Annotated in this window: 46 protein-coding genes; 23 read left to right on the top strand and 23 right to left on the bottom strand. The window is 38.9% G+C overall.

What is annotated here, in order from left to right:
- Positions 1-589: 589 nt before the first annotated feature.
- From SKA34_RS12990 to SKA34_RS12980, 3 genes are all read left to right on the top strand, one after another.
- Positions 590-1,978, top strand: coding sequence for an L-cystine transporter (locus tag SKA34_RS12990; protein ID WP_006645993.1), 1,389 nt, complete (start codon positions 590-592; stop codon positions 1,976-1,978).
- Positions 1,979-2,325: 347 nt separating this feature from the next.
- Positions 2,326-2,685 (top strand): ribosome hibernation-promoting factor, HPF/YfiA family, encoded by a 360-nt coding sequence (gene hpf / locus SKA34_RS12985; protein ID WP_006645992.1) that lies wholly within the window; start codon positions 2,326-2,328, stop codon positions 2,683-2,685.
- 173 nt (positions 2,686-2,858) lie between these two features.
- On the top strand, positions 2,859-3,095 hold the full coding sequence (locus tag SKA34_RS12980; RefSeq protein ID WP_006645991.1) for an RNA-binding protein: 237 nt from the start codon (positions 2,859-2,861) through the stop codon (positions 3,093-3,095).
- A gap of 33 nt (positions 3,096-3,128) precedes the next feature.
- Here the strand turns inward: SKA34_RS12980 and SKA34_RS12975 are convergent, their stop codons facing one another.
- The 6 genes from SKA34_RS12975 to SKA34_RS12950 form a co-directional block, all read right to left on the bottom strand.
- Positions 3,129-3,857 (bottom strand): potassium channel family protein, encoded by a 729-nt coding sequence (locus tag SKA34_RS12975; protein WP_006645990.1) that lies wholly within the window; start codon positions 3,855-3,857, stop codon positions 3,129-3,131.
- A gap of 176 nt (positions 3,858-4,033) precedes the next feature.
- On the bottom strand, positions 4,034-4,780 hold the full coding sequence (gene kdsB / locus SKA34_RS12970) for a 3-deoxy-manno-octulosonate cytidylyltransferase (RefSeq protein WP_006645989.1): 747 nt from the start codon (positions 4,778-4,780) through the stop codon (positions 4,034-4,036).
- Positions 4,780-4,959, bottom strand: coding sequence for a Trm112 family protein (locus tag SKA34_RS12965; protein ID WP_006645988.1), 180 nt, complete (start codon positions 4,957-4,959; stop codon positions 4,780-4,782). Before SKA34_RS12965 ends, kdsB begins: the two co-directional genes overlap by 1 nt.
- Positions 4,940-5,974, bottom strand: coding sequence for a tetraacyldisaccharide 4'-kinase (gene lpxK / locus SKA34_RS12960; RefSeq protein WP_006645987.1), 1,035 nt, complete (start codon positions 5,972-5,974; stop codon positions 4,940-4,942). The genes SKA34_RS12965 and lpxK overlap by 20 nt, the downstream gene beginning before the upstream one ends.
- Positions 5,974-7,731, bottom strand: coding sequence for a lipid A ABC transporter ATP-binding protein/permease MsbA (msbA, locus tag SKA34_RS12955; protein WP_006645986.1), 1,758 nt, complete (start codon positions 7,729-7,731; stop codon positions 5,974-5,976). The genes lpxK and msbA overlap by 1 nt, the downstream gene beginning before the upstream one ends.
- Positions 7,732-7,897: 166 nt before the next feature.
- Positions 7,898-10,213: a DNA internalization-related competence protein ComEC/Rec2 gene (locus SKA34_RS12950; RefSeq protein WP_006645985.1), complete on the bottom strand. Its 2,316-nt coding sequence runs from the start codon at positions 10,211-10,213 to the stop codon at positions 7,898-7,900.
- 31 nt (positions 10,214-10,244) lie between these two features.
- Here SKA34_RS12950 and SKA34_RS12945 point away from each other — a divergent pair, with 31 nt between their 5' ends.
- The 3 genes from SKA34_RS12945 to SKA34_RS12935 all read left to right on the top strand — a co-directional run bounded on the left by SKA34_RS12945 (position 10,245) and on the right by SKA34_RS12935 (position 12,875).
- Positions 10,245-10,769: a DUF2062 domain-containing protein gene (locus tag SKA34_RS12945; protein WP_006645984.1), complete on the top strand. Its 525-nt coding sequence runs from the start codon at positions 10,245-10,247 to the stop codon at positions 10,767-10,769.
- Positions 10,770-11,063: 294 nt separating this feature from the next.
- Positions 11,064-11,624, top strand: coding sequence for an HdeD family acid-resistance protein (locus tag SKA34_RS12940; RefSeq protein WP_006645983.1), 561 nt, complete (start codon positions 11,064-11,066; stop codon positions 11,622-11,624).
- Positions 11,625-12,206: 582 nt separating this feature from the next.
- Positions 12,207-12,875, top strand: coding sequence for a DedA family protein (locus SKA34_RS12935; protein ID WP_006645982.1), 669 nt, complete (start codon positions 12,207-12,209; stop codon positions 12,873-12,875).
- A 229-nt stretch (positions 12,876-13,104) separates the two neighbouring features.
- Here the strand turns inward: SKA34_RS12935 and SKA34_RS12930 are convergent, their stop codons facing one another.
- The 4 genes from SKA34_RS12930 to lolC all read right to left on the bottom strand — a co-directional run bounded on the left by SKA34_RS12930 (position 13,105) and on the right by lolC (position 17,464).
- Positions 13,105-13,644 carry an outer membrane beta-barrel protein gene (locus SKA34_RS12930; protein WP_006645981.1) on the bottom strand — a complete coding sequence of 180 codons (540 nt, stop codon included), beginning with the start codon at positions 13,642-13,644 and terminating at the stop codon, positions 13,105-13,107.
- A 676-nt stretch (positions 13,645-14,320) separates the two neighbouring features.
- Positions 14,321-15,571, bottom strand: a complete 1,251-nt coding sequence (gene lolE / locus SKA34_RS12925; protein WP_006645980.1) for a lipoprotein-releasing ABC transporter permease subunit LolE — start codon at positions 15,569-15,571, stop codon at positions 14,321-14,323.
- Complete coding sequence (gene lolD / locus SKA34_RS12920) at positions 15,571-16,263, bottom strand: lipoprotein-releasing ABC transporter ATP-binding protein LolD (protein WP_006645979.1); 693 nt, start codon at positions 16,261-16,263, stop codon at positions 15,571-15,573. Before lolD ends, lolE begins: the two co-directional genes overlap by 1 nt.
- Positions 16,256-17,464: a lipoprotein-releasing ABC transporter permease subunit LolC gene (gene lolC / locus SKA34_RS12915; protein ID WP_006645978.1), complete on the bottom strand. Its 1,209-nt coding sequence runs from the start codon at positions 17,462-17,464 to the stop codon at positions 16,256-16,258. The genes lolD and lolC overlap by 8 nt, the downstream gene beginning before the upstream one ends.
- A gap of 253 nt (positions 17,465-17,717) precedes the next feature.
- Between lolC and SKA34_RS12910 the strand changes: the two genes are divergently transcribed.
- From SKA34_RS12910 to SKA34_RS12890, 5 genes are all read left to right on the top strand, one after another.
- Complete coding sequence (locus tag SKA34_RS12910) at positions 17,718-18,302, top strand: PilZ domain-containing protein (protein WP_006645977.1); 585 nt, start codon at positions 17,718-17,720, stop codon at positions 18,300-18,302.
- Complete coding sequence (gene mfd / locus SKA34_RS12905; protein WP_006645976.1) at positions 18,295-21,756, top strand: transcription-repair coupling factor; 3,462 nt, start codon at positions 18,295-18,297, stop codon at positions 21,754-21,756. The genes SKA34_RS12910 and mfd overlap by 8 nt, the downstream gene beginning before the upstream one ends.
- Before the next feature lie 81 nt (positions 21,757-21,837).
- A complete protein-coding gene (locus tag SKA34_RS12900; protein ID WP_006645975.1) occupies positions 21,838-22,392 on the top strand; it encodes a GNAT family N-acetyltransferase in 555 nt (184 codons plus the stop codon).
- Between the two features lie 106 nt (positions 22,393-22,498).
- On the top strand, positions 22,499-22,738 hold the full coding sequence (locus SKA34_RS12895) for a YecH family metal-binding protein (RefSeq protein WP_006645974.1): 240 nt from the start codon (positions 22,499-22,501) through the stop codon (positions 22,736-22,738).
- Between the two features lie 91 nt (positions 22,739-22,829).
- Positions 22,830-23,303 carry an FKBP-type peptidyl-prolyl cis-trans isomerase gene (locus tag SKA34_RS12890; protein ID WP_005367112.1) on the top strand — a complete coding sequence of 158 codons (474 nt, stop codon included), beginning with the start codon at positions 22,830-22,832 and terminating at the stop codon, positions 23,301-23,303.
- Positions 23,304-23,382: 79 nt separating this feature from the next.
- Here SKA34_RS12890 and SKA34_RS12885 read toward each other — a convergent pair whose 3' ends face one another.
- The 7 genes from SKA34_RS12885 to hinT all read right to left on the bottom strand — a co-directional run bounded on the left by SKA34_RS12885 (position 23,383) and on the right by hinT (position 29,071).
- Entirely contained in the window at positions 23,383-24,672 is a 1,290-nt protein-coding gene (locus SKA34_RS12885; RefSeq protein ID WP_006645973.1) for an NAD(P)/FAD-dependent oxidoreductase, read from the bottom strand.
- A gap of 180 nt (positions 24,673-24,852) precedes the next feature.
- A complete protein-coding gene (gene ycfP / locus SKA34_RS12880; protein WP_006645972.1) occupies positions 24,853-25,392 on the bottom strand; it encodes an alpha/beta hydrolase YcfP in 540 nt (179 codons plus the stop codon).
- A gap of 148 nt (positions 25,393-25,540) precedes the next feature.
- Positions 25,541-26,380, bottom strand: a complete 840-nt coding sequence (locus tag SKA34_RS12875; protein ID WP_006645971.1) for a DUF6279 family lipoprotein — start codon at positions 26,378-26,380, stop codon at positions 25,541-25,543.
- Positions 26,381-26,425: 45 nt separating this feature from the next.
- Complete coding sequence (locus SKA34_RS12870) at positions 26,426-27,340, bottom strand: phosphotransferase (RefSeq protein ID WP_006645970.1); 915 nt, start codon at positions 27,338-27,340, stop codon at positions 26,426-26,428.
- A 38-nt stretch (positions 27,341-27,378) separates the two neighbouring features.
- The gene (gene lpoB, locus SKA34_RS12865) at positions 27,379-27,969 is read right to left on the bottom strand and encodes a penicillin-binding protein activator LpoB (RefSeq protein ID WP_006645969.1); all 591 of its coding nucleotides are present in this window, start codon (positions 27,967-27,969) and stop codon (positions 27,379-27,381) included.
- 30 nt (positions 27,970-27,999) lie between these two features.
- A complete protein-coding gene (locus SKA34_RS12860; protein ID WP_006645968.1) occupies positions 28,000-28,374 on the bottom strand; it encodes a YcfL family protein in 375 nt (124 codons plus the stop codon).
- Between the two features lie 346 nt (positions 28,375-28,720).
- Entirely contained in the window at positions 28,721-29,071 is a 351-nt protein-coding gene (gene hinT / locus SKA34_RS12855) for a purine nucleoside phosphoramidase (RefSeq protein ID WP_005367093.1), read from the bottom strand.
- 340 nt (positions 29,072-29,411) lie between these two features.
- Between hinT and SKA34_RS12850 the strand changes: the two genes are divergently transcribed.
- A complete protein-coding gene (locus SKA34_RS12850; protein WP_039860351.1) occupies positions 29,412-31,415 on the top strand; it encodes a methyl-accepting chemotaxis protein in 2,004 nt (667 codons plus the stop codon).
- Between the two features lie 31 nt (positions 31,416-31,446).
- Here the strand turns inward: SKA34_RS12850 and SKA34_RS12845 are convergent, their stop codons facing one another.
- On the bottom strand, positions 31,447-32,313 hold the full coding sequence (locus SKA34_RS12845) for a DMT family transporter (RefSeq protein ID WP_232284274.1): 867 nt from the start codon (positions 32,311-32,313) through the stop codon (positions 31,447-31,449).
- A gap of 173 nt (positions 32,314-32,486) precedes the next feature.
- Between SKA34_RS12845 and SKA34_RS12840 the strand changes: the two genes are divergently transcribed.
- From SKA34_RS12840 to pyrC, 3 genes are all read left to right on the top strand, one after another.
- Complete coding sequence (locus SKA34_RS12840; RefSeq protein WP_006645965.1) at positions 32,487-33,428, top strand: LysR family transcriptional regulator; 942 nt, start codon at positions 32,487-32,489, stop codon at positions 33,426-33,428.
- A gap of 220 nt (positions 33,429-33,648) precedes the next feature.
- Positions 33,649-34,584 carry a DMT family transporter gene (locus tag SKA34_RS12835; RefSeq protein WP_006645964.1) on the top strand — a complete coding sequence of 312 codons (936 nt, stop codon included), beginning with the start codon at positions 33,649-33,651 and terminating at the stop codon, positions 34,582-34,584.
- A 156-nt stretch (positions 34,585-34,740) separates the two neighbouring features.
- The gene (pyrC, locus tag SKA34_RS12830; RefSeq protein WP_006645963.1) at positions 34,741-35,772 is read left to right on the top strand and encodes a dihydroorotase; all 1,032 of its coding nucleotides are present in this window, start codon (positions 34,741-34,743) and stop codon (positions 35,770-35,772) included.
- A gap of 91 nt (positions 35,773-35,863) precedes the next feature.
- On the opposite strand, the gene SKA34_RS12825 is transcribed toward pyrC, so the two are convergent.
- From SKA34_RS12825 to SKA34_RS12810, 4 genes are all read right to left on the bottom strand, one after another.
- Complete coding sequence (locus tag SKA34_RS12825) at positions 35,864-38,938, bottom strand: efflux RND transporter permease subunit (protein WP_006645962.1); 3,075 nt, start codon at positions 38,936-38,938, stop codon at positions 35,864-35,866.
- A 2-nt stretch (positions 38,939-38,940) separates the two neighbouring features.
- The gene (locus SKA34_RS12820) at positions 38,941-40,032 is read right to left on the bottom strand and encodes an efflux RND transporter periplasmic adaptor subunit (protein WP_006645961.1); all 1,092 of its coding nucleotides are present in this window, start codon (positions 40,030-40,032) and stop codon (positions 38,941-38,943) included.
- Complete coding sequence (locus tag SKA34_RS12815; RefSeq protein ID WP_006645960.1) at positions 40,029-41,066, bottom strand: efflux RND transporter periplasmic adaptor subunit; 1,038 nt, start codon at positions 41,064-41,066, stop codon at positions 40,029-40,031. The genes SKA34_RS12820 and SKA34_RS12815 overlap by 4 nt, the downstream gene beginning before the upstream one ends.
- 203 nt (positions 41,067-41,269) lie before the next feature.
- Positions 41,270-42,784, bottom strand: a complete 1,515-nt coding sequence (locus SKA34_RS12810; protein ID WP_006645959.1) for a fumarate hydratase — start codon at positions 42,782-42,784, stop codon at positions 41,270-41,272.
- Between the two features lie 77 nt (positions 42,785-42,861).
- Here SKA34_RS12810 and pabB point away from each other — a divergent pair, with 77 nt between their 5' ends.
- From pabB to SKA34_RS12785, 5 genes are all read left to right on the top strand, one after another.
- Positions 42,862-44,358, top strand: coding sequence for an aminodeoxychorismate synthase component I (gene pabB / locus SKA34_RS12805; protein ID WP_006645958.1), 1,497 nt, complete (start codon positions 42,862-42,864; stop codon positions 44,356-44,358).
- Positions 44,359-44,440: 82 nt separating this feature from the next.
- Positions 44,441-45,046 (top strand): CoA pyrophosphatase, encoded by a 606-nt coding sequence (locus SKA34_RS12800; RefSeq protein ID WP_006645957.1) that lies wholly within the window; start codon positions 44,441-44,443, stop codon positions 45,044-45,046.
- Between the two features lie 186 nt (positions 45,047-45,232).
- On the top strand, positions 45,233-46,486 hold the full coding sequence (locus tag SKA34_RS12795; RefSeq protein WP_006645956.1) for an amino acid permease: 1,254 nt from the start codon (positions 45,233-45,235) through the stop codon (positions 46,484-46,486).
- 236 nt (positions 46,487-46,722) lie between these two features.
- Positions 46,723-48,084 carry an L-serine ammonia-lyase gene (locus SKA34_RS12790; RefSeq protein ID WP_006645955.1) on the top strand — a complete coding sequence of 454 codons (1,362 nt, stop codon included), beginning with the start codon at positions 46,723-46,725 and terminating at the stop codon, positions 48,082-48,084.
- Positions 48,085-48,441: 357 nt separating this feature from the next.
- Complete coding sequence (locus SKA34_RS12785; RefSeq protein WP_006645954.1) at positions 48,442-49,323, top strand: helix-turn-helix transcriptional regulator; 882 nt, start codon at positions 48,442-48,444, stop codon at positions 49,321-49,323.
- Positions 49,324-49,422: 99 nt separating this feature from the next.
- On the opposite strand, the gene SKA34_RS12780 is transcribed toward SKA34_RS12785, so the two are convergent.
- The gene (locus tag SKA34_RS12780; RefSeq protein ID WP_006645953.1) at positions 49,423-50,013 is read right to left on the bottom strand and encodes a GPR1/FUN34/YaaH family transporter; all 591 of its coding nucleotides are present in this window, start codon (positions 50,011-50,013) and stop codon (positions 49,423-49,425) included.
- Positions 50,014-50,840: 827 nt separating this feature from the next.
- Here SKA34_RS12780 and SKA34_RS12775 point away from each other — a divergent pair.
- The 3 genes from SKA34_RS12775 to SKA34_RS12765 form a co-directional block, all read left to right on the top strand.
- Positions 50,841-51,803, top strand: a complete 963-nt coding sequence (locus SKA34_RS12775) for a porin (RefSeq protein ID WP_006645952.1) — start codon at positions 50,841-50,843, stop codon at positions 51,801-51,803.
- Between the two features lie 176 nt (positions 51,804-51,979).
- Positions 51,980-52,243: a GrxA family glutaredoxin gene (locus tag SKA34_RS12770; protein WP_006645951.1), complete on the top strand. Its 264-nt coding sequence runs from the start codon at positions 51,980-51,982 to the stop codon at positions 52,241-52,243.
- 269 nt (positions 52,244-52,512) lie between these two features.
- Positions 52,513-53,949 (top strand): aspartate:alanine antiporter (locus SKA34_RS12765; protein WP_006645950.1); only part of this gene is annotated, 1,437 nt, incomplete at its 3' end.

Here is a 53,949-nt window from a genome sequence, read left to right as displayed (position 1 = left end):
ATATGCCAAGGGCTATGTATGAGTTTCATCAAGCAGGACTGAATCCAATCCAGCGCTGACTAACTTTTTAGCAACGAACAAAATTAAACAGCTTGGATACGTTACGCGCCAAGTTCGCAGTTTTTAAACCAAACTGAACGTTATTGGCATGAAAAACTAGGGAGTTTATGGCAACAATTACGTACATTTCTTGCTAACCATAAAGAGCCAAGCACTGATGAAAACAATCATGAGAATGCAGATGCATTAACTGTTGCAGGCTAAATTTACATCACTTCCTTATCGCCCAGTAAATCATTACTGGGCTTTTTTTGCCAACGTCACTTACCTTTCTTTTACTTTTCTGATTAGCCTTCGATATATTGTCACACAAACATATATAACTAAAAGTTATATATACAAAACAATTAAGCTAAGAAACGTCATAAAAAGTGTATCTGAAAAAAGCTTTAGCCACTATGATTCTCCTCCAATAAGAAACAATAATTGCTTAACATTTTAATTCCTAAATTTTACAAGCATCAGTTCGTTTGACTGCAAATTATTGCTTTCTTGTTTTTATTATATTGATAAATTAAAGGTTAGCAGTATGTATCAAATTATAAATTTAGTCGTATTTACGTTACTGATCGCCTTGTTGATTAAGCAACAGCGTACAGATAGCACACTGTCAAAACGCGTTTTTACCGGATTAATTCTCGGTGTCTTATTTGGCGCCTCTCTGCAATGGTTATATCACCCACAAACTCCTGTGGTAAGTGACACCCTTGAGTACATTAATATTGTTGGGGCAGGCTATATCAGCCTTTTAAAAATGATTGTTATGCCACTCATTATGGTTTCAATCATTGGCGCAATTATTAAGGTTAAGGATTCAAGTGCGCTGGGAAAAATATCATTTCTAACCATAGGTATTTTATTAGCAACAACAGCTGTCTCCGCTTTAATCGGTATAATGATCACTAACCTATTTGGTTTAACAGCTGATGGTATTGTAGAAGGTGCGCGAGAAATTGCCCGCGGCGAAGCATTACAAACACGCTTGGGTAGTATTGCGAATGTTTCGTTTGCAGACATGATAATTTCATTTTTCCCTTCTAATCCTTTTGCTGATTTAGCGGGAACTCGTCCTACTTCTACTATTGCAGTGGTAATTTTTTCGGCATTTGTTGGCATGGCTGGCTTAACGGTAATTAAAACAACCCCAGAGTTAGGCGCTAGCTTTGAAAAGTTTGTTAATGTTGCCCAAGAAATTGTTCGTACACTAGTACGTATGGTACTGAGCTTAACACCTTATGGTGTTATGGCATTAATGACAAAAGTAGTTGCTGGTTCGAACTATGACGATATTTTAAGTTTACTGAATTTTGTTATCGCATCTTATATTGGCCTTAGCTTAATTCTTGTGTTGCATCTCTTACTCGTTAGCTTTGTTGGGGTCAATCCTCTACGCTTTCTCAAGAAGATTTTACCGGTACTGACGTTTGCTTTTACCTCACGTTCAAGTGCAGGCACAATTCCGTTAAATATTAATACTCAAGTAAAATCACTAGGCAATGGCGATGCGGTTGCTAACTTCTCAGCTTCCTTTGGCGCTACGATGGGTCAAAATGGTTGTGCGGGTTTATATCCAGCAATGCTTGCGGTAATGATTGCGCCGACAGTGGGCATTAACCCATTAGATCCAAGCTTTATGATTTCTCTTATTGCTATTGTAACTGTCAGCTCATTTGGTATTGCAGGTATTGGTGGTGGAGCGACATTTGCCGCTCTTATCGTTCTTTCAACATTAGGTATGCCAGTTGCACTTGCAGGCTTATTAATTTCTATCGAACCTTTAATTGATATGGGAAGAACTGCAGTAAATGTTAGTGGATCAATGACGGCAGGAACGATTACTTCCCGTATTTTAGGTTTAAATAAAACGACTGAGATAGATAAAGAGAAACAACCGAACGTTATCGATACACAGGCTTAAGCTAATTTGGCCATGATCATTCTTGTATTAACAAATAAAAATCACGGATTGTTTTAATTTTTCACTATTCAATCAAAGATTACTTTTTTAGTAAAAAACACCAACCTTACACTTTAATAACACTATTTATTATTTAATTTTAATAAATAGTGTTTTTTTTATTCTTATTCTATAAGAACTTTATCTTTTATTATTACCATCACAATAAATTGCTTATAAAGCAACCAAGTTCGTCTTCGTTTTAACAATTTCTTTTATGACAAATAATGTGACTCAGATCACATTACATGGTCATTTTTAGGTTCATCTTATAAGCATAAACTCCAACAAATTATGAGTAACTTATTATGAGCATTAAAATTACAGCACGCGGTTTTGAACTTCCTGACTACCTAGAAAAACACATTAAAGAAACGTTCTTTAAGTTTGATAAATTCAAAATTGCATTTCAAAGCAAAGATGTATTCATGAAACTTGAAGAAGGTCGTAACTTTACTGTTGAGATTGCAACTAAATCTAACTTAGGCAAAATCAATGCCTCAGGTGAAGCAAATGAGCTTATTGATGCATTTAATGAAGCATTTGATCGTTTAGAGCGTCAAATCATTAAACATAAAGAAAAACCACAAGCTCACCTAAGTGAGAAGGCGCAAAAAGAAAAAGCTCACTTAATTAAAGAAGAAGATGAAACACTAGCAAATCTATAATTTGTCTTTAATATAAAGAGCAGTCACTGAATTCTCACCCATTATTTCAGTGACTGATTTTTAATATAAATAATAGAAAAATCTGTATTCCTCATTTCTTGCTACGCTATATACCTATCTTAAATATTATTCGTGTTAAAATAGTAAAACATACCTAATCAAAAGACCTCTAAATGAAAATTCTAGTTCGTAACCTTTCTCGTAGCACCACTGAAATCCAACTTCGTAAAATTTTTGAAGAGTTTGGCAAAGTAGGAAACTGTAACCTTGTTTTAGATGCAATTACAGGTAAGTCAAAAGGCTTCGCTTTTGTAGAAATGGAGGATGAGGAACAAGCCGCTCGTGCGATGAAAGCTTTAAATGAAACGATGGTAGACAAAAGTCGTATTCGTGTAAAAACAGCACAGTAATCACTCTACCTAACAGGGCAATGTATTGTCCTGTTAGTCAGCTTTACGCTGACTATTTTTATTCTCATTTATTCGATAACTACTATCTTTATATGTAATATTAAGAGCGAAATTACTTAAAATTAAACCTATAAATATAAAGTTATACATCGCATGTAATATCACCAAGGCTTTCGCATCATGCCCGATTGGTGCCATTTGCCCATATCCTATTGTTGTCGCCGTAATAAAACTAAAATAAATCGCATCAAAATTTGACACTAGATTACTCACTCCACCAGTCGCTTTATATAAAACAGCAAAACCCAAGCAGACTTCGATATAATTAATAACTAACATTAAAAATGAACGTTTTTTAGATATTGGCGGACTATATATATCCGAAAGAAAAATGATACTTAATAAATAAAGTAATGTTTCTAATAGTAAATAAGATATAAATAAAATCGAAAATAGTGATGATTCAAGATTAAAATTAAAGATCAATATCGGTGTTATTAATTTAAGAATAACATAAACTTCTGAACATATTTTCCTTGCTAACAAGCCAAACATACCAGAGATATGTCGAATATACAGTCCCGGAAAAATATATGATGATAGAACGAGAAAAAGTTTGAATAATCTTTCGATGCCAAATGTATTTTCTTTTTCGTCATTCCAGACTTGTTTTAAGTGATCATTTTGATTTTTGATCGCAGGTTTTACGTAGCGAAAATCAGTGCTCCATTGGCTTAAAAATAACTTTTTAATAAATGCCATGGATCCTTTCCTTCTTATTTCATTAAAGCCGTTGCCGTTGAACCAAGTGTCATCAGCACTGTAACACTTATGACATACTACTTTGTATTTAATAGATATAAAGCCTGATCTCTATTCCATAATCAAGACAAATAAAAAAGCCTAAACACTGTTTAGGCTTTATCTATTATTGCATTTTAACCCACGATCTGACGAACTGTCTCCAGATCTTCTGGCGTATCTACACCCGCAGGAGGCGCATCAATCGCCACATCAACATGGATTTTTTCACCGTACCAAAGCACTCGCAATTGCTCTAGAGACTCAATTTGCTCGAGTGCACTTGGCTCCCAATTAATATAGGTTTTAATAAACCCTGCACGGTACGCATAAATGCCAATATGGCGAAGTAAATTATGATGCACAATCCGTGGCTGTTTCGCAAAATTATCACGATCCCAAGGAATAGCTGCACGGCTAAAATACAATGCATAACCATCTTTATCCGTAACAACTTTTACAGCATTTGGATTAAATACTTCATCATAGTGATCAATTTCTACCGCTAATGTCGCCATAGGTGCGTCTTTATGCGCAATATTATCAGCAACTTGGCGGATAATAGTGTCAGGAATGAGTGGTTCATCCCCTTGCACATTAACAACAATATGATCATCCGATAATTGATATTTTTCAACTACCTCGGCTAAACGCTCGGTACCAGATTCGTGATCTGTACGTGTTAAGCACACCTCACCACCAAAACCTTTTACCACATCAACAATGCGTTGATCATCCGTTGCAACAATCACTTGATCGGCACCAGACTTCATTGCTTTCTCGTAAACCCACTGCACCATTGGCTTACCTGCAATGTCTGCCAATGGTTTACCCGGTAAACGTGTAGATTGATAGCGCGCAGGAATAATAACGGTAAATGTCATTATTTAACCTCGTCAGAGCTTAACGTACGTGCTTCTGGCTCAAGTAAAACTGGAATGCCATCTTTAATAGGATAAGCTAAACGATCAAATTTACATACCAGCTCATTATTTTTTTTATCGTAACTCAACTTGCCTTTACATACAGGACAAGCAACGATTTCAAGCAGACGATGATCCATACGTTTCCTTTACCTCAATGATCTTATTAATAATGTCTGTTGCCTGGGGCTGAGCGATATCAGCATTAACAGGTAAATACCACCAGTTATCTTCAGCAAAAGCGTAGCACTTCACGGCATCTTTTTCAGTCATTACTAAATGCTGCCCTTGATGGGCTAACTCTAACAATGTTTGTTTTTCAAATGCTTGATGATCAGCAAAAGGCTGACATAAAACAGGGGTTACACCTAATTGATTTAGGGTAGAAAAAAAACGAGGAGGATGACCAATACCCGCAATAGCGACGATATCTTTTAAGTCATCTATCAAGCAACGCTCACCTGTTTTCACATTAATTAAATCGGTTGGGACCAATGTCATTGATGCTTCATTTGCTTGCGCTGAACCACCATTACAAATAAGAAAATCGACGTCATTTAAACGTTCACACGTTTCACGCAATGGCCCCAGTGGCAATAAATGCTCGTTACCAAAACGACGCTGACCATCAATCACAACAATTTCAATATCACGATCCAATGCATAATGTTGAAGACCATCATCAGTGATGATCACATCTACATTGTGATCTAATAGCATCTTCACAGCATCACTGCGTTTAGGCGCAACAGCAACGGGAGCGTTCGTTCTTCGTTGAATGAGTACGGGCTCATCCCCTGCAATATCAGTGTTAGTTGTCGCTTCAACGTAATAGGGATAATGCGGCGCTTTACCACCATAACCACGAGAAACAACACCCGGCTTTAAACCTTGCGCTTGTAGTTGTTCCACCAGCCACACGACAACAGGCGTTTTACCATTGCCACCTGCTGTAATATTACCGACCACAACGACAGGTACAGGAGCGCTATACACTTGTTTTTTTCCTGCTGAATATTGTCGTCTTTTATGTTGGCTAATCACTCCAAATAAAAAACTAAGGGGCCTAAATACAGGCCAAAGCAGAATGTAAAGTAACAGCATCCCCCCTTTCGGCGGATGCTGAAACCACATTTTTTCAATAAGGGATGCCATTAGTCACCAAACTGAATTCGGTGAAGTTGTGCATACGCACCGTCATTGCTAATAAGCTCTGCATGAGTTCCGCGTTCAACAATTTCACCATCATCTACCACTAGGATTTGATCGGCATTTTCAATCGTTGATAAACGGTGAGCAATAACCAGTACCGTTCTGTCTTTTTGAAGCTCATCCAAGGCACTTTGAATTGCGCGCTCAGATTCAGTATCAAGTGCTGATGTTGCCTCATCAAGAATTAACACTGGCGCATCACGTAATAGTGCACGAGCAATCGCAAGACGTTGACGTTGGCCGCCCGATAAACTGACACCGTTTTCGCCAATAATCGTATCTAACCCATTATCCATGCCTTTGATAAAGTCCATCGCATAAGCAAGTTCTGCCGCACGTTCAATATCTTCACGGCTATAAGCATTGTCGCTGGCATAAGCTATGTTGTTAGCAATAGTGTCATTAAACAAGTGAACGTTTTGAGAAACAACCGCCACTTGATCACGAAGGTTCGCTAGTTTGTAATCGCGGATCTCAGCACCATCAAGATTAATTTCACCAGAGTCAATATCGTAGAAACGCGTCAGCAAGTTCGCAATAGTACTCTTTCCTGAGCCTGACCGTCCAACTAAGGCCAACGTTTTACCTGCAGGTAGAGTAAAGCTGACATCACGCAATGCTGGCGTATCTTTGGTTGGGTAAGTAAAGGTCACATTCTTAACCTCTACATCACCCTTCACACGCTTAACTTCAACTTTACCGTTATCGTTTTCTGTTTCTAAATCCATTAATTCAAACAACGTGTGACATGCAGCCATACCACGTTGGAACTGAGAAGTAACACCTGTTAGCGCTTTTAGTGGGCGCATCAAGCCGAACATAGCACCAAACACAACAGCAAATGTACCTGGCGTTAATTCAGCGCGCAGTGATGGAGTATTGGCTAAAATAAGCACCACAACTAAAGCGACAGATGCAATAATCTGAATGACTGGATTAGCAATCGCTTGAGCAGAAACAAGCTTCATGGTCTGGCGACGCATTTGATTACTCACATTATCAAAGCGTTTTTTTTCTACTTGTTGACCACCGTAGCTTAATACGACTTTATGACCCTTCAGCATTTGCTCAGCAGATGACGTTACTGATCCCATCGCATCTTGCATATCACGTGAAATTTTACGAAAACGCTTTGATACAATACGAATACTGATTGCAACAACAGGAGCAATAACAATTAAGATTGCTGATAGTTGCCAGCTATTCCAGAACATCAATGCCATTAAGCCAATAATAGATGCACCTTCACGTACAATACTCACTAATGCACTACTGGTAGCTGACGCAACTTGCTCTGAATCGTAGGTAATACGAGATAACAATGCCCCAGAAGATTCTTTATCAAAAAAAGCAACAGGCATTTTCATGAAGTGTTGGAATAACTGGCGACGTAAACTCATTACAACGTTACCAGAAACCCAAGATAGGCAATAAGTGGACACAAAACCACTCAAACCACGTAAGATCATTAAGCCAATTAAATATATTGGCATCATCGCAAGGAAATCAGAATCGATTTTATCGAGCCCGCCAAAGCTTTCATCAAGAAGTGGCTTGATCATTGAAAGCATTAAAGTATCACCAACCGCATTGATGATAAGCGCGATAATTGCAACAGCAAGGCCAGCTTTATAAAAGCTAATATAGGGCCATAAACGCTTGTACGTTTCGCTTGATGATTTTTCTGTTAATTGAGTCATGAAAACCAATTTATTTCTAATACAGTTTTTATATTCTACCCTTAACTTCCCGCTCTACCAAATTTGTACTTCATCCTTTTGAAAAATTTATTTTTCGAGCAAAAAAAACACAACTTCGAGGTGTATTTTACTTCTTTTATTAGGTCTCTGATTAAAAACACAACAATCATAACCAGTTAGGACGGTACCATTGCGTAGCGGAACGTTTTCGCTCGGTAATAACCTGGTAATTTTGAACGTTAATCGTAACGCTTATTTGCCCCGAATTTTCCGTTGATAACCATTCAATCCCCCGATCTTGATACCTTGCTTTTATACTTTTTGCGGGCAAATTCCACGCATTAAAATAACTGGTAGAAGCAATCGCTAGTGAGGGCTTTATCGTGTCAATAAAAGTATGTGTTGATGAGGTTTTGCTTCCATGATGAGGAACTAACAAAATATCAGCATCCAGTGTCGGTGCGTTTTTTAACATCATCAACTCGGCAATCGCATCAATATCACCCGTTAATAACACGGATGAACCGCGAAGATCACTGTTTTGAATATGGATAACACATGAATGAGGATTTCGAGCATGAGACACACGCTGTAAGGGCCATTGGATAGTGAACGTTAAACCTTGCCAATACCATACTTGGTCATTCTGGCATGGCAAATAACCCTTTTCAAAGTTACTACTGAACTTATATTGCGGTGATAACTTTTCTGTGATGATTGTTTTTCCACCCGCATGGTCACTATCATCATGGCTAATAATTAGAAAATCTAATTGTTTTATACCTAGCTGTGCTAGAACCGGTAAAATTGTAGTTTCAGCAACCGATCTGTCCTTCCATCGATTGCCAGTATCATATAACACAGCCTTATTATTTTTGATAATCAGAACTGCTAACCCATGTCCAACATCGAGAACCAATATTTTCCAGTGCGACTTTACTGGCTCTTTGAGAAACAAAAACAACGCAATTATTATCACGGAGGTATATAGCCACTTAAATGAAGATAAAGGCACTAATGTCAATGCCATAAAAACGACGATAGCTCCCCAAAGTAAAGGCGTCAGGTTAGCTGACAATGGATACCACGCACCTTCTAACCATTGAATCCCTTCAATGATAGGAATTAAAGACCAGTCTGCACATTGCCAAAACAACAAAGAGATAGGTTGAATCCACAACGTGAGCAGCGCTAATAACACTAAAGGAACCGTGATGGTACTCACCAGGGGAACGGCAACTATATTAGCAATAGGTGCTGCCAGCGATAACCCACCGAACCATAACCATTGTATGGGTAACATTAGTACCATTAGCCAAAACTGAATTTTTGCTAGTTGAAGTAAAAACACCTTGAGGTGATTGCTCGAACTCGATATCGAGTAATCAAACACGACTCTTCCAGCAAAGTAGCGCTGGCTTAGAGTATAAATAATCAAAACGCCAACAGCATAAAATGATAGCCAGAAAGAAGCACTATAAATAGAGAATGGATCAATCAATAAACTTAGTGCTAACGCAGTTAATAATAGTTGCCAATGTCGCCAATACACACCAGTTGTTTTCAACACCCCGAGAAATATACACATAATTAATGCACGTATGGTCGGCGTAGTGAAGCCACTTAACCACGCATAGGAAAATGCGATACATAATCCTGTCAGCATCGGTAACCAAATAAAGTAACTCTTCTGCGGCAAAAAGAGCTTAAATTTTCGGCCTATTTGCCACCCCAATAACATGGCAAGTGCGATGTGTAACCCTGAAATAGCTAACAAATGAGCAGTTCCACTATCTCTTAAATGAAGCCAATTCACTTTTGTTAATCCACTTCGGTCACCAAACGCTAATGCTAATAGATAAGCTTTATTCGGCATATTTTCTAAATAAATAAACGCCTTATCATAAAGTCGCTGTCGCCAAGTTATTCTTGATGAAAGTAATAATGGAAGAGAGGATAATCGATGACGTACCACAGCCTTACCATGAACATTTCGACTTACAGCAAATTGTTCAGCATCGAACCCTGCTTGGTTTACACGCCCAATAATTCGACTTAACTTAACAGGTAATTGCCAAATTTGACCTTGTTTTAATGTTGGTGCATCCGGCCAAATCAGCAATAACTTATGAGATACATCTAAAACAGGATTATCAGGCGAATAATGAAAATAATTATCAACAACCTCCACCTCAATATTTGAAATTGGTATATTTTTATTTATTACAGCACTAATACGAACATTTATGATAAGATTTGTGCGATTTAGCGGAATGTCTTCAACTTTTTTCAGATATTGTTCGGCACATAACACCGCTAGAAAAGCACTTATTGAAAACCAGAAAAGAAAATGGTTTTTACAATAATAAAAAATAACAATACTGACTATTATTGCTGTCATATACCACCAGTACGGTGGTAAAAATGATAACCAATGCAGTGAATGAAAACCTATTGCGATACCTAGTGCTATTTGTAACATGCTGTTATCGCGATTTTAATAAATATTAATTATGCCTAGACATCTTATTAAAAAGTTCTTACCAAGCCATGAAGTAATTAAGCGCCAAAAAGCACTTAAGATCTTTGGTAATGTACTTTATAACCCGAACTTATGGTGCTTAAACCGTCGTTCTGCGTCAGGTGCATTTGCCGTTGGCTTATTCATGGCTTTCGTCCCACTTCCTAGTCAAATGATTATGGCGGCAGGGTTAGCTATTTTATTTGGTGTAAATCTGCCTCTTTCAGTGGCTCTAGTTTGGGTAAGTAACCCTGTAACAATGCCAGTTTTATTCTATGGTGCTTACAAGTTAGGCGCTTGGGTATTAAATAGTCCTAATGTCGCGTTTCATTTTGAGCTTTCATGGGATTTTTTACTCAACCAAATGAGCCAAATTGGTCCCCCGTTTCTACTTGGCTGCTTTATTTGCAGCGTAGTATCAGCACTTATCGGTTATTTTGGTATCCGTAGCTTATGGCGTTATTCTGTTGTTAGAAGCTGGAATAAACGTAAATTCCGAATTGGTAAGGCTCACTGATTTCAATACCGTTCAAATATAAAGAATCAAAAGCCTCTATGACGAGAGGCTTTCTCTTTCATCGCCACTTTTTTAGACCAAAAATACACTTTTAATTACCCGCCTGTTTCATTTCTCATAATTTTCACTGTCAGTTCAATTTTCGTTAATACTCACTATCCATTTTCATCTCATGTTGTATTCAAAAACTTAAATTGCTGTTTATCATTAGAATTTTACTAGCTAATCAAATAATTACGTCTAGTATTAGGAAAAACATTTAAATTACATATTTTTACTTTTAAGGTATTTATTATGAATAACCCAGTGAGTTCAATGCTTAGCAAAGGCTGGAAATGGTTTATTATTGTTGGTGTTGTTGTCGCATTAGCTGGCGTGTTTGCAATTAGCTTACCTATTGCAGCAGGCATGACAATCACAACAATAGTTGGGACTATTTTCCTTGTGATTGGTCTAGTACAGGTCTATCACACCTTTAGTATTCATGATTGGAAAACTAAAATTTGGTACGTTATTAGCGCGCTATTCTATTTAATTGGCGGCTTATTTATTCTAAGTCAGCCTTTTATTGGCTTAGTCACTATTACCGTATTAATGATTGCCACAATGATTTTCAACGGTGTTACACGTATGCTATTTGGCTTTAATAGCCGTAAACACCTTGCAGGTTGGCGCTGGATTGTAATAAGTGGTTTGATTTCTACTGCTATTGGTATCTATTTCTTTACTCTGATGAATAATCCAGAATTCTCTATGTCATTACTGGGTATTTTTGTTGGTATATCACTACTATTTGAAGGTTTCAGCTTCATTTTCATTGGTACCCAAATGAAAAAAGTGATTCAAAATAAATAACATAAAAATAGAATCTAGATAAATAGTCTCAATATTTTTGATATTGAGGCTTTTTTATTCAGATACCGTAGAGTATTTGCAATATTTGTACACAACTAAACGTTTGCTATTCAGTTGTAATTTCAGTATTAATAACGCTGCAGATAACTTTAACTAAGATATTGCAATGCCGTGGATTCAACGACTATACGTTTTCTCTTGGTTGCGCTTTCTTTCATCACTGTGCATCTGCAACAGCAAGCGATATTAATACAAATCAATACCTTAAAGAAACGACGCCAATAACATCTGTTGATCCTACTTTTATATCTTCAACACAGCGCTCTCGCGTTTTACTCTCATTACCTAAACTGGTAATCTCTCCGTTGTCTCATCAACGTGATCATTTGTTTGCTTTGTTACAACAAATGAGTAATGCTTCACTCTCTTACATATTGATACCTAAAGAGAAATTTAGTTTAAAACGAAAAAAACGTTTACCTCTAGCCAATTTTCAGTTTCGTTTTACACATAGTCGGAATCAGCTGTTTCACTAACATCAACCGATTTTTTATTTTCTACTTTTATTACAAGGACACGTAGATGCTTGATTCATTTGTATCTATTTTTTCTGCGCTCTGGCACCAAGATTTTGTTGCATTACAAAACCCAGAAAGCATGGTGATGATTTATGTTTGTGTAACATTTGTCATTTGGTTAGAAAGTGCATTTTTACCTGCAGCTTCCCTACCTTGCGATAGCATTGTTATTCTTGCTGGAACATTAGGTGCGATGGGGATTATCGATTTTAAATTGATTGTCTTCTTACTAATCGTAGCATCTGCTATCGGTAGTTGGCTGGCTTATATACAAGGCCGCTGGTTGGATCACCTGCCAAAAGTAAAAGGTTGGGTGAATATGGTGCCACCTCATCGAATGAAAACTGTGGATAATTTACTTATTCGTCATGGTATTGTTGCATTGTTTGCCGCTCGATTTATTCCTGTTGTCCGCCCTTTATTACCTTTAATGATGGGGTTTAGGATTAAAAGTCAGGCTCACTTTTTCCGTTTTGCTTGGTTAAGTGCTACTGCTTGGGTATTACTATTAACAGGGTTAGGTTATTTATTAACGCTTCTTCCAGAAAAAATCGCCAAAGTAGCAACAATGGTATTAATGGTTGCACCATTTATTACTCTAGCTATTGCTATTGTTAGCTTATCAAGTAGTTGGCTTTTAAAGCGATTTAAAAAGTCTAAAGCATTACCTTAAAAACATAAAAAGTCTGCTTATACTTCACGTTAATGCGATACATTAAGCAGACTTTCTTTTAATCGATATGCCACTTTTCCTCTTCCTTTCGACAACTTTACCTCTCTCCTCTTTACATACTTCAACTCTATTGAATTAATAGAGACTTTGTGCGGCTAATACTCCGAATTTTAGATATAAAAAAACCCGCTCAATGCGGGTTTTTATTACATCATAATAATGTTTCAACTTAGAAGTAGAAACGAGTACCAAATACGATATTAGTTAGGCTGTTCTTCGCTTGCTCGCTTGAGTAAGAATCACCAGAGAAGATCTTATCAGTTGCGATGCTGTAGTTAACTTCAGAAGTGATAGCAACGTTAGGGTTAATAAAGTATTTAACACCAGCAGAGAACTTAGCATTTGCGCCCCAGTTGCTGTCAGAACCTTCTTCGCTTAGAGATAAGCCACCAACTTCAGCTGCAGCACCTACATAAGGAACCCAGTTAGTAGAGTTCACGAAGTTGTACTCTGTGAATACACCTAGCTGACCGCTAAGTTCGTCATTAGCGTCTTGAGCACGAACAGTTGCAGTACCACCTACTTCCCAGTTATCTTTAACGAAAGTACCGTAAGTACCGTTAATATCTGCGTGCCAACCACTGCCTAATTTAGCGTTACCTTGTACACCGATCTCTTGAGTACCAGCAGGTAGTTGAACGGCTGCTTGAGCTGCTACAGGAGTTAGTACAGATATTGCCACTAGAAGGCTTAGTGCATTCTTTTTCATTATTTATCCTAGTTGTTTTTACTTTTAAACAAGCTGTCCACTTAGGTGCAGTTACGTTACTTAAATAGAGAAGTAACAGTCCGTATAAGGCAACTTGTATCCATAAATCAGTGGCGACAAAATTAGCACGCAGTTTCATGTCTGTTAAATTAAACAACTTAATTAATTTTCAAATGAACACCATTCACAATTTATAAGTAAAAAGGTTCAATTTTTCAGTTGAACACCTCCAAAAGAGAATAAAAAACATCCACACTGACAAATAAAGAAGCACAATTAAAAATAAAATAAAAATAAAATTCACAAAAAATAGAATGTTAAGAGTATTATTTATTTATCGTCAAAATATTCACAACTAAAACTCAGTGAGGAGATGCTACCGGTATATTTATTGTTCTTTAATTTTTATTACGTAAGACGCTTTATCTATTTTTCGTTAACTAATTCATTAAATTTTAATTGAATAATGGCAATAACTTTTTCTATTTATAAGATAATAAGATCGCTTAAACACATATTAATAATGAAAGTACTTCCAGTAATTATAATCCGACAGTTGCAAAAAGACTTAATTGAAAGGCAAAACGTTAACACCATAAGAATATGAGTCGCTTATAATCTATAGATACAAAAACGGAGCCAATGTGGCTCCGTTTGATGTGTATATGCAATAAAGCTATTTCGCACTTAGCACTCTAGCAGGTTGCAAGCTACTTGCTCGGCGAGCTGGATACCAAGTAGCAAAAAGGCTTAGTATAATTGCTGTTATAGATACAATTAATACATCTTTATAGGCTAACTGAGTTGGTAGGAAATCAATAAAATAAATATCCCCCGATAAGAATTGGTGACCAATTATCTTTTCTATTACTCGAACAATATGAGTTAAGTTAACAGCAACTAAACAACCAAATATTGACCCCATTACACAACCTAAAACACCAGATAATACGCCATGCCAAATGAAGATGGATTTCACTAAGCGATCACTTGCACCCATCGTTCTTAATATCGCGATATCAGAAGCCCGATCTTTTACTGCCATCATCAAGGTTGAAACGATATTGAAACATGCAACCCCAATAACCAAGACCATGACTAAATACATAATCGTACGTACTAACTGAATATCACGATACATGTAGCCGTATTGTTGTGTCCAACTTTTCAGATAAACATAGACGGGAAGAGTATTGCCCACTTCTTTTACAATACGCTGCGCTTCTAGTACTTTGTCTACATTAATTTGAATACCAGAGACACCTTGTCCCATATCCATGTACTTTTGTGCATCAGCTAATGGCACTATCGCCAGTTTATGATCAATTTCTCCCCCAAGCGCTAAAATACCCGCCACTTGTAATCGAATTCGATGAGGAGCTCTAAGCTGGGTCATCTCAGGATCAGCATTAGGGATGATCATTGTGGTTAACCAATCTCCCACTTTCACGTTAAGACTTTTAGCCACGCCTTGACCTAAAATGACTTCTTTTTTACCTGCGGTAAATTTGCTCCACGCATCATTTAAAACATAGCTTGGTAATTCACTGACTTTAAGTTGCTCTTGAGGGTTAACACCACGAACACCAACAGCTTTTAGCTTTGTGCCTTTTTCTAGTAATGCTGTGAATTCAACATAAGGTGCAGCCGCAGTCACATCCGGATGTTTTTCTATTTTTTTAACTAGCGGTTGCCAATTATTTAAAGGAGGCTCAACCGCCTGTAATTCACCTTGTGGAATCACTGATAACACACGGGTTTGTAGTTCACGTTCAAAACCATTCATTGCTGACAGACCAACAATGATCACCGCAACACCGACAGCAATACCTAACATGGATGACATTGAAATAAATGACACCATTCGGTTACGTTTTTTCGAACGATTAAAACGACTACCTATATATAAAGAAAGAGGGCGAAACATTAAGCCTCCACAACGACTTGAGATAGCACGCCATCTTGCATATGCATACAACGGTCAAGCTTTGCCGCTAACTCACTATCATGGGTCACAACTAAAAATGCAGTACCTGATTCTGCATTTAATTTACGCATTAAGTCATAAATTTCTAATGCAGTTTTATGATCAAGATTACCCGTAGGTTCATCAGCTAAAACAATAGAAGGATTGTTAACCAAGGCACGTGCAATGGCGACACGCTGACGCTCACCCCCACTCAATTCCGAAGGACGGTGTTCATAACGATGACTAAGACCCACTAAAGACAACATATCTTGTGCACATGTACGGGCTTGACTTACACTTTTACCACCAATTAACAACGGCATAGCGACATTTTCAACGGCAGTAAAGTCTGCAAGTAAGTGGTGAAACTGGTATACAAAGCCAATTTCTTGATTACGAATTTTAGCTTGTTTGTTCGCACTTAAAATATCTAAGCGCTGCCCTTTAAAAAACACTTCCCCATCAGTGGGTTCATCTAATGCACCCAGAATGTGCAACAGTGTACTTTTCCCTGAGCCAGATGATCCAACGATGGCAACCAACTCATTGTCAGCAATATCTAAATCAACTTTATTTAAAACTTCTGTCTCAAACTGCCCTTCTTTATAGGTTTTACAAAGTTGGTGACAAGATAACAACGCATTATTCATAACGAAGAGCCTCAGCAGGACGGACAGCGGCCGCACGATAAGAAGGAAAAACAGTCGCTAATAAACTCAAGCTTATAGCGCCTAAAATAACAAACGTAATTTGCATCGGTTCAATCACTGTTGGTAATGTGCCACCGATCGATGCTAAATCAACACCCAATACAGAAAGAATAGTATTAAGATAATGTGCGACTAACGCGCCGGACAAGCCACCTAATAATGCACCGATAACACCACTACTTGCACCTTGGACAATAAAAATCGTCAAGACTTGGCGGTGAGTCATACCTTGGGTTTTTAATATTGCGACTTCTGATTGTTTCTCCATCACAACCATCACTAAAGCAGAAATGATGTTAAAAGCCGCCACACCAATGATCAAGCAAAGCATCAAGCCCATCATATTCTTTTCCATTTTTACAGCTTGGAAAAGTTCACCGCGCTGCTCGCGCCAATCAGACCACGTCCAACCATTGGGTAATTTCAATTTAGCTAATTCCGGAACAACGAATGGATCATCAAGGTATAAACGCCAACCTGTCATTTGATCCTGTTTATAGCGTAATAAACGTCCTGCATCTGAAATATTGGTGTATACCAATTGTTTGTCAATATCAGAGCCTGTGTCATAAATACCTGAAACTTCAAATTTTCGTTGACTCGGCATACGACCAATTGGAGTAAATTGGCTTGCACTTGTCACCATTAGACGAATTTTTTCGCCCAGTTGAACACCTAGTTCAACGGCCAACGTTTGACCGATTACAACCTTAAAACTCCCAGGAGTAAGATCACTTAAGCGCCCCACCATCATATGACGTGAGATGGGATCATATTGATTAGGTTCAATACCAATCATTTTGCCAGCAGCAATAGAATTTGCACTTTGAATAATCGCTTCACCACGTGTGATCGCCGTTACATCTGTCACATGTGGCAATTGTTTTAACGCCTCAGGTGCATCTTCTGATAACGGTACTCGTCCATCTGCACTTGATACTACGGCTTGCGGTAGAACACCTAAAATTCGACCTTTTAGCTGATCTTCAAAGCCGTTCATCACAGACATAACGGTAATTAACGCCATGACACCAATAGTAATACCGGCTGTAGACATATAAGAGACAAAGCGACTAAAGCGATCGCCTGATCGACCACGTAAATAACGTAAGCCAATAAAAAAAGAAACTGGATGAAACATAGGATTGAGAAACCACTCCTTTATTAGGTTGGTAAAGAATACTCGTTCACACCATCAATTACCATCCAACATGGTAAATGTAATGTAAATTCAGTGACTAAATGATAAACACTTACGCCGCTTTTCTTGCCCTCGCATGATTGCTAAGTAATAATCAGTTCAATTAAATCAAGCTGTATATGCTGTGGCTGTAAGTTATGACATCCGCTCCTATTATTAGTTTGAAATAGGATTTATTCACAGTGAGTGCGTTATGACACAACAAGATGAGTATTTTTCAGTCCAGCTAGGGCTTACTATTAACGTTGAACGTTTATCATCTAATGAAAGCGTACCTGACGAACAAGATTTCAATACCGAAATCCCGCCTTTATTTCGTATTGCCAGCGAGTGTTCGACGTTAGAAGACAATGCCGATCGTTTATTCGCCAGCTTCAACAAAAATGAAACTCAAGCATTAATGGATTACCTTGCAGCACAAAACAGTAAAATTAATCTATTACTGTCTTATGTCTTATCACAGGAAGATGATCCTACCTATCGTTTTACCACCTTAACTTTTGGCGCAAGTAACCTTAGTTTTACCAGTTCATCTTCCTATCAGGTTGGCACTAATGTTAGAGTGAAACTGTTTTTAGATTACCCAGCCGCCGCTATTTTTTGCTACGCTGAAGTCACCGAAAGTATTGCTAGCGATGAGCAATTTATCATCAAATTGCGTTACACCCGATTGCTTGAAGATGATCGAGATTTGCTGATCCGCGCAGCTTTATATAGCCAGCAAAAACTTTTACGCCAACGTGCTCAACAACGACAATTAAATAATAACGATGAATAATAAACATTTACTTTCTATACCCTTACCTAGTAAGGCTGGGGATAACCGTTACATCGGTAATATCAAGGGTGCAGCCCTTGCACTGTCTTTTGCAGAAGTTGCAGCATCACATAAAGGCCCTGTTCTTGCGGTGGTTCCTGATACCCAAACGGCCTTAAAACTTCAGCCAGAAATCACGCAATTTTGCGACGTTGAGGTAAACGTTTTTCCTGACTGGGAAACCCTGCCATATGATAATTTCTCGCCACACCAAGATATTATTTCTGAACGTTTAGCGCGTTTATACAAAATGCCAAGCCAGAAATCTGGCATTATTTTGGTACCGATCAGTACCTTATTACAGCGTCAGACCCCGAGAGAATTTATCCACCAGCATGCTTTAATCGTAAAAGCTGGCGATCGTATGTCACTTGAAAAACTGCGCTTACAACTTGAAGTATCGGGTTATCGCCATGTCGATCAAGTAATGGAGCATGGCGAGTATGCCAGCCGAGGCTCGTTGCTTGATTTATTCCCAATGGGTAGTCAATCACCTTATCGTATCGATTTTTTTGATGATGAAGTAGATTCTATTCGTCAATTTGATCCAGATAACCAACGTTCCACTGGTGAAATTGATAGTATCGATTTATTACCTGCTCATGAGTTCCCAACTGATGAAATCGCAGTTGAAAATTTCCGCATGCGCTGGCGTGAACGTTTTGAAGCTCGTCGTGAACCAGAATCTATTTATCAACAAGTCAGCAAACGCACATGGCCCGCAGGCATTGAATATTGGCAACCACTGTTTTTTGATAAAACAGAAACCTTATTTGATTACTTACCTGACACGTCTTTACTTATCACACTGGGTGATTTAGAGCCTGCCGTTGATAGCTTTTTAGCCGATGCTGAATACCGTTACGATCAACGACGTGTTGATCCATTACGCCCTTTGCTTGAACCTAAAGAACTATGGCTAACAAAGGATGAAATGTTCACAGGCTTTAAGAATCTGCCTCGTGTACGTATTCAGTCTGAGCCTGTCGATAGCCAAAAAGCAGGACGTTTCAATCCAGAATTAAAACCCGTCCCAAGCATCACGATTAATCATCAACTTAAAGAACCGTTTGCTGAACTAAGACGCTTTGATGAGCAATTCCAAGGCAAAGTCATTTTCTCTGTTGCCTCAGAAGGCCGTCGAGAAGCACTGCTAGATCTACTAGCACGGTTCAAAGTCCGTCCACTGGTTTGTAAAACCTTAGATGAAGCCCTTGATAATCCGACCAAACATAGCCTTGTTATTGGCTCGGCTGAAAATGGCTTTATTCTTGACGATCCAGCTGTTGCATTCTTGTGTGAAAGTGACTTACTTGGTGAGCGTATTGTTCAACGTCGTCGTCGCGATGATAAAAAAGCCACGGTCAATGCTGATACGATTATCCGTAACCTTGCTGAACTGCAAGTGGGGCAACCTGTCGTTCACATTGATCACGGTATCGGGCGTTACCAAGGTTTACAAACCCTTGAAGCTGGTGGTATTAAAACCGAGTATGTGACACTTGAATATCAAGGTGGCGCTAAACTCTATGTCCCTGTTGCATCACTGCATTTAATTAGCAGCTATTCAGGTGGCGCTGAAGATACCGCGCCTATTCACAAATTAGGTGGCGAAACATGGTCTAAAGCTCGCCGAAAAGCGGCAGAAAAAGTGCGTGATGTCGCGGCTGAATTATTGGATGTTTACGCTAAGCGTGAATTAAAGCCAGGCTTTAAATTTACACTAGATCGTGAAGCGTACGCTGAATTCAGCGCAGGTTTCCCCTATGAAGAAACCTACGATCAAGCATTAGCAATTAACGCGGTAATGTCTGATATGTGCCAAACCAAGGTTATGGACCGCCTTGTTTGTGGTGATGTCGGCTTTGGTAAAACAGAAGTCGCTATGCGTGCTGCCTTTGTGGCTGTTGATAACAACAAACAGGTAACAGTGTTAGTGCCAACTACCCTATTGGCACAACAACATTTTGAAAACTTCCGCGACCGCTTTGCTAATACGCCTGTTCGTGTCGAAGTGCTATCTCGATTTAAAACATCGAAAGAGCAAAAACAAATTTTAGCGGATGTCGAAGAAGGTAAAATCGACATCTTAATTGGTACCCATAAACTACTAAACAGTAGTGTGAACTACCATGATTTAGGTTTATTGGTTGTCGATGAAGAGCACCGCTTTGGTGTTCGTCAGAAAGAGAAAATCAAAGCGATTCGTGCCAATGTCGATATCTTAACCTTAACTGCGACACCAATTCCTCGTACCTTAAACATGGCGATGAGTGGGATGCGCGATCTTTCGATTATCGCTACACCACCGGCTCGTCGCTTAGCGATCAAAACATTTGTTCGCCAATCTGATGATGCCGTTATTCGTGAAGCGATATTACGTGAGATCAGCCGTGGTGGTCAGGTTTACTTCCTGCATAATGAAGTCGATAGCATTGAAAAGACCACCGAAGATTTAGCAAAGCTGATACCAGAAGCCCGTATCACCTTTGCTCACGGTCAGATGCGCGAGCGTGAACTCGAAAAAATCATGGGCGATTTTTACCACCAGCGTTTTAATGTTCTTGTGTGTACCACAATTATTGAAACCGGTATTGATGTCCCTACCGCAAATACCATTATTATGGATCGCGCTGATAATCTTGGCTTAGCACAGTTACACCAATTACGTGGTCGTGTTGGTCGTTCTCACCACCAAGCTTATGCTTACCTATTAACACCACATCCAAAGCGTATGACGAAAGATGCGGTGAAACGCCTTGAAGCGATTTCTTCCCTTGAAGATCTTGGCGCTGGCTTTACGTTAGCAACGCATGATTTAGAAATTCGTGGTGCTGGTGAATTACTAGGTGACGAGCAGAGTGGTCAAATTCAATCGGTTGGGTTTAGCCTCTTTATGGAGATGTTAGAACAAGCCGTTGAAGCCCTAAAAGAAGGCAAAGAGCCTTCGCTGGATGATCTACTCAAACAACAAACAGAAGTTGAGTTGCGTATTCCAGCGTTACTACCTGATGACTACATCCCTGATATTAATACTCGTTTATCACTTTACAAACGTATCGCAAGTACTAGTGATGACAACGAACTAAACGAAATTAAAGTCGAGCTAATTGACCGATTTGGCTTATTGCCAGAAGCGGCATCGAACTTACTGACGGTAAACAGTGTCAAACTTAAAGCAGCAACGCTTGGCATTAAGAAAATCGAGAACGGTGAAAAAGGCGGCTATTTCGAGTTTGATCAAAATGCAGCAATTAATCCAACCTTCCTTGTTGGTTTACTGCAAACCCAGCCAAATATTTTCAGAATGGAAGGTCCAACAAAACTGAAAATAATTGCTGAACAAAGTGATCATAAAAAGCGAATTAAGTTCCTTGAAGATCTTCTTGAACAATTTCGTCAGCATATGGTGTAAGTAAACCATCCTCTAAAGTACTGATCTTAAAAGGTCAGTACTTTATATTTTATATACTTCCCGAATTTCGGCAGGATAGCTATGAAACTTGATTTCGAAATCTCTACTCCTCGGCTCATTCTTCGCCCATTTAAAAATGCTGATCTCAATGATTTTCTCGCAGCCGTCCATGACTCAGTTAATGAACTAAGTCCATGGCTTGAATGGTGTGATAATAGCTTTGATCAACATGATGCCCATGAATGGATTAGTGCAAGCCGACTCAGCTGGCAAACCGATTTTAGTTATGAATTTGCCATCTTTAATCGCTTTGATGATGCGTTTATTGGGACGGTTTCTCTTAGTGCAATTATTCCTATGGCCAATAGTGCAAATTTAGGTTATTGGATAAAAACAGGTTGTCATCGACAAGGGTTTGCGACTGAAGCTAATATTGCAGCCGTACAATTTGCTTTTCAAATGTTGGGTTTAACGCGCTTAGAAATCATTACGCATATCGATAATTATGCAAGCCAAAAAACAGCAAAAGCATGCAATGCTAAATTTGAATGTGAAGCGCGTAATCGTATTTATTATCATAATAAACCGCTTGATGGTCTTGTTTATTCGCTAGTGCCAAGCGATTTATTCACTTAACCTAAAAAGCTGCATTTAAGATGCACTTTATTATCACACATCAACATTGTCTTTGTGTCCTTCACTTATGCTTCATTCGCAAACAATATTGTAGGACTACTCCCCCATGAATACATATCACGCTCACGATATCCTTAATTTACTGATTGAATCTCAACAGCCGTACACAATAGAAACACTGAAAGAAAAAATTGCGAATAGCTACGGCGCTGATGTGACGTTTTACACCTGCAAGTTAAAAGATTTAACGATTGAGCAATTGTTAGAATTTTTTGTTGCTAAGAACAAAGTGACAGTTACAGATGACATAGTTACAACTAACATTGCCAATATGTGCCACCATTAAACGATTAAGCACAACATTCTTTACAGTTTCATGCTGTTAGAAAAACGACACAATGGTAAGATGCAAGAAATTCATTTGTAAGGAAACTATTGTGTCCAAAATTGTTATTGCCGTTATTGTTGCCGTATTACTCGCTTTTTTCCTTTATCGTTCATACAACAATAAACAAGTTGCTGCTGAAAACATTAAGCAAGGTGAAGCTTTTCTTGCGGAAAATAAATTAAAAGAAGGCGTACAAACGACGCCTTCTGGTTTGCAATACCTTGTTTTGCAAAAAGGAACAGGGACTGAACACCCTAAGGCGACAGATAGCGTAACAGTGCATTACCATGGTACTTTAATTAATGGCACTGTGTTTGATAGCTCAGTCGATCGTGGTGAAAAAATTTCTTTTCCACTTAACCGCGTGATCAAAGGCTGGACGGAAGGCTTACAACATATGGTTGTTGGTGAAAAAATGCGTTTTTTTATTCCAGCTAACCTAGCCTATGGTAATAACGGTGCAGGTAGCATTCCACCGGGCTCAGTGCTCATTTTTGATGTTGAGTTATTTAAAATCAACTAATAGAATACAGATATAAACAAAAACGCCAGCAAAAATGCTGGCGTTTTTTTATATCATTTATTAAATCACTATCACTTATTTAGTGCAGCTTTAAGCTTGGACGAAGTACGCGGTTAATACGGCTTACTAACATAATGAGTCCTGTTTTGAACATGCCATGTAACGCCATTTGGTGCATGCGGTATAGTGAGATGTACACCATACGTGCTATGCGCCCTTCTACCATCATTGAACCTTTTGATAGGTTACCCATTAAGCTGCCCACAGTTGAGAAACGGCTTAGCGATACTAACGAGCCATGATCGCTATACACATACGGTTTCTGCTCACGATCTGTGATTTTCGCAACAATGTTTGAGAAACAACGACTTGCCATTTGGTGTGCCGCTTGAGCGCGCGGTGGAACAAACGAACCATCTTCCTGGACACAAGATGCTAAATCACCAATCACATAAATATCATCATCACGTGTCGTTTGAAGCGTTGGTTTAACCACTAACTGATTAATACGATTCGTTTCAAGCCCTGAAATATCTTTCATGAAGTCAGGCGCTTTAATACCCGCAGCCCATACCATGATTTGTGCTGGGATATGATCGCCATCTTTTGTGGTTAAGCCTGTTTCATCAGCCTTTGTAACCATAGTACCAGTTCGTACAGTTACCCCAAGCTTAGTTAACTCGTTATGCGCCGCTTGAGAAATACGCGGAGGCAATGCAGGCAAAATACGATCGCCGGCTTCAACAAGGTTAACATTCAAACGTGAACTGTCTAGATCACCAAAGCCATAGTTATGTAACTCTTGTACTGCATTGTGAAGCTCTGCTGATAATTCAACACCAGTCGCACCAGCACCAACAATTGCGATATCAACTGTCTTTTGCTCTTTATTTCCATGTAACCTCATGAATTGGTTGTTCATTTCAGTACGGAAACGGTGAGCTTGCTCTGGGCTATCAAGGAAAATACAGTGGTCACGTACACCCGGAGTATTAAAGTCATTCGATGTAGAACCAATCGCTAACACAAGAATATCGTATTCCAATGTACGCTCAGGTAATAACAGCTCATTTTGCTTATCAAATAATGCAGCAAGTGTGATCGTTTTATTTTCACGATCTATTGTTTCTAACGAACCCATTTGAAAATCAAAGTGGTGGTTTTTCGCATGTGCTCGATAACTAATAGCGTCTACACCGGCATCTAATGAACCTGTTGCTACCTCATGTAGTAATGGTTTCCACAAGTGACTTGCACGTCGATCCACTAAAGTAACTTCTGCACGGCCTTTACGACCAAGGGTACGTCCAAGCTTTGTCGCAAGCTCTAAACCACCAGCACCGCCTCCAACAACAATAACTCGAGTCAAAATCACTTCCTCTCTAATTTTATAAATCTTTTTAAACGACAAATATCTTATTGCTTAGCAGACTGTTTGTTTTGCACGCAAACTGCTAGGCAAAAAGAGATCTGAAGCCAGTATGCCACATAAGTGTAGGTAGACGGATCTATGACCCGTCTGAGGCGTAGGAGGTAGTATGTATCGTTATTATTGCGCTTTAAACGCTTTTATTTTTTGTAGATGTTGCGAGATCTTTTTAAATTTATGTGTTTCACTTTCGTCCCACACTATATCATAAAATTGATCTAGCTCATCTTTTGTAGATTGATTATCTAATACTTCGTCATTAGTTGAAAGTATGCAAAGACAATTACCTGTATTTTTTTTACGAAAATCTTCAACGCATTTCGTCATAATGTCAGTATATTCTTCTGGGCGATCAATGCGTCCTTCCATATTTTTTTCCGGATGAAGATTTGGGTTCAAAATGACTTGTTTAATGCCACATAAGAAGCCAATTCTTTCAGCCCAATAGCCCCCTAACCCAACCCCACAGATCATTGGCGTTGTATCTGTATTCTCATCGACTAACTTATGAACTTCTTTTAATAAATGCTGCATATCATGCTTTGGATGCAGGGTACTGTAATTAACAAAGCGGATATCAGAATCGATAAACTGTAACTGTAAAACCTTTTCATGATTACCTGGGCTTGTTGAATCAAAGCCATGTAAATAAATAATCATACCAATTCCCTCTCGCTTAAATTTAAAGTCATCCTTGCCCTAGTATAGGACGTTATAAATCTACCACTTTATATATGGTTTAACAGGACAATAATGAAAACTATGATCTTCTTTGCAAACTAGGCACATTGAAAATTCCCGTTTAGCGTTACTTCTTTTGAATTAACGTCGCTATATCTTTTCTAAGTGACGTTAATTCACGCTGCAAATAACGTAACTGCCGTGGGCTTAAACTCTCGTTTAACTGTTTCATGATGACAAAACGCTGGATTAAATACTCATCGAGTTGAGTTTGAAAAACCGCATTTTTAAGAGAAAGAATATTTTTCACTTGTTGTTCGATACTCGATGCAAACTGCACATTCTTCCGTTGTTTTAGTATCGTCTTTAATTGTGACAAGTTATTTGTTGCTATGTTTTGAAACATTGTGGATTGCTGTAATTGCAGTTGCGCTAAGCTTAAAATTAGCTGTTTTTGTTGCTTAGTTAGACCTCCAATCCAATCTTGGGTTTTATCCTTAAGCTCATCATAGCGATCTTGTAGGCGTTGCTGTGGACTTTTCGACAATCGCTCTTCCCGTCGCTCAGCCATCTCTTTTTCAATCGTTTGCAAACTGGCTGTAACTTGTGACGTACTCATTGTTTTTACAACATCTATGATCGGTGAAACAAAAACCAGAGCTGATGCTTCGCCTGCTTGTGTAAAACGCCGATGATAATTAGCGATTTGTGCCGCGGTTAAAGGTTTTTTTAGATCGGTTTGTAAAGCTGAAATCAATTTGTGAAATACAGCTAATTGTTGCTGTCGATGTTGTGCAAGTGCAATTTCAAGGCCTTGCTCTAACTCATTCTGTTGTTGAGAGTCCAAATCAAGATAATCTGATAAATAATAATCAATCCAGAAATCCAATGAATTGTACACCAATTTAAATGTGCAACCAGATAGCATCACACAAATAATGATTATGCTTATCGTTCTTTTCAACATCAGTACATCTCCTTGTACAAACGTTTCACACTTAATATAACGTCTCTATGTACCCATGTGTTTTAGCTTGAGCTCTAATTGCTTGGCTTGCTGTAAATAGTCATCATCATGCCAAACTTGATAACCCACCAAGTACCATAGTAATGCTAGGTACTCACACCAAGGCTGCCAGTAATTTACAGCCTCTAACCACTTTAATGTTTCAGCAGATACTGGAGTGATATCAGACTCCTCTCTTGCCAAACAATAATCTTTCACCGCTTGTTCAGGACTAAGTGCATTAGCTAATATTGTCATGGTTAAATCAAGAGAAGGATCGCCTGCACAGGCATATTCCCAATCGATAACTTTAGCGCTTATACTGTCAACTAACTGGTCACAGTCATTAGGGACAATAATATTGTAACGCCCTAAATCAAAATGACAGCAGGTATCAGGAAAGTAATGATTAATCTTCTGATTATCAAAATAATGAAAAATAGACATTAATTGTTTTGATTTTAAATCAACAGGAATTTTTTGCCAGTAATGCTCAATACGTTGTTTAATATCTAATCGATGAGTAGGAAGCGGTAAATCATGAATACGCGCTTGTAGCTGGCACAGTTGCTGATTGGTAAATCGTTTATCTGCTTGTTCGCCTTCAAGCCAATCTACAATTAATACTTGTTCATTATTATTTCGATTCGTGTCTAACAATGCATAGGGTTTTGGCGCTAATTCAGAATGTTCAATTAAACGTAATAACTGATATTCATGCGTTCGATTAATACCAAAAGCTTGAGCCGTGCTCGTTAATGGTCGCCACACGTAATGGGAAGATTGATTATTTGAAGGATGGTAAAGGAATAGCTTCCAACAGCGATTGGTTAAACCACCAGCTAATGGGCTCGCTGTTAGAAGTTGTGCATCTGGTAACAAAGACAATAATGTGTGATCAAAACTATCGTTATCTTTCATTATAATTTCAACATTGCTACCAGAATATTTAGGCTAAATTACCAATCTTGAGAGTCTGATTCACTCTTAGGTGCTAAACCCGAATCAGTCCATTCAATTGAACCTGAATTTGTATCCATCAAACGCATGGTCATTTTATAAAAAGGGACATTCTGACCATCTTGACGCTTGCTAGTATTGGTTAAATGCCCATACAGCATGTATTGCGCGCCTGTCATTTTAGCAAATTGAATCGCAGTACCTTGATTAACAAAACGATCATTTTCACTAAAGTTCATTTGTTTACGCACCGCATCAACGCGAGATTTATCAACTAAGTTGAATTTACCAGAACGTGAAATTTTAGACTTAATCGTGTTAGTAAGCGACTTAGTATCAACATGTCCACTGGTATTGTTTTGAATATTATCAACAATCACGATCGGATGCTTACCGCCAGCTGTAATTGAAGATACAGCCGGTGATGACAACATCTTTGTTGTTAAGTCCGATGCCGTACTATCAAGATCATTAGAGCCCAAATTTACCGATGGCGTTTCAGGTAAATGCGTATTCACATAATCGACAGTTTGGGCACAACCACCTAATAATGAAGATGCTGTTAATAATACAAGAACGCTTTTTTTCATTGTTTAACCTTAACAATATTTTATATTAAATCAGTATACTGCTCGACGAACGTAAATACGATATTGGGTAGCTTCAGTTTTATCAGCAACACCTTGTAAAATTACTTCACCGTTGCCTGCTAAAGCAAAGGGATGCCATGGTGCAGCACTTCCACTGATCTCTAAACCTTGGTCATCATACCAATAAAAACGGTATTGTAAGTTCAGATCTGTGTTAACTTTATTTATTGCCTCTACAGAGGCTTGCATTAAACCATTAACTTTCGTTATACGGGCTTCTCTAAAAACTAAGCTACGTGCTAGAACAGAGTTACCAATAACGACATTTTGATTACTGTTTTCAATACTAATACCAGCATTATCACTGCTACATCCAGTGATAATTAATGCTAAAAATAATGTCATTACATACTTCATTACATGCCTCTTAATAGCGTGACAATCAAATTTCTTAGTAACATTATAAGAAACTCACTAATGAGCGTGCGTTTTGCTATTACCCATAAGTTCTTACTAACGAATCTAACCATCAGTATTTACCTTTAAATAACAATGCGTTAAATTTTAATATTAGTAAGCGACGATTACCAATAAAGTTATTGATAAACTGCAGATATAATCAATATATCGCAATAAAAAAGCCTGAATATCACACCACTTATCGCATAGATGACGAGAAGATTAAAGATACTCAAGCTTTCTATCTGGGGGGAATTATTTCCCATTACATAATGTTATTAGCACGCCATGACTAACCAACTAGCATTGGCCCTAAAGGACGTCCACCTAATAGGTGCATGTGGATATGGTAAACTTCTTGTCCACCATAAGGGTTACAATTGACGATCAAACGGTAACCATCTTCTGCAACGCCTTCCTTTTCTGCTAATTTACGAGCAACAGTAAACATACGCCCCATCATCAGTTCATCATCGGCTTCCACATCATTGACTGTTGGGATCAATTTATTGGGTATAATTAAGATATGGCTTGGAGCACGAGGATTGATATCACGAAATGCCGTGACTAAGTCATCTTGATACAAAATATCAGTTGGAATTTCTTTACGAATAATTTTACTGAAGATAGTTTCTTCCGCCATTTCTGACTCCATCAAATCATTGTTATTTGTTTAGTTAGTGAGTATGCGTCAGTCAACTCTATTGCGCAATATTGAACGTTGTTTTAAAGATTTAATAGAGAAAATTATTCACGTTTTCGTGTTTTTTTGATGCAGCGATCAAACAATTGAACCCTAAACAAATTTATCTATCAAGACTCATGCAAAAGTGACGATAGTATAGGTTGGAGTTAATTTGATAATTCAATTCGCAAATTTAGTATTGATTGCGAAATAAAGGATTAACCATTATCAAATTACATTTATGACTAATAGGTCAGCATTATGATGACACTGACCCTTTGCTAAATATAGGGATATTATGAAGAAATCTAGCCAAACTTCAGTCATACGTCGCATGTACTCAGGTTTTGTGGTTATGGTTGCATTGTTTGTTTTAACCATCGTGCTCATGCTTGATGGAACAAACCGTATCCATAACCAGTTAACAACAGTAACAACAGACGCACTTCCTTTAGTCTCTATATCAAATAAAGTCAGTGTTAAACTTCTTGCCGCAGACAAAACTTTTAAAGACTTTTTAACCAGTCAAGATCTAGCCGCAATGAAAACTTATGAGGCCGATTTTCGTAAAGCGACAAGAGACTTCGTCTCTGCGCGTAAAGAGCTTGTAGCCATTGCTGAAAGTAATCCTGAATTAACATCTTACATTAAAGCGCTAACCGAATTAGAACAACGTTACTTCAGCGAAGCTCAAACCGCGATGGGTAATTATCGCGCACAAATGTTAGCTGGTTATGAGCGCCAACAATCAGCACGACGCTTCCAGCGTTTGCAAGCTGAGCTCAGCATTGGTATGAAAGAATACATTAATGAACAAGATAATATGGCTGTTAAAATGATGGCTAAAAATTTCTTTGTGAAGTTAAAAGAAACAGAAACCATTACTTCAGACGCCCTTGCTACTGACGATATAAGTAAGATTAAAGCAGCAATGAAGGCGAATAAACGCAGTGTAAACCATCTTGCCAACGCATTTCGTAGCCTAACAACCCTACTTTCAGGCTTAAAAGAAACATTCGGTAAATCTGTTACTCAATACACGTTAGATATCGGTAAAAAAGGCGGTGTGCTAGATCAACACTATGAATATATTGAAGCAAAAACACGCCTTTACGACAACATTTCCACGCTAACTAAAGAAGTTAACCAAGCACTATCAATTCTTGAGCAATTTAATCAGCAAGCGACCAATCAAATGGATCAAGCGATTGCAACAGCTGATAACACTTACAATCAAGGCGTTACCAAAGCTGTTGGTATTGCGATTGTCGTTATTTTATTAGCAATTTCTATTGGTTGGTATTTGGCACGAAGTGTTCGTCGTCCACTAGTTTCTATGCTTAAAACCCTTGAATCATTAACTGATGGCGATATGACGCAGCGCACAGAAAGCAGTCAATTCATTGAATTTAAAAAATTAAGTCACCACATCAATACGTTAGCTGGTAACCTCCAACAAATTTTAAGCCAGCTAAGTAAAGCATCTGAAAACCTCACTCAAGTTGCAGCAGAAAACCAAAGTACAACAGCACAAGCAAAACAGCGACTCAATGAACAACGAGAGCAAACCGTTTCAGTGGCAACAGCAATGACAGAGATGGAACACTCAGTTACTGACGTATCGCAAAGCGCGCAAAACACCATGGAACGTGTTCATGAAGTGGAACGTGCATCAGCAACAGGTCGTGAAGTAATGAGTAAAAACATCAATATTGCCCATCAGCTTTCAACTCGTTTAGATGACTCTGTAACTGCCGTTGCTGATCTTCAACAAATGAGCAGTAATATTGGCTCTATTTTGGATGTTATTCGTAATATTGCCGACCAAACTAACCTACTCGCACTGAATGCTGCCATTGAGGCGGCCCGTGCTGGCGATCAAGGACGAGGCTTTGCCGTTGTTGCCGATGAAGTACGTGTTCTCGCGAAACGTACCACCGACTCTACCTCTGAAATTGAAGCGATGATCCAAAACCTTCAAGGAAGTTCAGGCCAAGCGATGGAGATGATGCAAAGCTGTGTAACAGAAATGGACAACAGTATTAATCAAGCATCAGATGCCAATAGTGCAATGGAAGAAATCCAGGCGATTATCATTGAAATTAGCCAAATGAGTAGTCAAATTGCACAATCAGCGGAAGAGCAGCGTACGACCACTGCCGACATTGCCCGTAGTTTAGAGGATATTAGCCATATTGCTGATAGTAACTACAATGCAATGGAAGAAATGGCAGAAGCCAGTACCATGTTAGATAGCTTAGCCACTGAACAAAATAAATTAGTTCACAAATTTAAACTGTAATTTAAGCTAGGCAAATAAATGGAGCCGATCATCAGATCGGCTTTTGTATTTTAGAGAAAAATTTACATTTCGGTTTAACTGAAATAAACATAGCTGCCAATACAATCATTCCCGCCCCTACCCATTGAAGCTGTTCAAATTGTTCACCTAACCACCAATGTGCAAACAAACCACCAAATACAGGCTCTAATCCTAATAAAAAAGAGACTTGAGTAGGACTAGTATGCTTCACCCCATAGTTTTGAAAGTAAAATGCAAACAAGGTACAAAAAATAACTAGGTAACCAATATATATCCAAAACTCTGGCGCACTAGGTATGATGAATTGATCTACAGGGACAGTGAAAATCAATAAGCTAATACAAATAGCAGTTACCACTGATAGTTGGATAAATGTTGCCACCATAGGATCACAATGTTGTTGATTCATCTTCTTTTTAGTCATCACCACAAAAGCAGCACGTCCCAACGCAGCGATCAAAATTAAAATATTACCGATATTGAACGTTACCGTATTCAGGCTATCTCCTACTAATAACCACACACCAGCAATCGCAATGCATCCGGCAAATAAATCTGCAACCGCAAGTTTATGACGATTAAACAATGCATCAACAGCAGGAGTAAAAATAATAAATAGGCTAATAAGAAAAGCAGCATTTGAAGCCGATGTGTGTTTCAGTCCGTAAGTTTCGGCCAAATAAATGATGCTTAATATGCCTCCAGTTGGGGCTAATTGTCGCCAAACCTGCCTATTTAATTTTTTGCTTACTAAGGGGAATATCACTAAAAGTGTGCAACAAAAACGAATCACCAAAAACATCAATACCCCGGTATAGAGCAAGGACTCTTTTGCCACACCAAAACTGGTTCCCCAAAATACAGCGGCAGCTAACACGCCTATTGTTGCTATTAACGATGTATTTAAAAATACACTTTTATTCTGCTCGACCTGCTCCATTTACACACATCCTTTCTTACACTGTTTTAGTCACTGTTCTTGTAAGATTGAATGGTATATGTTTGACTTGATGTTGATAATACCGCCAATAAGCAAAGGATTTGTGACTGATGGACAAAAATAAAATTATTCAACTTCTTCCTGATATTGCAGCTTTTGTCACTGTTGTAGAATCAGAGAGCTTCAGTCATGCAGCAAAAAATTTGGGAATGACACCATCAGGTGTTAGCCGTCAAATCAGCCGCCTAGAAAAAGAACTTCAAGTACAACTGATCAAACGCAGTACCCGTAGCCAATCACTCACCATTGCAGGACAAGAAGCTTACCAATATGGTAAAAATATTCTTCAGCAAGCCCAAGATGTAGTAAATATAGCCAGTAAGCAAAAGCAAGATATTGAAGGAATACTCACCATAGCTTCACCGAAAGCGTTTTGTCGTCAGGTACTCCAACCCCTATTACTGGAATTTGTTGACACTTACCCAAAGCTACAACTAAAAATCCAAGTTACAGACAAACCGATCGATCCGCTCTATCACGACGTAGATGTCGTTTTTAGGTTAACCAACGAGCCTCAAAATAACTTAGTTGCCAAACAATTAGCCACTAACGATCTAGTATTATGTGCAAGCCCCTATTACCTTGAAAAGAAAGGGACACCAACGCACCCAAAGCAATTAGCCCAGCATGATTGTATCTATCTAGGTGAAACAAATACTGACAACCAATGGCGATTTAAATCTGAAGATGAAGAGCTGAAAGTAACAGTGAATGGGCGCTATATTGTTAATCATACAGAGATGCGTTTAGACGCAGCATTAAATCACTTTGGCATTGCAGTATTGCCTGTATTCGTCGCTCAAAAAGCTTTGCAATCAAAAGCCCTTACAGCAGTACTTAACGATTGGAGACTACTTGATAATTACCAAGGTACTGTGTTCATACAATACTTGCCTAATATCAATATGCCTTATCGCCAACGCGTGTTTATCGATTTTATTACCGAAAAATTTTCATCTGATTTAAGAAAAAAACTCAGCAATTGCACTTAATTACTTGTAAGTGTTTTTTATCTCTTGTAAGTTGAAATTAGCGTTCAATAAACAGGCAACACTATGATTTATTAATCTATTTTTACTTGTTACATTTGGCTCCTCAATTCACTACTGCCATCCGGCCGGTAGAGTTTTGCTATCTGGCTGTGAGTTATGCTCAGCCAGTGACCTCCGCATTTCTCGCAGCATTATTTTTCATCTTTAAGCGAGAAATCACATGACATCATCGAACTCAAACAACAACCCAGTTAACGAAAGCGTCAGCTCCACTTATGCTGAACTCAATAAAGGCATTGTTTATGCCCTTATCGGTACTGCTTTATTTTCTATCAAGCCCGTTTTTATCAAACTTGCTTATCAATATGGTGGAGATGTGGTGTCGATTATGTCGTTACGAGCGATAAGTTCTGTGCCAATTTATATCGTTATGATGCTGTGGCTATTAAGAAAAATAGAGCATAGAGATAATCTGAAACGATATGGTTTAGCAGCAAGCGCTATTGGAATTTTAGGCTATTATGTTGCGTCATACCTTGATATTGCAGCCATGGCCCATATCAGCGCACAACTAGAACGACTACTAATTTTTCTATTTCCAAGCTTCGTCGTTTTAATTAGTTGGAGTGTCCTAAAACAAAAGCCAGCACAAGGTACATTTAAAGCAATTGCACTTGGCTATATTGGCGTCGCTTTTATTGTTTTTCATGATCTAGGAAGTATGGGGAATAATGTCTTGCTAGGGAGTGGATTAGCCATTGCATCTGCATTCGTTTTCGCTTGTTACTTAATCATGAGTAAAAAGTTAATTACCCAAATGGGAAGCCAATTATTTACCTGTATCGGAATGGGATCTGCGGGGATCATTATTTTAATTCAAAGCCAATGGCAAGGCGTCAATGTGATCGAGCTGGATCCAGTACTTATCCTGCTTGGGATCGCGCTAGGGATCTTTTGTACTGTGTTGCCATCATTTTTTGTTGCTGCCGCTATGCAAAAATTAAATCCATCACTGCTAAGTTTAACCAGTAATGTTGGCCCTGCTATTACCGCAGTTTTTGCTATCACATTACTTAATGAACCTTTTACTTTTTATCATGCTATAGGCATGCTCTTTGTGGTTTATTCAGTAATAAGCATGAAGAAAAGAGATTAATGATACACAGATTCTAACTAAAGTGCTGTGATCATATTCTCTTTTGGCAAACGATTGCTTTTTAATTCAACAATCAAACCGATTGTTGAATTAATGACCTTTACTTAGCGCAACGATACTTTTAAAATCGGACAAATTTTTTGGAAGGGAAAAAAAATGACAACATTAACGATTACTCGTCCTGATGATTGGCACACACATTTACGTGATGGCGATGTATTAAAAGATACAGTAAGGGATATTAGCCGTTACATGGGGCGCGCGATCATCATGCCTAATTTAATCCCTCCTGTTACTGATACAGAATCAGCTTTAGCTTACCGTGACCGCATTCTTGACGCTCAACCAAACCCAACTTTCTCACCACTTATGGTTATCTACCTAACAGATAACACATCACCTGAAGAAATTAAGAAAGCCAAAGCATCAGGTCATGTATATGCAGCTAAACTCTATCCTGCTGGCGCAACGACTAACTCAGATTCTGGCGTCACTTCAATTGATAAAATTCGTCCCGCATTACAAGCGATGCAAGAAGCTGGTATGCCGCTTCTGATTCATGGTGAAGTAACACACAATCATGTTGATATTTTCGATCGTGAAAAAGCATTCCTTGATACTGTACTTGGTCCTATTGTTGAAGAATTTTCATCAATGAAAATTGTACTTGAACACATCACGACAGCAGATGCTGTAAAGTTTGTTCAAAATGTAGGTGACAACGTTGCTGCTACCATTACAGCTCACCACTTAATGTTTAACCGTAACCATATGCTAGCAGGTGGTATTCGCCCACACTTCTACTGTTTGCCTATCTTAAAACGTAACACTCACCAGCAAGCATTAGTGGATGCAGCAACCAGTGGTAGCAAGAAGTTTTTCTTAGGTACAGATACCGCACCACATGCAAAAGGCATGAAAGAAGCGGCATGTGGTTGCGCTGGCTCTTACACTGCTCATGCAGCTATCGAGCTATATGCAGAAGTTTTTGAGCAAGCAGGTGCACTAGATAAATTAGAAGGTTTTGCTAGCTTTAATGGCCCAGATTTTTACGGCCTACCGCGTAATACAGATACTATTACGCTTGTAAAAGAGTCGTGGACAGTAGCAGATGAAATGCAATTTGGTAGCAACACGGTTGTACCTATTAAAGCGGGTGAAACCATTAGCTGGAAAGTGAACGCTTAATCACTGAAGTCAACCAAACGCTAAATAGCTTTATAAAAATAAAGGCTTCCGAATCGGAAGCCTTTTTAATTTAAGTTAATTTAATTCATCATTAAGCGGTTTCTTTTGTCGGTACTTTAAGCTTATGGAATAAACGATATAACACAGGAACAACGATTAACGTTAATACGGTAGCAAAACTTAAACCAAACATAATGGTCACTGCCATTGGCTTAAAGAACACGTCCGGTAAAAGCGGTAACATACCTAAAACAGTGGTGATAGCAGCCATACAAACAGGGCGTACACGACTGACGGCCGCATCTAACACGGCTAAATATTTCTCTTTACCACTGGCTATCTCAATCTCAATTTGGTCTAACAATACGATACCGTTTTTCACTAACATACCGGATAGACTTAAGAAACCAAGTAATGCCATGAAACCAAATGGCGTATTAAGTAACAACAAACCTAGTGTCACCCCAATGATTGCCAATGGCACGGTTGCCCATACAATCAATGCTTCTTTTACTTTGTTGAAAAGCAAAACTGTAATTAGGAACATAGCTAAATAACCCATCGGCATCGTTTGGAATAGCGAGGCTTGAGCATCTGCTGATGATTCATACTCCCCTCCCCATTCCAAGGTGTAACCCTCAGGCAGTTCAATATTAGCGATTGCGGGCATGATACGTTTTTGTACTGTCGCTGCCGTTTCTTCGCCAATAGGATCCGGATCCGCCATTACTGTTAACACACGTTTACGATTTTTACGCACCACTAATGGATCTTCCCAACGTACATTGACACCTAGCACCACTTGTTGCAGTGGAATATAGCCTTGAATAGCTGGGCTCCAGATCTTCATGCCTTCTATGGTACTAATGTCGACTCGCTCATCCTCAGGCAAACGTGCCACGATTGGCATGAGGTTTGTGCCTTCACGATAGAGACCAATATTGATCCCCGAAAATTCCATTTGTAGTAATTCATCAACATCTTTTTTAGTAATGCCATAGCGTCTAGCTTGGCTTTCATTAAATATTGGCTCAATAACTTTGGTACGCTCTCGCCAGTCATGTCGAATGTTAAATGCACCAGGATCTGCATTCATTACATCCACCACTTGCGACGCAATACCACGTAAGACGGTTGGATCTGAACCAACAATCCTCGCTTCAATTTTAGCGCCGGATGAAGGCCCTAACATTACCAGTTTGGCTTTGTATTCAATTTCAGGAAATTGTTTATCTAATTGTTCACGGAAATTTTTCATTACAGGAACAACACTATCAAATGAGTCAACACGCACAATTAACTCACCATAAGCGGCGTAGCTTTTCTCTGCTGCATACGTCAACATGAAACGTTGCGAACCTTTACCCGCACTTGAACTGACGTATTCTACGCCCTTTTCCGCTGCAACCACTTTCTCAAGCTGTTTTAACGTATTATTAGTTGCACGAATATCGGTTCCTTCAGGAAGCCATACATTTACCATGAACATTGGCGTTGTAGATGCAGGAAAGAACGATTGTTTCAATAATGTAAAGCCATATAAGCTAGAACCTAACATCAAGATCAAGGTGATCACTGTTAGCCATGCGCGACGCATACAAAACTCTAATGACTTACGGTATACGGTGAAGAAAATACCGCCATACGGATCTTTTCGATCACTATCTTGATCCACTTTGACGTTTTTAAAGAAAAGATCGGCAAAGAAGGCCGTTAACGATATCGCTGTAAACCAACTCAACATCAGTGAGATCAGAAGCACCGTAAACAGTGTTCGACAATATTCACCCGTTGAATCTTGCGATAAACCAATTGGCGCAAATGCCATTACCGCAATAACTGTTGCCCCTAACAGTGGCCACTTGGTTTGAGTCACAATGTCAGAAGCCGCTTGCATTCGCGTTCGCCCCTTCTGCATGCCTATCAATATCCCCTCGACCACCACTATGGCATTATCCACCAGCATACCCAGTGCAATAACTAGGGCACCTAACGAGATACGTTGTAAATCAATCGCTAACCACTTCATAAACACAAAGGTGCCTAAAACAGTCAGAAGCAAGACTAAACCAATCAGTAAGCCTGAACGAAGTCCCATAAAGAAAAGCAGCACCACAATAACAATGGCAACAGCCTGCCCTAAACTAACAACGAAACCACTTACTGACTTATCTACTTCAATCGGCTGGCTATATACTGCATCAATATCAATACCCACTGGCTGTTGTTCTTTCAGTTCTGCCAGCCTTTGCATAACGCGTTGACCTACTTCAACAACATTAACTCCAGCGACAAAAGAAATACCGACGTTCAGCGCTTCTTTACCATTAAAGCTAACTAAGTTGTCTGGAATTTCGTTGAAACCTTTTTTGATCTCAGCAACATCTCGAAGGTAAATCAGCCCATTAGCGCCTTTATCGGTAATGATTAAATCGCCCAGTTCATCAACATTTTTAAACTCACCAGTAGGATGAACACGAACATATTCATCACCAATACGCACTGCACCCGCACTCGTCACTAAATTTTGTGTCGCTAGAATATTGTAAATTGTATCTAAAGAAATACCGAGGCTGCTGAGTCGCTGCATTGAGATTTCAATGAATACTTGTTCTTGCTGATTACCTGTAACACCCACTTTTCCTACACCATCAACAAGTTCAACTTCTCGGCGCAAGTAATCAACATAGTCACTGAGCTCTTTATAGCTATATCCATCACCAGTTACAGCTAACAAAATGCCGTAAACATCACCGAAGTCATCAATGACTTTAGGCTTAGCTACACCTGGAGGTAAATTAGAGGATATATCATTGACCTTACGGCGTAATTCATCCCAAATTTGTGGTAAATCGTCAGGGCCATAATTGTTTTTCATTGTCACTGTTATTTGTGACAACCCTCGACTCGAAATAGAATTCACTTCATCAACATAGGTTAACTGCTGAATCGCTTTTTCTATTGGATAGGTAACTTCTTCTTCAACTTGCTGTGGTGTCGCCCCAGGGTAAGAGGTAACAACCATAGCGTCTTTAATAGTAAATGCTGGATCTTCTAATTGGCCTAAACCAAAGAAAGAAAAGGTTCCACCGACAAGAAATATTAGCGTCAGCATCCAGCTGATCACTTTATTCTTAATAAAATAAGTCGCGATATCTTGCTTCATTATTATTGCCCCTCCCTAGCTAATACCACCACTTTTTGTCCCTCTCGTAAGCGGTTAACGCCTGTAACAACAACGTGTTCCCCTTGTTTAACACCAGATTTTAATCGCACCCCTTCAGGCACAACTTTATCGGTTACCACAAGGCGTTTCGACACCGTATTGTCTGGTGTCAGTATCCAAACATATTTCTGATCTGAGGTAATATCATCACCGTCTAAATTAAATAAGGCTTCAAGAGGTACGATTTGCTGCCCAACTTGATAAACTTGTAACTTCTGAGCATCGGCTTCAACTTCAACGGGCATACCTTCCAAAATGAACTGATTTTTGGGCATCGGCATCGTTAAGGTCACTAAAAATGAACCCGATTCTGGATCTGGTTCAGTGGTAAATTCTTTTAATGTCACCACGTATTTTTCATTATTGGGTAAAATGACTTTCGAGGAAGAACCCTGTGCTTTATTAACATCCAAGATACTTTGCTTGGAGTAAATCATATCAGGCGCTTGGATCTCGATATCAACAGAATCAGTGCTATGAATATTCATAATCTGCTGACCTACTTTGATATTTTCAAATTGCTCAACGGGAATAGTTGAAATCACACCACTAAATGGGGCTTTTAGCGCAGTAAAACTTAATTTTAATTTGGCTAAATCAAGATTTGCTTTCGCAATACTTCGCTTAGCTTTTAATTCATCAAATTGAGACTGGGGTAAATAGCCATTTTTTAATAACGTTGCGGAACGGCGGTATTGGCTATCAATAACATTGTATTTAGCTTGAGCGTCATCCACCTCTAATGTGTAATCACGTGGATCCAATCGCGCTAATACCTGCCCTTTTTTAACAGTGTCTCCTGAGCGTACTAATATTTGCGTGATTTCTCCTGCAATACGAAACGATAAAATAGATTTATCAGCCGCAGATGCCACTGCTGGAAACGTTAATTTCGGTGATTGTTTGCCTGACTGTACCTGCTGTACCTTTACTCGCGGTTGCGCTTCGCGCGGCTCAACGCTTGGTTTCTCACAACCTTGAAGTAACCATGCTGTACAGATTGCCAATGTCAATAAACGATAACGTTTGATCATAATCCACGCTCCTTGATCCATGAGCGGACCTTCTGACCTGATTGCAATTCAGAAACACCTGATGTCGCTATAACATCGCCATCTTCTAAACCTGATATCACACGATTATTGTTATCTAATATGACTTCAGTTCTAACAACTTGCTGATTATCATCAACACGCCAAACATAGTTTTTACTGTCTTCAGTAATGATCGCACGCATAGGTATTGCGCCTGCATTTCCATGTGGAAGAACAATTGTCACGCTACCCGACATTCCCGGCATAATATTGCTGCCTTCTGGACGCGCCATTGAGAGTGTCACTTTATAACTGGATGTTTTGCTATCTGGCTCTGTATCAATTTCTTTAAATTGTGCGGGAAAAGTTTGATTCGCTAAGGTATCAAAAGCAACGGTAGGATTTATGATTTCGGCATGACCTTGAAAGCGCGCTAAAAGATAATCAGGAAGCTGAAATGTCATATTGATCAATTTAGCACTTTGAATATGCATTACAGGCTGTTTTGCACTGATATATTCATAGTTTTCAACCATGGATAAAGAAAGGTGCCCGTCATAAGGTGCGATAAGCTTGGCATAACTTAAATTCGATATTGCTTTATCTAATGTGGCTTTGGCCTGTTTTAAGTTAGCTTTAGAGGTATCGTAATCTAGCTCTGACACCACATTTTTTTTCCGTAATTTTTTATCGCGCTTAAATTGCACATTCGCTAAATCATATTGCGCTTGCGCCTGCTTCACTAGCAGTGAAAATTCATCGTTGTTTAATGTTGCAAGTATCTGTCCTTTCGTCACAAATTGACCAGGATGTACATCAACGCTAGCAAGTTGACCTGAAACACGAAAAGCTAAAACGGCTTTATCTCCAGCCTCAACAATTGCTGGGAATGCCCGTTGTGATTCATTATTACCAACTGAAACTGATTGTAATTTAACCGGTCGAGATTCAGGCTCAGCAATCGCTGATTTATCATCCTTGCAGCCAATTAATGCTAAGCATGTAAACAATGCCGCAAAAAAGCGATATCTCATACTACTCTCCATGATGTTTCATACTAAATTTTTCTATTGTTAAAAAATGTATGAAAATATATATATCTATGAATAGTAGAGGCTTTTAACTTAACAATCCTGTTTCATATGTGAAAATAGAGTCAATATCACAGTCATTCCAAGATAAATGAGACAATAAAAAAGGAGCCGAGGACTCCTTTTCTTATATATGCTTATAAAGCTTATTTTTCCATTTCAGCGATATTTACACGCCATGTGTCAGGGCCTGTTTGGTGAGCATTGGTACCATTCGAATCAACGGCAACTGTTACTGGCATATCTTCGACTTCAAACTCATAAATCGCTTCCATACCAAGATCTTCAAACGCCACTACACGTGATTTTTTAATTGCTTTCGCAACTAAATAAGCAGCACCACCAACAGCCATTAAATAAACGGCTTTATGTTGCTTGATTGACTCAATTGCAGCAGGACCACGCTCAGCTTTACCAATCATTCCCGTTAGGCCCGTTTCGCCTAACATCATATCGGTAAATTTATCCATACGCGTCGATGTTGTAGGGCCCGCAGGACCCACGACTTCATCACCCACCGCATCAACAGGACCAACGTAGTAAATAAAACGATTATTGAAATCAACGCCTTCAGGTAAACCTTTTCCTTTGACTAACATTTCTTGAATACGTTTATGCGCCGCATCACGACCAGTTAAAATCTTACCTGACAGTAAAACTGTCTCGCCTGATTTCCACTCTTGAACATCTGTTTTTGTAACCGTATCTAAATTTACGCGACGAACACTATCGCCCACTTCCCATGTAACTTCAGGCCAATCTTCTAGCTTGGGTGGCGTTAATTCTGCAGGACCAGTGCCATCTAAAGTAAAGTGCACGTGACGTGTTGCGGCACAATTAGGGATCATACAAACAGGCTTCGAAGCCGCATGTGTTGGTGCGGATTTGATTTTTATATCAAGAACTGTTGTTAAACCACCTAAACCTTGGGCACCTATACCAAGCTTATTGACACGATCGAAGATATCTAAGCGTAATGCTTCTTCTGTTGTCTGTGCCCCACGCTCTTTCAATTCATGAATATCAATTGATTCCATCAATGATTCTTTCGCAAGCACAGCCGCTTTTTCTGCTGTTCCACCAATACCAATACCCAACATACCAGGAGGACACCAGCCAGCCCCCATCAGTGGTACTGTTTTTTCAACCCATTCAGCAATATCATCAGATGGGTTCAACATCACCATTTTAGTTTTATTTTCAGAGCCGCCACCTTTAGCTGCTAACTGAATTTCAACCTTATTACCTGGCACCATATCAATATGAACAACTGCAGGCGCATTATCTTTCGTATTAATACGACGACCAGCAGGGTCCGCAACAACCGATGCACGTAACGGGTTATCTTGGTTGGTATAACCTTGACGCACACCTTCATCAATCATCTGCTGTACAGTAAGATCGCTATCCCACTGTACGTTCATACCAATCTTCACGAAACAGGTAACAATACCTGTGTCTTGACAGATTGGACGATGCCCTTCGGCTGACATACGAGAGTTTATTAAAATTTGTGCAATCGCATCTTTTGCGGCTTGGCTTTGCTCTTTGTTATAGGCTTTTTCTAAAGCTTGCACAAAATCCAGTGGGTGGTAATAAGAAATATATTGTAATGCATCTGCCACACTACTAATTACGTCTTCTTTACGGATGACAGTCATAGTTGCCCTCGTTGAGTTATATCATTCCATCGCGCCCGAAATTTACTTTCAATTTGTAGGGAAGATGTTCACGTTAATTGCATGCACATCTTTGGGCGTCGTTCTCTGAATATGATACTCTTGCACTTATTATTGCGCTACGCGCCAATCAAACTTTTGTCACAAAAAAGAAAATGATTTGTAAATCACATCCAGAATTAAGCATTACATCGCTCGCCTACTCAAAAGATGCGGCATTAACATGGTTTGCACCACTCTCTTCTTTGCCATGGGCAATGATATTACGCTCGGCAGCAGAGAATCATCCAGATAACCGTTTTGACATTGTCGTTGCCGATCCTTTAGCCACTATTGAATCTGAAAATGGGATAAGCAAGGTCTGTTATGCAAATGGTACAGAAGAAACGTATACCGGTGATCCATTTGCATTCATACAATCAGTACAAGCGCAATTATTACCAGCAGTTAGTCCAATTACGGCACTGCCATTTATTGGTGGAGCGTTAGGCTATTTTAGTTACGATTTAGGTCGTCAGGTTGAAAATATCTCAACAATTTCTGAACATGATATTCCGCTACCTGATTTAGCATTAGGGATCTATGACTGGGCATTAATTGTTGATCATCAAGAACAAACCGTAACGCTAGTAGAACCACAAGGGACTAAGCGTCAAACATGGCTTGAACAACACCTTACGGCATTATCACAACAACAATCCGCAACAGATTTAAACCCTGTCGATAGCTTTTCCTTAACATCTACTTGGTCATCCAATATGACCAAAGAAGATTACTGTAACAAATTTAACAAAATCCAAGATTATCTGTTGTCTGGTGATTGTTATCAAATCAACTTGGCGCAGCGTTTTTCTGCCAGCTACACTGGTAATGAATGGCAAGCATATCTAACTCTTGAAGCAGAAAACGGAGCGCCATTCTCTGGTTTTATCCGTTTAAAACAAGGTGCGATTTTATCGGTATCTCCAGAGCGTTTTTTACAACTTCGTGATGGACTGATTGAAACTAAACCGATTAAAGGAACTCGACCACGTAGCAAGAATACCGTTCAAGATAATGCCAACGCCCTAGCGCTTCAAAATGCTGAAAAAGATCGTGCAGAAAACTTAATGATTGTAGATTTACTGCGTAACGATATTGGTCGCGTTGCCACACCCGGTACTGTTCGAGTACCACACCTTTTTAAGATTGAAAGTTTCCCTGCCGTACATCACTTAGTTAGTACAGTCTCAGGCGAATTACCAGCGGATCACAGTGCGACAGATCTATTAAAAGCATGTTTCCCCGGTGGTTCGATAACAGGTGCTCCAAAAGTACGAGCAATGGAAATTATTGAAGAGTTAGAACCGCACCGCCGCAGCATTTATTGTGGCAGCATCGGTTATATCAGTCGTTGTGGCACAATGGATACCAGTATTACGATTCGTACATTGGTCACTAATGAACATAAAATTCATGCGTGGGCTGGAGGCGGAATAGTTGCTGATAGTGATCCAGATAGCGAATATCAAGAAACACTCGACAAATTGAGTAAGATTCTGCCAACCTTACAATAGATACTGATAAATGCATCGCAGTGATTTTTAAAATAAAAAAATATTTAAGGTGAATACACCTTCATTTTACTAACGAGGTTTTATGGTTGGACAGCAGCAAATTTTAAGTCGATTTCTTCTTGCACCCAGTCTTCAATATGATCAAAACCATCAAGATCGAATTCGACAACATTGGGAAGACTCATACCGATTTAAGCAAGCTGCTGTTTTGATCCCTCTCGTTCATCGCGAAAATGGCTTTAATGTCGTATTAACTCGTAGAGCAAAACATCTTAAACACCACCCGGGACAAATTGCTTTTCCTGGTGGGCGATTTGAACCGACAGACGAGGATTTAATCGCAACCGCTATTCGTGAAACATTTGAAGAAACAAATATTACTTGTTATCGCAATGATGTACACGGTTGCCTTTCTACCTTACCGACCATAAGTGGGTATATGGTCACGCCTTTTATCGCCACAATAGATCCAGATTACATCCCCATCGCAGATCCCAATGAAGTCGAACATATCTTTGAAGTGCCGCTTATTCACTTACTCAATCCATCCAATATTCGCCAACATCAATTTTTAATCAACGGCAAAAACCACCATGTTTACAATATCCCATATAAAAATTACTCTATCTGGGGAGCTACAGCACAAATGATAAAACTGCTATCGAATCAAATCTGGCATGATAGTTAATCTTCTTTAGACGTTTATTAAAAAAAAACAACTTTAAAATTGTGATCCCAACGAGCTTTTTTTGTAGAACAAATAAATTCGATTACATAACGAGATCTTTATCATTGTATTCCAGCCGTAAATAGCGAGAATGCACGTGTTCCTAAACAACGTTCCGTTCCGTTCCCTTTTTTTGGATTACAAAAAATGCAAAATACATCGACCGCAGTTAAAACTGGTGTAGAAAAAACTCGTTGGACTTATAAAGATTTCACATGGGCATTGTCACTCTTCGGTACCGCCGTAGGTGCTGGTGTTCTATTCCTTCCTATTAAAGCAGGTGCGGGCGGTTTTTGGCCGTTGGTTATTTTAGCACTTATCGCAGCACCAATGACTTGGCTTGCTCACAAAGGCCTTGCTCGTTTTGTTCTTTCTGCGAAAAATCCAAATGCTGACATTACAGATACCGTTGAAGAACATTACGGAAAAACAGGCGCAAATCTTATAACATTTGCTTACTTTTTTGCTATTTTTCCGATTGTACTTATCTACGGTGTAGGTATTACCAATACAGTGGATTCTTTCATGGTTAACCAATTAGGCATGGACTCTGTTCCTCGTTGGTTACTATCCGGTGTGCTTATTTCACTAATGACTGCAGGTGTTGTATTTGGTAAAGAGCTGATGCTCAAAGCAACGTCGGCAATGGTTTACCCTCTGGTTATCATTTTACTTCTATTGTCTATTTACCTAATTCCTGATTGGAACATGTCAATGGTGTCTGTGGCACCTGATTGGTCATCAATGCCTACTGTTATTTGGCTAGCGATTCCTATCATCGTGTTCTCTTTCAACCACAGCCCTGTCATCAGCCAGTTTGCAAAAGAGCAACGCCATGTATATGGCGATAATGCAGTTAAGAAGACGGACATGATCACAGGCGGTGCAGCAATGATGCTCATGGGCTTTGTTATGTTCTTCGTATTCTCTGTCGTATTGTCTATGACACCAGAGCAGTTGAACATGGCGAAAGAGCAAAATATCTCTGTTCTTTCATACTTAGCAAACGTGAAAGAGTCACCTGCGATATCTTACCTAGGTCCACTGGTTGCTTTTGCTGCTATCACTTCAAGCTACTTTGGTCACTTTTTAGGTGCACACGAAGGCCTTGTAGGTCTTGTTAAATCTCGTAGCAGCCTGCCTGTAAATACGATTGAAAAACTGTCTTTGGCATTTATCGTTATCATTACGTGGATTGTGGCAATTAAAAACCCAAGTATCTTAGGCATGATTGAAACGATGGGTGCGCCAATGATTGCAGCTATCCTATTCCTGCTGCCTGTTGTTGCGATGCAAAAAGTACCTGCAATGGCAAAATACAAAACATCTGTTGCAGCACGCATTTTCACAGCGGTTTGTGGTATTGCGGCAATCAGTTCAGTAATTTACGGCGCTTTCTAAAATTGTAATAACTATCGGTTATACAAACATAAAAATACTTCTTTTTTGAAGTGTAAAATGTAAGAAATGATATAGCGATCTGGTACAATAAGCGCAATCTATACGATAATTAAGAGCAGGATGCTAAACGTCCTGCTCTTGTTTTTTTGTACGCTCGCCAAGGAAGTGGCGAGTCATAAAACGCATACAGTCATGGCCGGAGGCAAGAATCGCTTCCCCCGACTGAGGTAATAGACATGATCAGTGTTTTTGATATTTACAAAATTGGTGTGGGCCCTTCCAGCTCACATACTGTCGGTCCAATGAAAGCAGGTAAAGAGTTTATCGATGATTTACGTGCAATGGGCAAGTTACGTGACATAACTAAAATTACAGTTGACGTATACGGCTCTCTCTCTCTTACAGGTAAAGGGCACCATACTGATATCGCTATCATCATGGGACTTGCTGGTAACAGCCCTGAGCATGTTGATATCGATAGTATTCCAGGCTTTATTGCCCGTGTAGAAGAAACGGAGCGTCTGCCTGTTGGTATGCATTGTCATACCGTTGATTTTCCACGTGATGGCGGTATGAATTTCCATACGACCAACCTTTCACTGCACGAAAATGGTATGTCAATCCATGCTTGGATCGATGATGAGAATGTTTTCTCTAAAACATATTACTCTATCGGTGGTGGTTTTATTGTTGATGAAGAAAACTTCGGCAAAACACAAGAATCAAATGTTGTCGCTCCTTACCCATTTAAGTTTGCATCAGAACTTATTGACCAATGTAAAGAACATGGTTTATCAGTCAGTTCTTTAGTCATGGCGAACGAACGCGCAATGAACACAGAAGATGAAATTAGCAATTACTTTGCTAACATCTGGAAAACAATGCGTGATTGTATGGAGCGCGGTATGAACGAAGAAGGCATCCTACCGGGTCCTCTTCGAGTACCTCGCCGAGCAGCAGCACTTCGTCAACAACTAATGACCTCAGAAAAGCTAAGCAACGATCCAATGACAGTTGTTGATTGGGTAAATATGTTTGCTTTTGCAGTGAATGAAGAAAATGCAGCTGGCGGCCGTGTTGTAACAGCTCCAACGAACGGTGCTTGTGGCATTATTCCGGCAGTACTTGCTTACTACGACAAGTTTGTTCAGTCTGTTGGTCCTAAAGAGTACACACGTTATTTTGCCGCTTCTGGTGCTATTGGTAGTCTTTACAAGCGTAATGCCTCTATCTCTGGTGCTGAAGTTGGATGTCAGGGTGAAGTTGGCGTTGCATGTTCTATGGCGGCAGCTGGTCTTGCTGAGCTGATGGGGGGTAGCCCAGAACAAGTTTGCATGGCAGCTGAAATAGGAATGGAACACAACCTTGGTTTAACGTGTGATCCTGTTGCTGGTCAAGTTCAGGTTCCATGTATCGAGCGTAACGGTATTGCGGCAGTTAAAGCCATTAACGCTACACGTATGGCACTTCGCCGCTCATCTGATCCACGTGTTTCACTTGATAAAGTCATTGAAACAATGCTTGAGACAGGTAAAGACATGAATGCTAAATACCGTGAGACATCTCAAGGTGGTCTAGCGATTAAGGTTATTTGCTAATCTTTAAGCGTAAACTTGTTAGAAAAGCTGCTTTCAAAGCAGCTTTTTTTATACCTTGTATTTACAACGACAGCGTATGAGCATCATCATATCCCGTTTACAGGGCATAAGTCCTAAATTACTTATAATCACATATCAAGATGCATGCATTTTATATAGATAAACATACTCAATATGATCAATAACAAGAGTTGAGTAGATTTCATCTATTCAACCGTTTCTTTTAACCCTATACTCATGCGCATGTACCTTGGTATCAGCATATTCTAAAATAGAATACCGGTGCATATCGAACGGTCGCCTAGTTATGGTGTGTAATGATGGATTTGTTTCCACTTTTAGAGAAGCAGTACTGGTATGAAATATAAGCGTATCCTCTCTCAGAGCCACGTAGTTCTAAAAGAGTTTTATGTCGACCACCACTTGATTGTAAAATTATCAAATGTTCAGGGTGATGTTCACATCAACGGTCATGCTATTGAATTAAAAAATAATAGTACTTTTGTCGTTCCTAAATTCAGTCATATCTCTTGCTCTATTAACCAGCTTAATAACCAAGAAAATATTGAATTACAATTGTTGATGATCGATGAAGAATCTATCACTGAAGCATTCAAATATATTAGTGCGTTAAAACAGCCTACTTTCCCAACGGCAAGTTGTTCTCCTGTCTACACGATCCCAACACCTGCAATAGTGGATCAAAACTTCGTTCTGTTTAATAAATTACTGCCTTCGATATGTGGCTCTTCCATGGAAAAAACGCTGCTAAGCCAGTGTTTAGTCTTTATTTTAATGGCATTAAATGAAGCAGGTATTGATGTCTTCAACGTTTACCGCTTCAACTATGATGAACCTAAAGAGCGGACTATTGCGCGCTTAATTACCCAAGATCCTCAACGTAAGTGGAGTGTCGACGATATGGCCAAAGCGCTCTTTACAACGCAATCTACACTGCGTCGACATTTAGCAAAAGAAGGGGTTTCATTTAGCCAATTATTACTTGATGTTAGAATGGGTTTAGCGTTGAACTACCTTACTTTTTCAAATTATTCTATTTCACAAATAAGTAATCGATCTGGTTTTGGGAGTGCTGCGTATTTCTGCGATGCATTTAAACGTAAATATGGTATTACCCCTTCACAATTTAGAACAACATCACGTCAAGAAAATGATGTTAACCCTGAAGGCCACTTTACTTATAAACCTAACATTCAAATTACTGAATCTTGCTTTTAAATATTATTTCTATCGCATGTCATAGCGTTATTTTTTAGATTTTAGATATAAAAAAACCTCGTAATCAACGAGGTTTTTTTGTCTCAATGCTTAACAAAATTAAGCAGCTGCTTTTAAGCTTACTTGCTCAGTCTTAAGCTCACCAACAGGTAAAATTGTGCGGCCGTATTCAGCATTTAATACTTGAGCCATTGCAAAGTAAATTGCACTTAGACCACAGAAGATACCTTCAATACCTGCGATAAAACCAATTGTTGTATTACCCGTAAAGTCACGAGCTGCTAACAAGAAGAATAAAATAGTTAGAGAACCAAATACTACTTGTTTAGCACGAGGGTAACGTAAAGACCCGATAAACATAAATGCAGTAAATAGGCCCCAAAGTGTTAGGTACCAAGCCATGAACGGTGCTGGACTTGCTGCAAAACCCATCTTAGGTAATGCGATAAGACCTACTAGCGTTAACCAAAATAACCCATAAGAAGTAAACGCCGTTGTTCCAAACGTATCACCACGCTTAAAGCACATCATGCCTACAAGAACTTGACCTAGACCACCATAGAAAATACCCATCGCTAGGATCATTGAATCCAATGGAAAAATTCCAGCATTATGAATGTTTAAAAGAACGGTAGTCATACCAAAACCCATTAAGCCTAATGGCGCTGGGTTCGCTAATTTCGTAGACATGTATTTCCCCTGCAGGAGTAATTCAACAAAAGTGATAAATTTTAAAATATAGGTGCATGCTAAATGCGCCGCGAATTCTAATTGATGGTGCGATCCAGATCAATGGTTAACTAACGAAAAAGGTAAGAAAGTGAGAAAAAATGAGAATTCGTCCGATTTTGTAAAGATTTTTAATAATAACATCTGTTGAATTTTGTTAGAGAATATGAATTCATGAATAACTATATACTATATACTATATTGGAATAATGATATCCAATATGATTTTAACCATATGATTTAATTTATTTATAAAACAAGACAGACATAAAAATTCATTGTGCTTAATTTGAAAAAATACGATATATAGAGAGATACAAATGATAGAAACTCCCCATTTATCATATAAATGATGATATATAACTCAAAATAGTTGACAAAATAGCACTTTCATTACCTTTTATAGCTTAGAGTAATAAAATCCCACATTCTAAAGCAATTCTCATATCCAATATCCTGATCATCATATCGTTAACTTATTTGATAGCGATTAAATCGCCCCCCTCTCTTTTCTTTACTTTTTATTTGGTGGGGAGTATTCACACTCTTTTAAACCGACTTTAATTGGTTTCTTTATCTATATATTTACATGAGACTATGTTTTCTTGTGATCAAATATCACCTTAATCGAAATACATAGCAGTTCACATAAAACACCTACTTAGTTCATTGATATATGTAATGAAAGTAACTTTTTACTTACACATAAATTTAACATTCATGCACTAATCTGCTCTCATTCAAGAGGCACTGAAGCCCAAATAACATTCTTTCTAGGGGATTAGAAAATGAAAAAAGTAGCATTGGCATCGGCATCGGCATCGGCAATTTTAGCGTCATTAACAGCAGGAACAGTAAACGCTGCAACTGTTTATCAAGATGATGATAAATCACTAAGTATTGGTGGTCGTGCTGAAGCACGTTTTAACCTTTCAGATAAAAACAAAGATGGTGGCACAGGTAATGCTTTTAAAGATAAGAGCCGTGCCCGTATTAATCTAAAAGGTAAAGCAAAGATAACTGATCAAGTGACTGCTTTTGGTAAGTATGAAGCTGAAATCTCTGATAGTAGTGATTCCACTGTAAAGAGTCGTTACGTATTTGCAGGGTTTGATACTCAAGCAGGTGCGTTCTCTTACGGTAAGCAAGACTCAGCACAGGTTATGCTGACAGATTACACAGATATTCTTGCTACCTTCGGCGGTGACGCTGTTGATCTTGTTGCTGGTAACGAAGATAAACGTGAAAATAACTTTTTATACGCTGGTGAATTCAATAATTTCACAGTTTCAGCTAACTACATTGCAGAAAACAATAACGCTGACAAAGATTCAGACAGCTACGGTATTGCTGCACAATATGCCTTTCCATTTGGCCTATCTCTAGGTGCAGGTTATGTAAGTGGCAAAGATGGTGTTGACGTTGATGCTAACCAATACAACTTAGCAGCAAGCTACGAGTTTAATAATTTCTACCTTGCAGGTACTTATGCGAGTGGTGAAAATGGTAAGACGGACCTTACCGGTTACGAGTTTGCTACTGCATATAAAATCGATAAGTTTATCGCTCAAGCGGTATACAACTTCAAGCAATCAGAAACTGCCGGTGTTAAAGAAGACGATAAAGATTACTTTGCATTAGAAGGTATTTATAAGTTCAATAAGAACCTACGTACTTACGCTGGTTACAAATTCCAACAAATTGATGACCAAGATGACGAATTACAAATGGGTATTCGTTACGACTTCTAAGTTGCCCTAAACGGTAATACAAGCCAAGCCTCGTGCTTGGCTTTACTTTTTGGCGTAGTCCCTTCTTGAAATATATCTCACCATCGATTTTCTCTATTGCTTTAACAGGTAAATCCCCCTTTCTCTATCAATAAACACACGTTATAGTAACAACATAATTTTGCAGGAGAGATTTTATGTTCGTAGTTATTTTTGGTCGCCCAGGTTGCCCATTCTGTGTACGTGCTAAGGAATTAGCAGAAAAAATTAAAGTAGAACGCGACGACTTTAACTTCCGTTACGTTGATATTCACGCGGAAGGCATCAGTAAAGCTGATCTAGAAAAAACGGTTGGTAAACCAGTTGAAACAGTGCCACAGATTTTTGTTGATCAAGAGCACATTGGTGGCTGTACTGAATTTGAAGCTTACTCTAAAGAACATAATCTACTTTTCCAATAAGAAATAAATTCAATTAATAAAAGGTCGACATTGTTCGGCCTTTTTTTTGCTCTCTATTTTATTACTTACAGACAACGTAAATGAACAGTATTTTTAACGTACAGTAATCCGTTTTATTGTCGCTTTTATTCCATCTTATTAAGAATACACATTCAGAAGTTATTAATACTAACTTTCAACATTTTTTTAGAATATACGCTATAACAGTCTGAAAAAATCAGATAGAATTTGACAACTTTTACTTCTCCACTATTGTCGGAAATTCTGTTGTGAACATTGATGTAGCAGCACTTCTACACCATAATGATATTTTATTACTCTTTGTTGTCCTTGCTGTAGGTTTAAGTATTGGCAAAATACGTTTTGCTAAGATGAGCTTAGGTAATTCTATTGGCGTTTTAGTTACAGCACTGCTGTTTGGTAATGCTGGTTTTACTTTTGATACTGACGCTTTAAACATTGGCTTTATGCTGTTTATTTTTTGTGTAGGTATAGAAGCGGGTCCAAACTTTTTCGGCATCTTTTTTCGAGACGGTAAGCACTACCTTTTACTTGCGCTCGTCGTTTTACTTTCTTCCATCGCGATAACCATGACAATGGCGCATTATCTACATATGGATATTGGCCTTGCGACAGGTTTAATGGCGGGTTCCTTAACTGCTACTCCAGTTTTAGTGGGCGCTAAAGACGCATTAAATACTGGGCTTTCAGGTATAACCGATCCTGCAATGATTAAACAGCTTACAGAGAGTTTAAGTGTTGGTTATGCTATGTCCTATTTAGTGGGTTTAGTAAGTCTGATATTCCTTGCTAAACTCATGCCTACACTTCAAAAACAAAACCTTGCTGAATCATCACAACAAATTGCACGTGAACGTGGCATTGGTGAAGTCTCACAACGGAAAGTTTACCTGCCAATTATTCGCGCATACCGTGTTGGACCAGAGCTGATTAATTGGATTGATGGCCGTAACCTTCGAGAATTAGGTATCTACCGCCAAACTGGGTGTTATATCGAACGCGTACGTCGTAACGGTATATTAGCGAACCCTGACGGTGATGCGATTTTACAAGAAGGTGATGAAATTGCGCTAGTCGGTTACCCTGACAGCCACGCTCGTCTTGATCCTAGCTTCCGTAATGGTAAAGAAGTTTTTGATCGTGATTTATTAGATCTCCGCATTATTGAAGAAGAGATCGTGGTAAAAAACGATGGTATAGCCGGTAAGCGTTTATCAGAATTGAACCTTTCAGAGTACGGTTGTTTCTTAAACCGTGTTGTGCGTGCTCAAATCGAAATGCCGATGGATCATAACATTCTGTTAAACAAAGGTGATATTCTGCAAGTTAGTGGCGAGAAAAGTCGTGTTCATGGTTTAGCAGAACGTATTGGCTTTATTTCTATCCACAGCCAGATTGCTGACTTATTAGCTTTTTGTTGTTTCTTTATCATAGGTTTACTGCTTGGTTTAATTACCATGAAGTTTGGCCATATCGCGTTTGGTTTAGGTAGTGCTGCAGGTCTTTTAATTGCAGGTATTACACTTGGGTTTTTACGTGCAAACCACCCTACTTTCGGTTACGTCCCTCAAGGGGCATTAAATATGGCGAAAGATTTAGGCTTGATGGTCTTTATGGTTGGTATCGGCTTAAGTGCCGGCTCTAACCTTTTTGAATCCATTGCTCATATTGGTTTAACTGTTTTT

The sequence above is a fragment of the Photobacterium sp. SKA34 genome, from assembly GCF_000153325.1.
Taxonomy (GTDB): Bacteria; Pseudomonadota; Gammaproteobacteria; order Enterobacterales; family Vibrionaceae; genus Photobacterium.
The sequence above is the reverse complement of the archived record's forward strand: the minus strand, read 5'-3'. Positions and strand labels throughout refer to the sequence as shown.

Bases quoted from the DNA above. Each gene is read 5' to 3' on its own strand.
- SKA34_RS12990 (WP_006645993.1), top strand. From the start codon at position 590: ATGTATCAAATTATAAATTTAGTCGTATTTACGTTACTGATCGCCTTG.
- hpf (WP_006645992.1), top strand. From the start codon at position 2,326: ATGAGCATTAAAATTACAGCACGCGGTTTTGAACTTCCTGACTACCTA.
- SKA34_RS12980 (WP_006645991.1), top strand. From the start codon at position 2,859: ATGAAAATTCTAGTTCGTAACCTTTCTCGTAGCACCACTGAAATCCAA.
- SKA34_RS12975 (WP_006645990.1), bottom strand. From the start codon at position 3,857: ATGGCATTTATTAAAAAGTTATTTTTAAGCCAATGGAGCACTGATTTT.
- kdsB (WP_006645989.1), bottom strand. From the start codon at position 4,780: ATGACATTTACCGTTATTATTCCTGCGCGCTATCAATCTACACGTTTA.
- SKA34_RS12965 (WP_006645988.1), bottom strand. From the start codon at position 4,959: ATGGATCATCGTCTGCTTGAAATCGTTGCTTGTCCTGTATGTAAAGGC.
- lpxK (WP_006645987.1), bottom strand. From the start codon at position 5,974: ATGGCATCCCTTATTGAAAAAATGTGGTTTCAGCATCCGCCGAAAGGG.
- msbA (WP_006645986.1), bottom strand. From the start codon at position 7,731: ATGACTCAATTAACAGAAAAATCATCAAGCGAAACGTACAAGCGTTTA.
- SKA34_RS12950 (WP_006645985.1), bottom strand. From the start codon at position 10,213: ATGTTACAAATAGCACTAGGTATCGCAATAGGTTTTCATTCACTGCAT.
- SKA34_RS12945 (WP_006645984.1), top strand. From the start codon at position 10,245: ATGCCTAGACATCTTATTAAAAAGTTCTTACCAAGCCATGAAGTAATT.
- SKA34_RS12940 (WP_006645983.1), top strand. From the start codon at position 11,064: ATGAATAACCCAGTGAGTTCAATGCTTAGCAAAGGCTGGAAATGGTTT.
- SKA34_RS12935 (WP_006645982.1), top strand. From the start codon at position 12,207: ATGCTTGATTCATTTGTATCTATTTTTTCTGCGCTCTGGCACCAAGAT.
- SKA34_RS12930 (WP_006645981.1), bottom strand. From the start codon at position 13,644: ATGAAAAAGAATGCACTAAGCCTTCTAGTGGCAATATCTGTACTAACT.
- lolE (WP_006645980.1), bottom strand. From the start codon at position 15,571: ATGTTTCGCCCTCTTTCTTTATATATAGGTAGTCGTTTTAATCGTTCG.
- lolD (WP_006645979.1), bottom strand. From the start codon at position 16,263: ATGAATAATGCGTTGTTATCTTGTCACCAACTTTGTAAAACCTATAAA.
- lolC (WP_006645978.1), bottom strand. From the start codon at position 17,464: ATGTTTCATCCAGTTTCTTTTTTTATTGGCTTACGTTATTTACGTGGT.
- SKA34_RS12910 (WP_006645977.1), top strand. From the start codon at position 17,718: ATGACACAACAAGATGAGTATTTTTCAGTCCAGCTAGGGCTTACTATT.
- mfd (WP_006645976.1), top strand. From the start codon at position 18,295: ATGAATAATAAACATTTACTTTCTATACCCTTACCTAGTAAGGCTGGG.
- SKA34_RS12900 (WP_006645975.1), top strand. From the start codon at position 21,838: ATGAAACTTGATTTCGAAATCTCTACTCCTCGGCTCATTCTTCGCCCA.
- SKA34_RS12895 (WP_006645974.1), top strand. From the start codon at position 22,499: ATGAATACATATCACGCTCACGATATCCTTAATTTACTGATTGAATCT.
- ycfP (WP_006645972.1), bottom strand. From the start codon at position 25,392: ATGATTATTTATTTACATGGCTTTGATTCAACAAGCCCAGGTAATCAT.
- SKA34_RS12875 (WP_006645971.1), bottom strand. From the start codon at position 26,380: ATGTTGAAAAGAACGATAAGCATAATCATTATTTGTGTGATGCTATCT.
- SKA34_RS12870 (WP_006645970.1), bottom strand. From the start codon at position 27,340: ATGAAAGATAACGATAGTTTTGATCACACATTATTGTCTTTGTTACCA.
- lpoB (WP_006645969.1), bottom strand. From the start codon at position 27,969: ATGAAAAAAAGCGTTCTTGTATTATTAACAGCATCTTCATTATTAGGT.
- SKA34_RS12860 (WP_006645968.1), bottom strand. From the start codon at position 28,374: ATGACATTATTTTTAGCATTAATTATCACTGGATGTAGCAGTGATAAT.
- hinT (WP_005367093.1), bottom strand. From the start codon at position 29,071: ATGGCGGAAGAAACTATCTTCAGTAAAATTATTCGTAAAGAAATTCCA.
- SKA34_RS12850 (WP_039860351.1), top strand. From the start codon at position 29,412: ATGAAGAAATCTAGCCAAACTTCAGTCATACGTCGCATGTACTCAGGT.
- SKA34_RS12840 (WP_006645965.1), top strand. From the start codon at position 32,487: ATGGACAAAAATAAAATTATTCAACTTCTTCCTGATATTGCAGCTTTT.
- SKA34_RS12835 (WP_006645964.1), top strand. From the start codon at position 33,649: ATGACATCATCGAACTCAAACAACAACCCAGTTAACGAAAGCGTCAGC.
- pyrC (WP_006645963.1), top strand. From the start codon at position 34,741: ATGACAACATTAACGATTACTCGTCCTGATGATTGGCACACACATTTA.
- SKA34_RS12825 (WP_006645962.1), bottom strand. From the start codon at position 38,938: ATGAAGCAAGATATCGCGACTTATTTTATTAAGAATAAAGTGATCAGC.
- SKA34_RS12820 (WP_006645961.1), bottom strand. From the start codon at position 40,032: ATGATCAAACGTTATCGTTTATTGACATTGGCAATCTGTACAGCATGG.
- SKA34_RS12815 (WP_006645960.1), bottom strand. From the start codon at position 41,066: ATGAGATATCGCTTTTTTGCGGCATTGTTTACATGCTTAGCATTAATT.
- SKA34_RS12810 (WP_006645959.1), bottom strand. From the start codon at position 42,784: ATGACTGTCATCCGTAAAGAAGACGTAATTAGTAGTGTGGCAGATGCA.
- SKA34_RS12800 (WP_006645957.1), top strand. From the start codon at position 44,441: ATGGTTGGACAGCAGCAAATTTTAAGTCGATTTCTTCTTGCACCCAGT.
- SKA34_RS12795 (WP_006645956.1), top strand. From the start codon at position 45,233: ATGCAAAATACATCGACCGCAGTTAAAACTGGTGTAGAAAAAACTCGT.
- SKA34_RS12790 (WP_006645955.1), top strand. From the start codon at position 46,723: ATGATCAGTGTTTTTGATATTTACAAAATTGGTGTGGGCCCTTCCAGC.
- SKA34_RS12785 (WP_006645954.1), top strand. From the start codon at position 48,442: ATGAAATATAAGCGTATCCTCTCTCAGAGCCACGTAGTTCTAAAAGAG.
- SKA34_RS12780 (WP_006645953.1), bottom strand. From the start codon at position 50,013: ATGTCTACGAAATTAGCGAACCCAGCGCCATTAGGCTTAATGGGTTTT.
- SKA34_RS12775 (WP_006645952.1), top strand. From the start codon at position 50,841: ATGAAAAAAGTAGCATTGGCATCGGCATCGGCATCGGCAATTTTAGCG.
- SKA34_RS12770 (WP_006645951.1), top strand. From the start codon at position 51,980: ATGTTCGTAGTTATTTTTGGTCGCCCAGGTTGCCCATTCTGTGTACGT.